The following is a 40,511-nucleotide window of genomic DNA, read 5'->3' on the forward strand; positions in this document are numbered from 1 at the left end:
GAGGCAGAGTTCGTTGACGACCGCTTGATAACAGCCGTCCTTGCCAAACAAGTCGGTCCCCGGAGAGCCGAAGCCATTAACATCTTTGGGTAGGCCCAACCCACACAACAGCCAGGCCGCTCCGGTCACCGCCTCTGAGAGCACCTGGTTGGCGCCGTTGCCGAAATACGTCCAGGCATTAATTCCCGGAAAAGGCGGCGTGAATTGGTCCATCATGCCGGCGATCCCGGTGGCGCCCCAATGATCCGTGGCTAATGTATTTCCCGAAGTGAAATCACGCATCCGGGTGGACTGCTTGGCGGCATAAAAGTTGGTGCCATTACAGGTCACGCCCAGGCTGATTTCATACATCAGGCCGTTCAGATCAGCCACCCCGCATTCCTGGCCGTTGTGGGTGGTCTTGTTGAAAGGCACCCCTGAGCCGGTCTTGCCGCAGTTGGAATAGCCGTCGGTGGTATAGAGCACCGTAGCGTCATCGCAATCTCTCAGGGAGTTATTATTACAGCCTTTGGGGTAGTTATAGCTGGCGTTATACCAGGCGCACCAGGTCGTGCCGCTGCTGGCCTGCCCGTGGGCCAGCGAGAGGAGCGCCAGGGCGGCCCGCTGAAACTGGGAGGCCACGTGAAAGATGCTGGCTGCATTGACGGACCCGTTCACGCCATCCCTCGCATGGGCGCAGTCGATAGTTTTGTAATAGACGTTGACGCCGGCCGACGCGGTCAGGTCGCTCATGGGGTTATGGTCTGCCGCGGTCGAAAGCGGCAGGGCGTTCCAGATGGATGAGCACACGAAGCCGGTGCCCTTGGCGTTCTTGGAGACCTTGTATTTGTCGATGAAAAATCCCGCCTTCTCAGTGCCGCCGTCGATGAAGGCGCGGTGCAGGGCATAGCCTGCCGAATTGGCTGCCGCGGTGCTGACGTAGGCGGAAGCCGGCTTTACGTCCACCGCATTGACGGCCAGGCCGTTGGTCCCGGTCCCGGCCTTGTAATAGAATTTCGGGATAAAGACCATGATGGAGCCATCAAGATAAATATAATTGCCGAAAGTGGGCGAGGTGGGGAACTGGTTATTGGCAAAGGGAATCATGCCGGGAGGTAGGTTAGCCGGATCGCAGATACCCATACTCGCCCCGGGTGCTCCCATAGGCTGCATATCATTGACTTCTGCGTATTGTGCAATCCGGGTATCCACATAGGTCTTGACGGCCTTCTGTGAGGGATATTTGGTGTCCGAGTTGGCTGCCAGGGTGCCGTCGGTGTCCTTATTGGCAACGGCTTCCTGGGCCACGTTGGTGACGTTACCCAGGCCGACCATCGTGGCGGAAATGCCCGATACGGTCCCTGTAAAAGTGGGCCCGGCAAGGTTAGCTTTCAGATTTAAGGCCGTCTGTTGGGCAGTGGAAACAGGCAAGTCACTAATTGCCACCTTTTTAGTTACGTCTTGAACTACATTAAATATTTCAGTTCCATCCAGAGGTAGGTCCGCAGATGGATAAGCATCTTGTTTAGGCATTTAAACGTCCTCCATGGGCAGACCGTCGCTATCAAGTATGGGACTATAAGATGTGTCGAGTATCTGAATTAATTTTGCGTATGGCGAAATAGCCGCATCAATATAGGCTTCTACATCTTCTTCATAAGCCAATTTTTTCCATACGACAGGCATCAGTCAGCCCCCATATATTTCTTCTGAGCCTGAGCGACCACTTCACTCTCAACCATCTTAAGGACCAGGAGAACTTGCGGGAGAGGTAAGCGTGACTCAGCGATGAAGGCCACGAAACGGTTGTGTAAGGTCCCCATGGTGTCATCCAGGTGGGTCTCGTAAGCCTGGCAAAGTTCGTTTAGGGCCTCAGCTTTATTTACCTTCATTCTCCGCCGCCTTTCGCATGAGTTCCCGCCGCTCCCGGATGGTCAAGGCGGGGGTTACAGGTGGGGTCACCTTCTCCCCCATGAGCTTCCCCAAGATTCTTATCAGAACCTCACGCTCTTCATCAGTCAGGTCCATTAAGCCGCCGCAGTACAGCCGTAGAAAGCCAGTTCGTCCACCTGAAAAACCATCTTGCCGATTACCGGAGTCAGGGCGGCTCGGGCGGTTGCATCGGCCACATTGTGGGTTACCAAGTTTGTGGCCTGTTGTCCGTCAAACTTTACCGCCGCGGTGGGCTCCCCGAAGTCACTGAGTAAAAGTTCATCGGTCCCGCCGTTTTTATGCGAAGCAGCGTGGGCCGCAGGTGCGCCAGCGTCGCCCCAGACAAGCCCGGTAGCCTCAGATGCAAGGGCTTTGAGGACTTGGCCGTCTGTTCCCTTGGTCAAAATGGCCGGAGTACCGGCTGCACTCCCGACGATCAGATCGCCCTTGGCAACAATATCCGACTCCATGATGGCGCCGGCAGATGCTACGTTGTCTGCATCGGTAACGTCGGCCCCGTCTTCCACATTAAGGATAGCACGAACCTCTGTGGCAGTCAGGGCGGCAACATTGCCCCCAGTCTTACGGCCCACGATGGTTTGCTCGGCCACAGTAACTGCGGCGGGAGTATCATCGGTAGTTGCGGCGAGAACAGACTGAGCACCGAACAGCGATTTCAGAACTACATCTTCTTCATAAGCAAGTTTTTTCCAGGTTACAGCCATGATCGTTCTCCTTATTCAACGGCAACATATACACTATCATCAAGCACGTTGTAAAATAAGAACCCTTCCTCTGCGGACTCAGGAGTCAACATCGGGTTCAAGATGATCCCGTTAAAATCAAACGGCTCAGAGCGGCTTTCCCATGCGCCCGTCTCAGCATTGAACTGGATCAGGTCGCCATCGTTACCATCTGGGAAATCGCTTTGTCCATCCAGCCCGTCCCTACCCGGGGGGCCTTGCTGTCCAACCTCAACAGTGAACGGGACCGACTGCGGCGTAGTAATAACCGTCTCAGATATTGCCTCAACGATAGTTGCAACCTCAATCTGCGGGGCTACTACGGCCCCCACATCTTGAGCCTGGATAAGAGCAACTTCCTGTTCTGAGACAATAATGTCGGCCACGTTACGCCTCGGGTTCCCGGGTGACCGTCCCCACCACCTTGACCGCCCCCTGGATATAACTCTGGCGCAAAGTCCCCTTGGTCAGCACCAGATCGAAATAGGCCGTGTTGCAGTCCAAGGCTAAGGTCTGAACGTCGGTAAGGCTGATGGTGACGCTGCCCGAAGGGATATTAATGGCAGTCGTGAAGGCAAGGATCAACGTGTCAGAATCTACACCGGGGCGCATCTCGGACCTAACGGTGTAGTCCGTCAAATCCATGATTGTACCCTGGCTTTTCAGATAGAAGGTCTGAGAGAAATCACGGTCCCGGTAGATGGTTAAGTCGTATTTAGCCGGTTTCATTACTCACCCTCACCTACGAATATATCCGGCTGGCGATAAGATAAACTATCGCCTCAACCGTGTACCCACTCGCCCCAGGGTCACCCGAGATGGTGCATTTCAAGGTATTAAGTTCAGACAGGATACGCCGGATGGTGACGCCAAACTCATGATCGTAATTGGCATTTTCAGCTTTTGCAGTCCCGTCCCACATCTGGAACCCGTCAACATCTTCCAGGGTGAGTTGGGCTGTGCGGTTGCCGGTATTGTCGCTGTTACGCTGATGAATATGCAAAATTTCGCCTTCCAGGACAAGAGACTCACTCTGGATAAGATCGGCTCCGGCCGCACCGTTGGCGAAATTGAAAGTGACTCTTTTCCTGATCCACCTGGTTCCCTCCATCGCCTTTTCCTCCTTTCCCTATGTCGTAATTACACAACTATTTTCGTCAAAAATACAAGGGGGTAAATTACAACCCCAGTCCTGAGAGCCCAAAATCTCTTTTCTTGCGAGTGCGTTTGGGCTGGCCGATCAAAGTGCCTATGCCTCCTAAATCCACCAACCCAAAATCTGACTCCAAGACTTTGGATAACTCCTGATTGACTACCGATTCATCGGTATCCGGAATCTCCAATCCATTGTCAAGTTGGGCCAACCTGTTCCGAAATGCTTCACTGTTAATCCCAGGAAGTTTTGCGCCTAAAGCCCTTAATACTTCTTGCTTGTCAGGGGTCGCCGCCTTGTAGCGTTTATAAAATGCCTCCGCTCTTACTTCCGGAGCCAGATGGGAAAGCGATAACCACCACCGGCGATCAGGAACTTCATGGTATGCCTCATAATTCTTGACTTCTCGGATAAGCCGCTTGGTATCGTTCGGGGGTTGTGCCGTGATGTATTGTGAGTAAACTGCCATCCTTTCTTCAAGAGGAAGGCTGAAATTGGCATCAATGAGTTTTTCCAGTTCACGCCGTTGCTTAAACCTTTGGGTGTTCTCCTGTAAAGTTGAACCTTCAATCTCCTGTTGATACGGCACATAAGGGTCGGTGGACCGCATGAGCTTATTCGCCATGGGAAAATTCCCCAAGATTTCCCCTAAAGTTTTCTCCCGATCTTTCTCGGGGAGGTCAGAGAGTATGGACTTAATGCCACCGCCTACCATGGAAACATACGAGTTGGTTGCCGGGATCATCGTACCCAGGGCGTATCCCAGCCGTTCCGGCGAAAGCCCCGTAACCTCACCGGCCTTAATCAAAAGCGGGTGGGTATAGCGGTTATATTCCTCTGACGATTCAACCTTGGGTCCACGCCAGATATCCCGGTTGCGCCAAAAATCTTTATTGGCGAGGTAGCCAATCATGGCCTGGAAAGTCGGAGGTAACTTTTCGTTGGGGACAAGAGGTAAGAAATCGCCCACAGCAGAGGCTATCTGCCTGCCGTCCACTTTCTCGCCTTTCAATAGCGCCATCATGCCTTCAAAGGCCGAAGCGAACACCCTCTGGCCCTGGTCTTTAGCGATACGGAAATAGTGGTAACGTTTATTCCCCAACTCATCCAGATAAGAAAATGGCGTGGTGATAATCCAGTTGGTGACCTTCTCGTTTTCGGGTATCTGGTCCCAAGCATCTTTATTGACCAAAGTGTTTGCCAGGTAGAGGCCGACCGCCAGGGCCCCGATCTGCCCCACCTTCATCATGAACAACTTGGGGTCAGCGTGTGCGGCCTTAGCAATCATCCTGGTCCCCTGGATGCTGGCATTGAGGTAGGGAATAGCAGAATCAGCCGCCTTTGCAAACGACCCACCTTGAGCGAAATCAAGGTAATTCCGAGCCGCCCATGTAGCTTCTTGAGGGGCCTTGCCATTCTTGAGTGCTCGGTTCCGTACAGCCAACCGGGTAAGGATTTCTGAGGTTTCACCGACCCATCCAAGGTAATGCTGTATGGTGCCGAACACACCCGGCAACCTCTGGACCTGCCCCTGGTTGGTCAGGAAACTCATGCCGCCACCCTGATTGATGAAATCCTTGTAAGCCCCCTTGCGCCCGATGGCGTCCTTGGCTACTTCCAAAATATCCTTACCCATCTGTCCAAGATATTTTGGTCCTACCTTGGAATACTCACTACTTACCAACCAGATATGGGCGATATCACGAGGCAAGTTGGTAAGAGCGAAGCCGGGGTTCATCCCAGTAGCCATGGCCTGAAGAATCTTGGCGCCGGAGGCGTAACCAATAATCTGCCCGGCAAGCGATGAGATCATGGGGTCAGACTGCACCCACTCCCGGGCGTACTTGTCGGGCATAATCAATCGTTTTTCCTGCCCGTTCTCCCTGAACTTTATGTAGGTCTCGCCCGCCCCCGGAGACTCATATTTGTAGATCACCTTCTGTGCGGCGGCGGTCATATCGTATTCAGGGGGAGCGTCCTCAAAGCTGAAATTCACCTCGTTCGGGTCAATCTTCACCCTCTTGGCGACTCTCACAATCCCATTGTCGGGAACTTCTTTGGTCAGGTTCCAGAGAGACTTGTTCGCCTCATTCTTCATTATTCTAGCTTGGGTCCGAGCCACGGTCTGACCCAAGAGCATCCGGGAATTATTTTCCAGAGCCTGATCGGAGCCCTCTTCCAAACGCTGAATACCAGAGTCGGGTACGGTAATCTTGCGTCCGCCAGCGGTGAACCCTGTCACGTCCGGGTCGATGTACTGAATGAACCGCCTGGGGGAGTAGTCGCCGTGACTCACCATCTCTTGATAATTCTGCTCATTAATCAATCCAGCATCCCGCATGGCGGTGAGATTGTCCTTCATGGCGGCAAAGTAAGCATCGGCTCGGGCGTTAAGCCTTTTGGCAAGGGCGGGCGGCATACTGTCCAGATAGGCTTGATGGTCAGCCGCACCCAACATCCCCGGGTGCATCATGTCGGGCTTATAGGCCTCAATGGCAATAGTGCGCCGAGACTGAATGACACGGTTCAGAAGTATCTCGTCCGCTTTACTCAAGCCGTCGTAAATTTTCGAGTTAGCCACTTCCAAAATCTGTTGGGCTTTAGCCGATGCGCCCCGACTCAAGTCGTGGTTCATAATGACTTCCCTACCTGCTGCCCCACCCTCAGCGAGAAGTTGCTTCTTGATGTTGGCGGCAGTATCCACGGTGAGGTGTTTCATTTTCTTCCACAGTTCGCTCAACTTGGTTGACCGCAACTCTTTGAACTGAGACTCGTCTCCTTCGTACATCTCTTCTACCCGGCGAGCTTGAGGTTCTTGAGCAAACCGAGTTTTTTTAATGAGATATTTGACTTCCGGGGGTTCGCCCTGAAGGCGAGATGGGGCAATGGACTCTGGCAACCCGCCTTTGGCGATCTGCCCTCGACTTGGCGCCAACGCCTCCGGTAACCCGCCTTTGGCTTCACGCCCCCACACCTCCCCGCTCCTGACCTTCTCGAACACACTCTCCGCGTTGGGGAAGATAGACCGATAGATGTTCCGGAAGAAGTCGAGGATCTTCTGGAAGGCGGTGTCGGGTCGTTCCTTGGGGTTCCACTCTTCATAGGCCCGAGCCCTGGCTTCCACGTCACCGTACTTCTTTTCCAGCGCAGCGATCTCACGGGGAGTCAGTACCATCTCTTCAGCGGCATGAAGGATTTCATGGTGGAGCGTGGCGCCCCCCTCGCCCTTCGCCAAGGTGATGATCCCGCCCTGGTCTATCGGCTGCCAGCGGCCGGCAATGTAGTCAGTCGGCCCAAGCTCAGTCTTACCGTAGGCGTTCAGAGCTTCCTTTTCCACCTCGATAGTACCGTTCTGCCAGATGAGGATGCGCCGGCCATCGGCCAGGGTGACCTCGTGGGTGTTGGGGATAAACGTGGACTCGGTAACCTTGGAGTCTTTCCCGAACGCTTTCTGCAAGGTGTCCGTGGTGATGAGGGGTTCAGTCACCCCGTTCGGTTCACCCGTCTTGAACCGCGGTGCCTCCATCCCCACCATGGCAAAATCGGGGAAACTCTTAGCCCACTCCTTCCCGCCCCACTCGCCGTACTTGGGTGCGTAGACCGTATCGTAGACATCACGGGGTACTATCCCGGTGGACAGGGCGTAGTTGAGTTCCGGCTTGGTCAAGCGGTCGATCTTGGTGGATAGGTCCTGGAGGCGGAAGAGGGTGTCACCGCCCTCGCCCGGCTCTCCAAACAACCCCCCGGTGCCAGGGAGTGACTGCATTTGGTGAGAGTCGCCACCTGAGTCAGACATTTTTTGCAGACGCTGACGGCGCAACTGGTCAAAGACCTTTGGGTCTTTAGCCATCCTGACGATCTGATCGGTAGGCCCGTCAGGGAAGGTCTTTAAGACAAGTTCGAGGTGGTTCGCATCTAAACCAGGATTATCGGCCTGGATGGTGTCAAGGCGAGCGGTTAATCTTGAGGCGGGTTTTTCACGGGGGCTAAGGCCAAGGGCAGAGGCGGCGTCCCAAGAGGTGTCGAGGTTTGCTGCTCCTGCGCTACCCTCGCTTCGGATAGCCTCTCTTTCAGCAGCAATTTCTCTCTCAACATCTGCCTCAACTCTGGCGAGTGCTTCGGGAGAGAGTCCTTCTCTGGCGGCTTGCTCTTCGATGTCGGCATAATGATCCTCGAACTGTTGTTCGATGCTCTTTTGATTTAAAAACTTTTGATAGCGTCCGTCAACAAAATAACGCAACATATCTTCGGCATCTGTGAAATGGCCGAACTGATCGGGGAAATGGGTCTTGGCTTCCTCAAAGGCGATATCGGGTGCCAGCCCGCCTTTTTTGAGTACCGTTCTCCCAAGCGCCATCTTCTCTTCCGGAAGATTAAAATTCCCAGTGATTGCGTAGGCTTTAGGGTCGATCCCGCCGATGTTATGAAGGAGGGCAGCAAGATCGTTTCGTTCGATGGCCCGCTGGGGGTTAGAACCTTTACCTTTGGTCTGTCTGGGAGTAGTCTTTATCCGGGCCTGGGCCTGTTCGGGAGTCTCCGCCGCAAACACCTCCGGCGCACCCTGCCGTGACCCGTGGGTCGCCCGGAACTCTGCATCGGTCCCCGGTGCCTCGGGCCGACCCCCCAGGGCAACGTCAAGTTTGTTCTTCCGGGGAGTGGGGGCATTCTTAATTCTGTAAGAGGCAAAATCCCCCATCCGATTAACAGTCACAGAGGCTTCGTCTCTCTTGGCCGCTGATATAATACTCTGTATGTCTGCTTCAGATAATCCTTTGAGATTAACCATCCCAAGCTCATTCTTATTTGCTCGCCAATGGTTTAAGGCTTTATCAGTAAGCGGAATATCTGTACCTATGTCTTTAGGGTGAACAGAACCCTCAATAACTTTCCATCCCTGTTTATTCCCACCAGTGGTATAGTTTTTTACCCCAGTGGTAGGAACAGCCCATGCAATAACTTTATTTGGGTCATTTAAAGGCAAATTATGACGATTCTTCTTCGGAGAGGTGGACTTAGGAGTAACTCCCCCCTTCCCCAGTCCGGCCTTCTCGGCAAGCGTCGGGGGGGCGGGGGTGGTGGATTCAGGAAACAAAAGTTTGGTAACTGCTCTGGCTTGAGAATCGAGTATTCTTTGGGCTTGTCCGAACCCTCCAGGTTCTTCCGCAAGTTGCTCCAATCTTTCATTGAAAAGTTCCGCTATTCCAGCAGCAGGATTCCCATACCGATTTCTTGCCTCAATAATATCCTTGATGGGAATTTCATAAGAGTCAGCTTTTTTCCGGCCAACATAACTGTCTATCCGAATGTTATCGCCTACGATTGTGGCCCTCTGCGGCGCATTTCGGACACCTTTATCGTAGATAGTTGCTACACCCCCCTCAACCCCACGCCCCGCCTGCGTTTCCAGACCGAGGCTCTGAGATGCCCCAGGTTGGCCGGTAAGCGATGAGGGAATGGTAGGGGTAGGGGGTGATTGCGGGGTGACTTCCGGCGCAACTTCACTTTTCCCAGCAATCGGCCACATCCACCCGGTAGCCAGACCATTCTCCGGCAAGGTGTAGTCAAACATGTACTGGCCCGGCATCCCTTCCGACTCCGGCCAGACACCTTTGTAAGTTAATTCCTCCGGGGTAACCCCCCGCTCTTTCGCCAGGGCGTCACGAGCGGCTGTGATCTCCGGGGTGAGTTCCACTGTGGTGGGTTGAAGGGTTGGCTCGGGTATGGTGGTCGGGGTGGCTTGCGCCTGCTGAACCCCCTCTGATAATGTACCAGGCGCATTAGCCGGAGCGATCTCTTCCGGGGCAGGAGTAGTGGCCGGGGTAGCAGTACCCCGTTCCACACCGGACCCCATGGGCTGGTCGGGAAGTTTCGGGGTGGGGGAGGTGGCCTCTGCTGGCTTCGGCTTCGGTTCCGCCACCGGTTGCGTAACGCCTGCTTGCGCTTCCACCGGCTGTGTCAAGTCGGAGGCGGGTTTACTTTCCACAACGGGGGTCCTGGAAGGGAGTCCCATGGGCTGTTCGCGTTCCGCGGGGGTGATCGCTGCGGCCGGAATCATGGGGGCATCGGATGTCTTATTCCTACTTTCCTGTAACCGCTTCAATTCTTGCAACTGACGATGCTGTTCAATATATTTTGGATTTGTGAGCATGCCTTCGATATACTGATTAGCCATCTCTTCGCTATCAAAAGTGGTTGTCCCAGACAAGCCTTTTACTTCGTATTTATCTCCCTTCTTAGATAAAAAAAATTCAGGTAAATCAGTTGATGTTGCCCCCACCTCATCCGTAACGCCAGAATCAGCTTTGTTTTCTACAACGATCTGTGAAGTCGCCTCTCTCTCAGCTTGGTTAAATTCTTCGGGCGAGTTCGTAGGCGATGGCGGAATCTTGTCTATGATCGCTTGAACTTCATTGAATTTTTCATCACTGATATTGTTCTCTTTTTTCCAATCCAAAACGTACTGATTATAGAGGCTATTAGCCGCTTTACGTTGCCCAAGAGCGTTCATCCCCGCATTGACCGCATGGATACCAAAACCTGTCAGGAAACTGACAGCCAGGGCGCCAGGGTCGGTTTCTCCGGTAAGAGCATGGCTGCCAGCAAAAGCCGTACCTGTCGCTGTCGATGCGAGCCCCTGCTGTATCCACGGATTCTTGGTGAGTTGGTTGAACGGGATGACCTCAGCTACGCTAAACAGGGCCGCATTGGGGATGGACTTAATGAAAGCGTCCCGAGCCTCTTTGACCCCGCCACCCTGCCCAATCGTGCTCAAAACATCAGTGGTTCCAAAGTTAAGGGCATTGTTCCCCAAAGTTCTGAGAAGTTTAGCGGTAGGACTAAGAGCCGCTTGGGTCGTTTTCCCCAAGATGCCAGGGATGGCCTCAGTCACCGCTCCCGCAACTGGTAAAGTTAAGCCCGCAGCCTTCAAAACTGCGCCGCCCAAGAGGTAAGGAAGAATACCGCCCACAACTTGACCGACAAACTCACCACCTTTCATGTACCAGGGGTCATCCGGGCTGGGCTTGAACTCATCCGGGGCCCCATATTTTTTTGCAGCCCCGGTGATAAGCCGGAAAATCTCAGGACTTTCTTCCGCTCCGGTGACAGCCTTGGTAATTGGGCTGATAGTTTTGTCCACTATCGTCGCGGCACCGTGTAACATATTCAGAGTAGGTTCAGCTACAACCTTAGCAGTTTTCCCAATGGTATATGCGATATCTGTCCCTACGTCCTGGCCAACCAGGGCAATAGAAGTTGGAAGCGCACTTTTCCCTTCTTGCTGTGCTTGAGCGGTAACGCCATCAAACATATTGTCCAAAGCGTCTTTTTGACGAGGTGTAGATCCAGTGCCCGGCAGTTCAAGCGAAGGCATAGATTGCCCTCCATTCTGAGCCGCAGAGGTTATGCCAGCGAACATCTCATCTAAAGCATCAGACATGATCTACCTCATTGCTACCATTTAGGCGGTTCTTCATTAGGGTTAGGGGTAGGCCACAAACCCGAGTTCTTCACAGCATTACCAATAGCCCCAAACCCAGTTGGTATCGTATCGCCTGGTGCAGGGGCGTTACTGGCAGACCATGCCCTTATCGGATTGATAATTTTATTTTTGATAGTTTGATATCCCGCAGGCGGTTCTTCGCCCAACGGTTTCGCAAATTGATACCAAGGAGTAGGACCGGGGAGTTGTGCCGCCGACGGCGAACCTTGAGTAATTTTCTCGACTGGGGAAGCGTTAGGATTACCGCCTAACTGTTTCCATTCTCCATTACTGTAATTCCATTTTGGGTCTTTAGCGTAACTTTCCGCTAAATATTTCTGCCCCTCCCACCCGCTTTTGCTTGGCCCAAGTTTTTCGATGACGGCATAATCCGGGGTCTTCAGGTGCCGATTTGCCTCAAATATCTGTTGAGGGCCGTAACTCTGTAATACCGCCATCTCTCCATCGGTCATACTGCGACCGTTCCGTTGAGAAAAAGTGTTGGCAAGTTGAGGGATAGTCTCGGTTTTCCAACGAGTTTGCATACTCTTTAGGGCAGTATCGTGAGCTACCTGTTCTGGATTTTTGGTGGCATCACGTTGCACCCCCGAAGGTATCCATCCCCGCCGATCCATTTCCTGTAGGTCGTAAGCCTTGGCCGATCTTTCATGCCAAACCTTATCAGCGTTGAGTTCTTTTTCCGCCCTTAGTCGCTGCTCCATCTGCTGCTGTTGCTGCAACCCCTTGAACCCTTCAGGCGAATACCAACGGCCTTTATTCCCTCGGGAATCATACCCCTCAGTGTACGGTGCCCCGCCCGCCTGGACCCTGCCACCCTCAGCCCTGGGGACCGCTGCCACCCCCCGAAAAGCATGGTTCGGGATGATCGTTCCGTTCTGGTCGGGCACCATCAGTTCCGGCCCCCGCTCGCCCACCCAGTAAGGTGCGTTACGCCTGACTGGGCCGCCACCGGCTCTGGTTAAATCATCATTCAGCGGAGGGAGCCACGGTGAGGGTTCGTCGGGGATAAAAGTTCCCTCATTCCGTTGGATAGAAGTGTATTGGCGGGGAGTTTGAGCTTCCTTGAGCCGGGAATCCGCCCCGTACATCTGCCCGTACAGCCCTTGATCTATACCGTACCTGGAAGTGTCCGCCTGCGTACTCGCATTGCTCATGGCGGTGCCTGCCTGGATGTTGGCAATATTTTCTCTGGAATTAGCATCTATATTCGCCGCCGCAATCCTCCCCAGGTTTCTTTCTGCCTCAACGCTTTGGTAACTCATCTTGCAGCCTCCTTAGATACCGTTGCCTTCTGCATCCTGGTAAAACGACACAGGAACCAAAGTCCATACATCTGTACCGAATAAGTTCTCATTACTTAATATATTCGTATCTTCATCTTCCCAAGACTGTACTACTTTTTCTGTTTCCACATCTTTTAGGACAGTAACACGATCACCCACTTGGTACTCTGTGAAATCTGACGGTTTAGCTATTATATCATAATGATTTCTCCATGATACTTTATATTGTGGATATGGTATCGTATCAGTTGGCGCAATAACTTCTATTACTATCGCACTACTGTAATATATAGTATCAATAAAATTTCCAGAGTACATGAACGGTAGCGATTTCTGCTCTCTACCACTTGCACCCCATGGGTAACCAGGGTACAACTTAACCGCCATGCTTACAAATTCTCCGGGGACCGGGAAGCGCATATCTTCTATTCCATCAATGGTGTATTCCACATAAAACCACCAATGTTTCTCCGGTGACCCCATGCCAAGTGATACGGTCTTGTTGAAGAACTGAGTTGTTACGCCACTCTCACCCTTCCGCCGTACCCCGGTCTTATTCAGCAACACCCGGTCCTGATCCTGTTCCGGCCAGTCGAAATGAGGCTTTGATACCGGTGCCGCCCTTTTCCCATCACCAGGGATAACAATGACATCATCCACCCGGCTGGAATACTCCCCGATCATGGTGAGCATCAGGATCACGTCCACTTGGTAGCCACCCAAAAAGTTGATCTTCAAAGTGGTGCCGTCCAACTTGTACTGCGCCACGAAGATGCGGTAATCCGGCCCGTCTTTAGGAACAAACGGGTAAATCTTCAACCTGTCAATCATGGGCTGGAATATGCTGCCCTCAGTGATCTCAAGGCTCGGTTCTTTATCCAGATACCCCCAGGTGAGAGCTTCGCCGTAGAGTTCCTGTACCCGTTGCTCAGCCTCTTCATCAATCCTCCGGATCGACTCGTTGGCCGTGTCCTGCAACTTCTTTATATCGGCGTAACTCATTCCAGCACCTAAGAGATCGTCTTGGTGGTGTAGTCGGCGGAATTAATGAATCTCTGAACATTCCTGCGGGTGCTGGCTACAACTTGGGCGGCGTAAACCAGTTGTTGACCCCAGGTATCCTTAGCGTCCTTGGCAATGGTGGACGCTGTGCGGGCGTTCAACAGGTTCAACCGGACATTGGTTAAGGCGTTCTGAAGGTACTGCTCATTCGAGATATTCACTCCCATCCGGGCCTTCTCATAATCAAAGGTCTCCAAGGAGTTATCCATCTCGGTTTCCCGCAAGGCCTCCTGCGCTTCGTTGGCTACCAAGTTCTGACCGATCTCAGCCTGCAAGTTCGCCTCTGCCAGAGTCAAGATCAACTGCGTGGCTTCCTTGGTATCGTACAGGTCCAGGGCATCTTCCAGGTGAGATTGGATGTAAGTGAAGCCGGCTGCAATCTCTTTCTGACCCACATCCAACTTAATCTTGCTCAACTGTTTGGTCAGGATTTCAGCGTAGATGCTGGCAACGTCGGCCTGCAAGGTGGCCTTGTCGGCCTCAGCCATGTACTGCTCAGTCTCAGCCTGGATGACTTTGATATCGGCCTCGCCCGCGGCAATGTCGGCCAGAAGCGCCCGGACGTTGGCCTTGGCAACTTCAACTTTAGCCTTGGCCAAGTCGGCCTCAACCTGCGCCTTGGCGATCATCTCGTAATAAATCTGGGCGTTGATCTGATCTAAGCGGAGCCCTTCCTTCGCAACCGCCAGTATTGCTTGCCCCTCAGCCACGGCCAGTTGCTCAACCTCTACCAGTCCGGCGTACTCCTTAACCCCCATGATAAGGGACTTAACCTTGGCATCTCGAAACATGGCGGCTAAAATATAATCATCTGCCGCTCGCTGGATGACGATCTTGGCCCGCCCCGTGGCGACCTTGGCATCGGCAATCTGGCCGTCCTGAGTCACCCCGGCCCGTTCCAGTTCAGCGGTCCTATCCCGCTGTCCTCCCTTGATGTCCCAGACCTCGTCGCTGACCGCCATGGTGTTCTCGACCCCGGCGCCCGCAAGCAAGTTCTCTGCGGTCTGCTGCTCGTCCAGAGGAGTAAGGAGCCCGCCCAAGTCCATGTTGACCCACAGAGAGTTGTTGCGCTCCCGGGTGCGCTCGACAAGATTCAGTTTATCAGTCGCTTCACTCATCTTGCGCCTCCCTATATAATCGTATCCCAAGTGAAATGAGTGCCTTGGGACGATATGTACTCAGTGGTGTTGGCCGATGCTTGAATCGCCAGAACATGAGCGTTGGTCTTGAGCACGATATTGGCCAAAATTGCGCTCAACTCTTCCGTCAAATTACTGATCTCTTCTCCCGTGGTGGCGATGTTGGCGTTCACGTCTATCGCATGGCGGGCGAGAGAAGTATCCAATTTCAGGTCTATCCCGTCCTGCTCCAACCCTTGTTTCTTAGTCAAGATGCTGTCCCGAACGCTGTTGCTGTACTCCTGCAAAACCCGTTGAGATTGAGCCCTGGCCAGAGAGGTGGCCCGCTCAGCCTGGGAATATTTCTGCCGGGCCGTTTCCAATTCGTTCTCAGCCGCCCGGGTGAGGTGGTTGGCAACTTCCTCGCTGTTCTTCAAGGTGATCCGGTCGTACCCCAGCATTTCAATGGCTTCCCGGATGGGAATCTCAGCGGTGATCGCTGCGGCCAAGTCGAGCCGAGCGTCGGCTTTCTGGATGTAGAACGGGATCATCTCCCGCTTGATGGTAGCGACAATCTGCTCGGCGGCCAGGACCTTGGAGAGGGAGTCGGCCCGGCGTTGCTCAGCGGCCAGAACAAGTTGCTCGGCAGCCAGAACGGCGTAAATGCTGTCGATGATTTCCAACTTCTTCTCCGCGGTGGAGAGTTGAGCCTGAACCAATGCGGCCTCAGCCGGCAATGTCCGGTTCTCAGCGTCCACCAAGTCCTGCTTATGGATGGTAATGCGCCGTTCCGCCTCAGCCCTGTTCTGCATAATGGCGACCGTGCGCTTCTCGGTCTCGCTATTCATCCTGGCAACGTCGGCCCGCCCGGTATCCCGGAGAGCGTCGGCCTGGGCGGCCTCGATTGCCAGAGCGTTCATGAGTTCTTCTTTGTAAAGGTCCATGGCGAGCTTCGCAATCTGGACCATGTACTTCAGTTCAAACTCTTGCTCCTGGAAGATCACTCCGCGGCGCTCTTCATAAATCTTGCCGTTGACTTCCACCAGTTTACCCTTGGCGTCCTGAGTGGCCGCCAGGATAGCCGCCAAGGTATCACCCCCGGGCATAGCAAACCCCCGGCCAGCGTTCTCGGCCAATGCCTTTTCTACGCCCCCGGTGAGCTTATCCATGATCTCATCGGCAGCTATGGCGAATTTTGCGGATTCGAGTCGGTCAAATCCCATACTGCTATCTCCTGGCAAGCGTCAGAGCCACGATCTCCAACTGATCTAATCGTGTAAAGTCAGCGATGTCTATGGTCATTTCTCGTCCCTGTAAATTACTGGACACCTGAACCCGCCCTTCATCCACCTCAAAATATCCTTCATCTTCTCCGGCCTGGACCCGCACCTGAACATCGTCCCCGCAGTTCCCCAAACGTAAGGCCCGGAGCCGTTTATATCTATCAGTCCCGAAGTTCACCGGCCCAATGCGCGCTCCCGTGTGAATAGGGGCACCGTCGTCATCCGCACCCTCAAGTAGGTAGATACCGTCCGGCCCCGCACCGTAGGCCTTGCCCTGATGGATAGCGAAGCTGTTGAAGTTGAACCCGGTGAAGTATGCGGGCTCAAAGTTCTGGCCGCTTAACGCCCAAGTATCCGTGGTGGTATCCAGGATTACGTCGGGGTTCACGATAAGGATGGACCCGGCTGCCACAAACGCTGCCACGGGGGGCATGATGAAGCCAACGGCGCTGTCGCTCCCCACCAGGATACATGGGGCGCCGGCGCCGGTGAACGCAACGAAGGCGGATACGGTGGGCTGGTCGGGAGTTCCTAACCCGCACTCCCCGGTAACCTCGACACACCCCGCCGCGATGAAAGCGGTGGTCAGGGCGGTCGGATAGATGACCTCCAGCATGGGGAAGAAGAAACCGCCCGTCTTGATGTACCCGGCTGCAACGAACTCGCTAACCTGGGGGAAGATGGAATCGACCTGGCAGGGGGCCGTGATCGCAACGGAACCGGAGGCTGCGTACTCGTCCGGGGTGATCGTGCCGGGGCCGGCTGAGGCCACCTGACAAGGGCCGGTGACGGCGATGTAGCCCGCAGCGGTGAAGGCGGTGACCAGAGGCGTGGGTATGAGGCAAGGGCCGGTGACCGCAACGTAACCATCAGCGGTGAAAGCATCGACTCCCGGGGTGAAAGTGTCGTAAGCCGCCTCATCGCCGCCGACGGAAATGCTACCAGAGGCGGCATAATCTGCATCAGATACAACTGCCCCGGTAACTAAAGTAGTCTCAAACGATGGTATAAAGGTAAGCGGGAAGTCTGATATAGCCGAATCGTAAGGAGGGTCGTCCGCTAAAAAACTCAGGTTAATCAGGCCATAACCAGTCAAATCATCGACACCCGGCTCAACCGTGGCCCCGAGGGCCAGCAGGACGACATCAACTTCCCCGTCATAACTCCGAGGCATTGCCCCTTGACCATTCGTAGCCATATTGACACGAAGGCCATCTGCGAAAACTATATCTTGACTAAACTCAATCCAAGGATTTAATTGGTTTAAATAACCATTTTCTGGATATGTCCTTGCAATTTCATCTTCTGGAAGGTCATTTGGTCCACAGTTATAAAAGTAAATACCACCATAAGCGTGATGTTGTGCCTCGTCTTCCTCAACAAAGCACATTAAACCTAATTCAATAACTAAAACATCACCACTCTGACATTTAATTGAGTTTAATTGTATAGACGGAGGACAATAGCGATTAACTAAAACACCATTGACAAAACAAGGTGAAAATTCTGACACAAGTTCTGATGGTAAATGTTCTAATAAAATACCTCGCTCTATAGACATATCACCGCTAAAAACTCTAATCACTACTGCACTACACATTAAACTTTCAAAAGACAATTCAAATGCCGGAATCTGCCCTTTTACTGAACCACTAATTATTTGTTCTGACAATGGATCTGAAACAAATTGTAGCAATCCTCTTGCAACTGGTATCGGATAGGTAATTGAAGAGTCTCCACTACCATACGCACTTCCTTCATATTTTAAATAATCTCTTTTTTGATCTCTATCTAATTTTAGCCCAGGTTGCACACCAGTATAATCATAGCTATCCTTTACCCATTTATTATATGGATCGGGATAATTATCTACATATCTACCAGCGGAATAATATAACCGAGTCGGCATATCTTCACCTACACTGTAATCGTGGGAACAATCTGAATACCTTTGCCATTCACTACATAGATAGGACTATACAAATAATCGAGGCTTAAAAGTATCCCAGTTGTCCCGGTCAGGCTGGTACAAATAAAACTCCCATAAATCAGTCCAAAGTCTGCACCACTAGCCTGGAAGGTTTGTACAGCATAATCCGCTTGACTACCATTTATGTCCCAAACCCCCCGAGTCAGGGCGATGCGAGCATAGCCGCCCGTGGTGGGTTCGGTAAGGTCGGCCAGGGCGACGGACACCAACGGTGGTACGGCATCCATGTGTAATCCCAAATAGAGCGTAGTGTCCACCGCCTGCGCTCCGAACAGGATATTTAGGATACGATTGCCACCTTCATCTTGCCATTGTCCAGGCATTAAGTTCCCCTTTAACTGGCATTCAATGCTGCAATAACTATAACTGGAACGGTATCAAGGACATTGTATGGTCCATCCGAGAACTGTTCGATAGCGATAAGAACTCCATCTCCACTTGCGGCATCACAGATAAACCAACCGTCGATAGTCCCCCAATCATCCCCGGATGGAGTAAAGGTTTTAGCCGCAGCCGTTATTTGCCCTGTGCCGGCCGTCAAGGTAAAATCAGCAGGTGGAATGGCGATGCGAGCATAGCCGCCCGTGGTGGGTTCGGTAAGGTCAGCCAACACCGTATCGGCTTCTGGAGGGTCCCCGTCGTTATAAAAAAGACCCAAATAAATATCTGGGGGCGTAGCCTCTTTAAAAAAGACATCCATCAACTGATTAACGCCAACTGCGGGCCAAATGCCTGGCATAACTTTCTCCTTATAAATCCTTCGCGTTGTTCTGTAGATATGTTCTAATTTGAGCCGCTGTAACTGCCGGATACCATGACTTAATTAAAGCCGCCGCAGCAGCGACGACCGGACAAGCTGCCGAAGTGCCACTATCGCAAAAATAAAGCCAATCGGAACCAGGAATCGCTATATCGGTATAGGTGAAACCAGCCAAGGGTCCAACTATAGCCACACCTGGCGCCGCCACATCAACCTCTGATCCCCGGCTGGACCAGTCTGCTACCCGGTTATGGAAATCTGTAGCTGCTACGGCGATAACTGAGTCATACTTACCTGGATATCCTACTGGGTAAGTATCAGGACCATCGTTGCCTGCCGAAGCTATGAGCAAAAGTCCTGCGGCTGCGGCTGCTATACAAGCGGCTTCTAAAATCGAATCCTCTTCTTGTTGCCCAAGACTCATGCTAACAATATGTAGGCCGTGCTCCCGAGCCCAATCAATACCTGCGGCAACATCAGCAGCATAACCGCTACCAGCGGAATCAAGCACCTTGCACACATAAAGATCAACCCCAGGCGCAATTCCTTTAAAACTTCCTGGAAGGTTATTATGTTGCTCTGCGATAATTCCACAACACCATGTTCCGTGATCCATGTCGTCTTCAGGATCACTGGTGTCATTCACAAAATCATAGCCACCCTTATAAGGAGTAAATCCCTCATTCCAAAATGCCGGGTGAGCTTTTTGGATTCCGGAGTCAATAACGCAAAGTTTCACTCCTTGCCCAAATATCCCTTTTCCCCAAGCGTACCCGGCGTTTATTTTCTTGGGACCCCAATCTATATTCACGCCTGCCGGATTATAGGGCTGAACCGGGGTGTTATGGTAAGTTTCATAATCCGCAATCCTAACCTTGGGTGACTCTTTAACCGCCGCCACAAGAGGGTCCGCCCGTAGTGCAGCAACTCCAGCATCATCGGTATTCACGGTAAAAATGCGGTTATCCCAGCCCATCGTCCATTTGCGCTTAGTGCCATAATCCTGTGCAAGTTTATTGGAAACTTCGATTATCGCCTTGGGCAAACCTGTGACCGCAGGGCCTTTTAGGTGGACAGTGACCGTCCGCTTTTTAGGCCTAAAATCCACTCGGCAAGATTTATTCTCAAACATGACAGTCCTTGCTATAATGAATTATGTGGCTTAACATAAAGATCCCATGATTCCGGTGAATCCAATTCTTCTTTAGCAAAAACAGTATCGGGATATACCTGCCCTGGTTCCTTACGATATAATTTATTATTATTGTATGCTTCTTCTGTAGTATCATAACTTACAATATTATCCCATAACTCTGGATAATAATTACCTACACTACAATACAAATAAATCTCTCTCTTGTAATAAATTGTTTCTTCAATAGCATACGGATAGTACCTAATAATAACTATAACTAATATTGGCCCAATTATCGCTTTATATCCTAAAAAAATAATTCCTTCATCCGTAGTTTCTTCAAATAATAATTGAATTTGTTCAGTTAATCCTAAATCTAACCCATCTGGACCATCTGTAGGGCCTGACAATGATATTGTTCCTGTAAACATGGAAAATGAATAACTTCCGCCACTTCCAGATATATTGAATATATTTTCACCTACTCTTGGGATGCCATCATAAAAACCCATTACATATTGCGGAATACCATCTTGGAGCAAAACTTTTACTTCATCGCCACAGCGAAAACTTAAAAGGGCATTATTATTAAAATCTGTAGCTAGGGCACCAGACACGTCCCAATAATGCGGCCTCGAATGATAAAAAAGCGGAATGTAATCACTGACACCCCAATCCCCTTCAACCTTTACAGAAGACCAAATAATTATTGATGTTGGTAGATTATTTTCCCAATAGAATGCCGTGGAGCCATCGCCACCGTCCCCGATGACTCCTTTGGCGTAAGTTGTCTTGCAAACATCCGCAAAGTCAGAATGATTAATACGGTAACTGTCCGTGTATTTTTCTTCGACAATCAAAGATGCCGCATTAACGGAACTCGCAGCTATCCCCGCTGGGATAGAACTCGCTATTGCATAGATACCAGTTGGTGCCAGGGTAATCAGGTCAGTCATGGGTTACCCCATTATGAACCACTTGCGAGTGCCATCTTGTGATCCCAGGTGATAGATTGGCCGACAGCCGTCACAGCGATCCCACTCGCGAAGGCCCAAACTCCAAGTAACCGTTTATAAGCGTCGCCCGTGGTCGAAGTATTTGAAACGGCCACTTTTGCCCCGGCGACCCACAATTCCTCACCATCTTGGAAGGTGCCAGTTTTGGTTTTAATGTCGATGTACCCGGCCCCGGCAGCCGCCCATGTGCCCGATTGCAAGCTCACCCCAGTAACAACGCCGGTCGCCGCGCTGGTATGCCCGGTCACGGTGTCGCCTACCTTAATCTCGGTCACAGCACCGTCGAAGGGGATGACGTAGGAGATTGCGAAAACTCCATAAACTGTCTTGGCATCAGCCACGTCAGTTGCGGTGAACGTCCAGGTCTGCACCGCATTGTCGTAATCCGCCTGAGCCTTACCTGTAGCGTTCGTATAGACGAACCACTTGTCGGCGGTCAGGGCGTTCTCCACAATATCGTTGGACAGCGCAATCGGCGCATACCCCCGGCCCCCGCCCGTAGCGAGTTCGGTCAGGCTATCAATAGTCATCGAACCATCTGTCCCCGCTTGATTACTGTAGAGCCCCAGGACCTGCGCTTTTTGCAAGAGGATCGCCTTGAGCATTTCTTTTTCGCCCGAGTTCGGGACATAAATCGCTGTACTTGTTGCCATATCTTTTCTCCTATCTTACGAAGTGAATAACTGCCCGTTCTCACGAATCAACCCGATCTCAGTATCCTCCGCTGCAACCGGAACCCCACTTATCGAAAAGATGATCTGCGGTCTACCCTCTCGCACCCGGTACAAGCTAGCCCCCTGGGTTCGGGACACGATCCTCAGCCGGTGTTCCGTAAGGTGAGTCAGGTTCCCCCCATGGGTCCCCACAACTACACCCGTTGGCGACATCCATACCGGCGTGGGTATCTTTGAGGATGTAGCGAAGATGGTTGATAGCACCGCCCCTCCCGCCATGTTGACTGGCATTTCTGCCATGACCATCATACCGGGGACCGCCCCGTCACCCACCCGCTTCATCACCATCTTGCCGGGCTCCGTTCCATCCAGATACCAGGTGGAGGTGAAAGAACTGGCGTACAGCCCCGTGGTAACCGGGGCCACCATGATCAGATCCTCAAGGAAGGGGACGTAATTCTTCACCCGGAACCACTCGTACTGGAAAGGGTCGGAGTAGGACAACTTCTTCCCAGCACACCCCCAGATACGACCGAAGGCTTGGCAGAAGTCAGTGAACCCCAGGGGTGGGGCCACGGTGAAGGAGGGGAGAGGTATTGCCTGGGGCACTTGCCCCGTGACCACCCCGCCCACCACGTTCGCCAGGAATAGTTCTTTCCCGTTGGGATGAGTAACCCAGGTCTGAGCACCGGAGGGCAGGTTATTCAGCTTAATTCCCTGGGGAGCGCCGTCGAAAGTTACCTGAGTCAGCCCCCCATTCCCACCGATACGGCCATATGCCGCCAGGGTGTACGCCAGGATGTAAGTCCCAGGGGGCATGTCGCCGGAGACGATACTGACCTCCGGGGCCGGGGGGAGGGCTACCCCCCAGGACCGCACCGTCATATCATCGAGGTACAAAATCCCCTGCCAGTACGGGGTGGACATGAAAACCTTATTGTCGATCTCAGCGTAAGTCATCCGGGCGTCGGGGCCGGTCACTGTGTCAATCGCCGTGGCCGTGACCCCTTCCACCCGGTAAAGCACCCCCGCCGCTACCACCAACATCACGCTCCCGGACCACAGACTATGTGCCCCAGGTAAGGTGATCTTCTTGGCATGCCCTTGACGCTGAATAAGCACCCCTCCGTCCGTCACCTCAGCGTTCAAGATGAAGGAAGGAGTGATCCGACGCTCATCGTCCAGGAGCTTACCCGGCATCTCAGGGAGATTATTCATCCCGTTAAAGCCAAGGGCAGTAATGGGTTTGGAGGCCTTCATGGGCTACATTCCTGAGCCATAGTGGTAAGGTTTTCCCCCGATGGGGTCTCTGCCACCGGTACGCCGGGGCGGATGGAAATTGATCTGAAAATACCCGAGTAACCCCGTCCCCTGACCACGGGCGCCGAAAAGCCCCTTAGCCAACTCCCCTTGCCAATATTGCAAGGGGCCAGCGGTGAATGCGAAGTCGGTAACCTGGTCCACAATAAACTGGTAGTTCTTGATGATGATCTTGGGGTAGATCACCTGGGGGATGAAATTGAACGGGATGCAGTCGCACACATCGCTGGCATCGACCAGGGCCGCGGGCTTTTGGTAGAACCACAGGTTCAGAATGTCCTCTGCCAGTGGGTGAACCCCCAGCATAAAGTCAAGGCCCTGGGGGATAACCGCGAGCTCCCGGACATTATCTCCGGTGATCGTATGGTCTTTGCTCAGTAGGTAACGATAGTTCTTATAGATATTGTGAATGCGATAGGCTGACCCATCCGAGTTTACCCGTTTCGCCATGAACAAGTTCTTATGGAAGGAGTCCGGGAGCGACCAAAGCCAGTCGGTGGTATCCACCTCGATTTCATAAGGAGTCACCATGGCCAGAGGCGGCAAGTCGTAATCGGTGGCCACTGACAGGATGGCATCGTTAATCCAGCCAACCAGCCATGAGGCCAGAGTGCCATTATCCTTGATGAGGTATCCCAACTCAGCCTGCATCTGGCCCAGGTTCATTCGTAATCCTCCTCATAGCCGTCAGGCGGTTGGCCTTTCCAAGCTGGCCGGGCCTTCCACGGGGTCCCGCATTGAGGACAGCGTTTGTCGGACCCGGGGAAAAGGAGCCCCGTGATATAGTCAGATTGCGGCATCCCCAGGCGACACGCTGGATTTTGGCAGACCCGGATAGTGGTTCCGCTGTCGGACATGGATTACTCCATTGAGGCTGCTTCATCCCCAACAAGTTTTGCCACTCCTGCCACTCCTGCTTCGGCCATCTCGGCCATTTCCCGGTGCATGGCATCTTTGGCGTCGCGCTCTGCCTTTTTGGCTTGCCTGGCTTCCAACGCCTTTTTCCATCCGGGAACCGGTGGCTCCGGATCGGGGGAGGGAGAAGGAGAAGGGGCTACAACCGCCGCTACCGGAGGCTGCGGGTCAACCTTCTGGCCGACCTTGGCCTCCCGGCGAGCGTTCAGGGCTGCCACGGCGCCCCAGAGGATATGTTTGGTCGGGCCGTCTGCCGGCCAATAGTTCTGCAGGGCGTCCTCATCCTCAACATATTCGCCAGTATCCATATAGACCGGATAACCGGTGCCGTCCTCAAAGGTGATTTTCCGAGTGGCAGTCTTCTGCCAGTTATCCTTGTTGGCCCACCAATGCAGGGCTTTATCCAGTTCCACCCCTTCCGGGATGACATCTCGCAATGCCTGTTCACTCTTGATGGAGCCTCCACGAGCATACCGATAGCCGCCCTCGGGGGTCAAAATGATGATCTTCGGCACCCCGGTTCCGCCCATCCAAAACTTGCCCGCAACCCGGACATCACCATGTTTCTTGGTTCGCAGGATCTGTGTCGGGTCGTCCGGGTCCCGCTGCTTTCTGGTTTGCTGTCTTGCTCTGTTCAATGCCATGATGTAATTACTCCTTTATTTGCCAGTTATCCGGACACGCAGGGTCGTAACCCCGACCGCCACGGCGCCCAGTTCAACCATCGGAGCGGCAGCACGAGCGGTTCCAGTGAAGGCCGGGGCAGTGTTGGTGCCAGCGGGAGTATAGGACTCCCCGATGGTGGCAACCTCAACCTCGATATCCAGATCATCGTTGTCGCTCAAGGCCCCAACATCCAGGGTCTTGTTGGTGTCGTTGTAGGCCACCGGTGCCAGTTCGGCACTGTTCTTGGTGATCTTGATGAAGTTATTAATAGACCCGGCATCTGGTTCAACCGGTACGCCTAACAAGCGCCCCAATCCCACGGAAATCTTCAAGCCATCCTGAGTGGCAGTCAGGCCCGTCGCCACTACGCTGCTTATCTGGTCGAAAGGTTTGACCCCGTACTTCCAGCGGTAATCGGGAGCATGAGCAATGGTCTTGTCCCCAGCCCCGAAGGTAAAGGTGATGGTATCCGTCTGGGCGGCCCCCCGGAACAGGCCTGTCACCAGGAAAGACAGGGTGCCCTCTTCCATGACAATATCGCCACCCGTGTCGTTCAGTAAGACAATGTTGACGTTTCGGGAATTGGGAATCTCGGCGTTCTCACCATACGTCCAGGCCCCGGCTGCCACAGCGGCTGCCGCATCAATGACCGCCGAATTGGTGGGTAAGGCCGCCTGATCCACGGTTGCGCTATCCGCTACATCCGCATCAGCCCCCTTGAGGTTTTGGAGGGAGTACGCGTAAACCTTCTCTCCAAACACTGCGGGAGTACCAGAAAACACCGGAGCCGCTACTGTACCAGCGGGGGTAAACCCGGCACTTTGGAAAATCCGGATGGTGCCGTAAGGGGCTACCGGGTCGGCCGCCCGAGCGGTCGAATCATAACGGTAATCGTAGCCATCACCCGGTTGCCGAATATCCATCCAGCGGTAAGGCACCGGCATGTTCATACCGAAATTGCCGGGGGCAGGAGCGGGGACTCCATTGGTGGGATAAGTCAGACTGCCGTCACCAGCCCCAAAGGTTAGGGAGGCATAAGCTTCTCTGCCAAATCCATTTTCAAAAATATTAATGTCGCTCGGGGTGCAAGCCACCACGACATCAGATGCAATCAAAGCACGAGGCATAACATCTCTCCTTCCTTACAAAATGGGCCCCAGGTCAACCCCAAGGCCCACCAGAGATTTACATGGCAGAAGAAATCCCGTCGCTGGCTACGGTGATATCACTCCAATACGGCATGTTCACCAGGCTCTCACCCCGATACTGCATGAAGAGCACCGGCTGATAAACTCCGGTCACGGCCCCTCCAGTAGCGGTCGCCGTTGGAGCGGAAGTCCATACCAACTGATCGCCAGGATGAAGGGCCATCAACGGAGGCAAGGCGTGCCCCTGATAGGTCCCGACCGACGGGATATTGGCCAGTTTCGCCATATAGCGATAGCCAGCGGCCAAGTCGTCATCCAAATCGAAACTGATCAACGGGATACCTACCGCACGGGAACAAGACCCGCCACCGGAGAAGGTAATCGTCTCAGTGGTAGTAGTCGCGGTGGTAAGGCTCTTGAAATAAATCACCCCACTGATGCCCCAGGTGCCACCGATGGCCTTCACGATACCGATGGCCCCAGAATTCCCGCCAGTGGCAATCTCTCCCGCACGGGGCTGGGCGCCGGTGCCACCGGTGAAGGCGATTTGAAGAATGCCAGCCGGCTGCAGCGAGAGAATCAACTTGCCCAAGGCGTTTACCGCGGTGGGGTAATTAAAAGCGGTGGTAACCTGGAACCCCGCATACAGGGGAGCGCACGGGAAATTGGCGGTATAAGTATGTAGCGTCGCGGCAGCATCGACGAGGCTAATGGCGGTAACCACCCCATCGTCGTAACCATTGGGCCGCACTTCAAACAGGCTGCTAATCACTTCGTTGGTAGGCATATTTTGGTTCTCCTTACAGAGTCATATTAATGACCGAAGGTTCAGTTTAAAAAAGGTTAAAGGCTTGAAAACCTTATCATTTTAGCCAAACCGTCGTCCGAAAAATTCCAGAACGGAGCGTAATTGTATATACCGTACCAGAACATGGCGTGAAGCAGGCCGCCCCGGGCACCCCAGTTGGGTTGCATCCGCAGGGAAGGAGTCTCCACTTCGGCATAGGCTACCGCTTCGGCGCCGAAGAACACGGCATCGCTGATGAGGCCGTTGTCGTCGATCTCGTCCGCAAAGGCGTTCTGCCGGTTGATCCGCACGAACCGAATGTTGTGGAGATTACACTGCTCGTTCCGGTAGAGCATGTCGCCCTTGCCCATGGCCTTCTGCCAGGACGCCACATCGGGGTCCAGCAACAGGTTTTCGATGTTGCCGCCCGCCGACAGACAGACGTAATGGTCGTTGCCGCCTTCGCCCTGGTTCCCGATATTGCCTTTCTTGCTGGGCCGGGTGTAGAAAGGGACGTGAATCGTGTCCCACATATAGGCGCTGATCTTCTTGACGTGATCCTTGGTCATGGGGGCTGCCGCGGTGGCGACCGGAGCGCCGCCCGTGCCAAAGGTCAGGCCGGTCAGGGAGGTGGGGGTGGCCACGATCTTCACATCGGAAGACAGGAAACCGTCCCGGGTCGCCTCATTATCCATGGTTTCGGCCTGATGCTGTGCCAGGCGCTCTTTGAAAATCTGGTCGATCTTGAACTTGAACAGAGTCTCCAACTTGTGGGAGAACTGCAAGGCGACGCCATGCTCGGTCACGTCCATGGAACGCTTTCCGAAGGCGAGCATCCGTACCGGGATTTCTCCGGTCTCTTCCAGGCTACCGTCCAGGCTGTCCGGGATGGGCAGGTTGTGATACCAGGTGATATTGTCGCCGGCGTTCTTCTTCATGCCGCCCGGCACGGGCCGCGCAAAAGCTGAAACCCGACATTCGCCATACATAGCAGTCAACATGTCATCAGCGATTTGATGATTTCCTAGCAAACCGCCACCTAAATCTGTCCAAAGGTGTTCATCAGCCATATTGGCCTCCTAAAATTACGGAGATATTTGGTCCATAATCTCCGAAAGGGTTTTACGTTTAAGTGGCTCCTTGGAAGAGGAAAAGTCTGCTCCTTTGCCAAGAGGCCGGTTTCTGTTTTGGTTAGCAAGGGCAGCTTGGCGCTGCGCTTCGGTTTGTTCCACGACTCTGCCGAGCTTCTGTTTGACTCCGGCCACGACCCAATCCACCTTCTCATGGATGGCCTCGACGCCCTTATTCTTCAACTCATTGGGCATCTTGGAAGCCAGAGCATCGAACATGATGCGGTCGGCTGAGTCTTCTTCCATGTCCAGACCAGATGCTTTCGCCAGATCGAGGGCCTTGTTGTACGCCCGGGTGGATTCGTCTTGGATATCTCGTTCGGCCTTGGCCGCTTTCTCAGCTTCACGCTCGGCCTTCACCTGTTCCTTAACGAGGTTTGACACCTCTTCCCTGGACAGGCCAGCGGTTGAACCCATGCCTGATTCCAGCAGGGCTTCGGCGTTGGCCTCGGCCCATGCACCCGCAACATGGTCATCATAGTCCGGGTCTTGCGTGTCCAATTCCCGGATTTTAGCGACGGCCTTCTTGTTGGCGGTACGAGCAACCTCGAAGAGTTTCTTTTTGCGTTCTTCCGGGGTCGCTGGCGGGACCGGAGGTTCTTCCTCCTTCTCAGGCGGCTTGGCCGCTCTCAGTTCTGCCAGTTCTGCTTCCAGGGTTTCACGAGCAACCTTTTCCTCGGCGGCTTTCGTGGTAGCCTCGTGCATCCGGCGCTCCGCTTCTTCACGAGCCCCCTCAGTCTCTTCCCAAGTTTTATGTTTGGGCGTAAACTCGGGCGGCTTGGCTGCGGCCTCGGCTGCTTCCCGCTCGGCCTTCTGCTCTGGGGTTTCTGCTTCCAGGGCAGCTTGTCGGTCTGCTTCTGCGGCCGCCGCTTCCTCTTCCGGGGTGGGCGGTGCCGCAAGGCTCGGGTCTGCGTCCGGGTGATCCATCAGGTGGGCTAGCGTGAGTCTGCCACCTTCAGAACCTTCTTCGCCTTCCGGCAGTTCGTGATCTTCTGGGTCTGGCATGGTGCATCTCCTTTTCTGGCGGGTATCCTTGCGGGCCGCCAGGGGGCCTAAAGCACCCCTCTGGTTATGTCTTCCGGACCGGTATCCCTTTACGGGGCGGCGTCGGCTAAGGCGCTAAGTGGTGCTCCCATCCGCTTCCTGACTAAATTTTTGATCACCGTGGATGGGTCGATTCGCATTTGTAGTTGCTTAAAAAGCCGTGTCTGGGCTTGGCCGTCAGGGTGCTCCATGTAGATCCTGAGCATCGTGGCCTCCATCTCCTGGATGAGCAATTTCACCACCGGACCAAGGTTTGGATCGGATTGAAATTGAATCGCCTCTTGAACGACTTCCTGCTCTTCAATCTCCGCAGCCCTGGCCTGATCGAACCTACCAGGCCCTACACCCCGGCCCATGGGTTGATGCCCGTTCATTAAATTGCTCCTTCAGGTGGTTGCATCCCTTCCGGCATCGCTGGCGGCTGGGCTGCCGTCATGGCCGCCTGAGCATCTGTTTGACCCGCCTGGGCAGCAAATAGATCGGCCTGGGAAAGATTAGCCTCAGCCTCCGCCGCAGCTTTATCGGCCCCAGCCGCATGCTTCGCCGCTTCCGCCGCCGCCACTTGAGTCTGAATCTCAAGCTGCTGCTGCTCTTGCTGGATAGTCGCCTCTTGCTGCTGTTGCTGTTGCTGGTCGATCTGATCGGCCTGTTCTTGTGAAATCAGCACTCCGATGTCAACCAAATTGGTATACTTCACCCGAGCTTTCAGATACGGGTATGGCTTGAGGAAAGGCAAGAATACGCTATTGGGCTGGAACATCTCTTCCATATCCTTCAAGTTCCTCAAATTCTCCTGGTGCTTCATAAAAGCCGAAATGCCAGCGATCTTGAAATTCCCGCTGGTCAGTTTCGGCAAGTTCAGTCCGGTAGGAAACTGCTCCGACACCGGCACCTGATATTTCTGGGCGAACTCCGGGAACCACTGCCGTAGCTCATCAAAAGTCATATTGACCCGTATCGTTTCGGCCATGGCGGTGATAACATTCAGTGCCCCGTCTTCAATGTCTGCCGCAATGGAGCCCATGAGGGTGTTGCTCTGGTCCAGGTTCTGGGCCGCTTCACCTTTGGTTATTTGAGAGCGATATCCAGGGTTTCCTTGAATCGTGGCGCTTATCCCGCTGCCATCGTCCATGATCATGTCGGCCTTGGCCAGCATGGCGAGGATGTCGTTGTTCCGGGTGTTACGCTCAATGGTCCGGGTTACCGGCTGGCCGTTAGCGGTCTGGTAGGTCAACTGAGTCTTGCCAGGGAACACATCGTTGTCCATGGGGTTCACCAGGGCATCGGTATTCATCTCCGTCATAGGGTTGACCACCCAATTCAGATTGTCCGCATGGAGAGAGAGCAAATTGTTGGCGAAGTACCACAGGCTCCTGATCCCTTGGAGTAAGCCGCGGCCATCAAAACGGCGCAGGTTGGGGAGGGCGCTAAACCCTACCCCAGGCCAGCGGATGGTGGGATAAGGGCTTGACTCGGGAGCCCTGATCACTTGGCCGCCGGCCACAGTGTATCTCGCGCTATTGAGCAGTTCTTCCCCTCTCGGGGAGAGCACCTTGCCCCAGAACTCCGAAACCATTACCGTATTGTTGTACTTGCCCTGGACATGGATCATGTTCTTGCGCCGGGCAATCTCTTCCTCGGTAAGATTCGAGTCAGTGAGCCAGCCGCCGCCAATGCCGAAATCTTCAATGTTCTTATAGATGCCAGCTTTCTCGCCCTTTTTGAGTTCTGAATACGCCTGCCATTCCTGGTGGACCCAATAACGCCCCGACCAGGGCTCACGGCTGGCGGCGATAGGATCACGGTGGATATTCTCCGGGTTTAGTAGATCCAGCTTCAGGCCTTTGCCTGATTCCCAATAGGGCATAACTTCCAGGGAAGTGCCGATGGCCAGGGCCATGGCGGTTGCATCCGCAAATTTAGTCGGAAAATTGGCGTAGTTCCGGGTCACCATCAAGCCCATGAACTGAGACCAAAAATCGACCGCCTCCGGGTCCCTCTCATTCTCAATGGCGAGGAAATCTACATCGAAGGCAGTTCGGGCCAGGGCCTGTCCCGTCCTGACGTACTTGTTGGGCTTGGGGTAGGTGATCTTGGACTGCCACATCTCCTTCATGGCCCAGTTGTCCGGTTCCTCTTCATTGAAGATGCGCCAGCACTCTTCCTGCATTCGGCGAATATCCAGCATGGCCTTGACGGAGGTATCAACGCAGTCCATGCAGTAGTCCACGAAGTGGCCAGGGGACTCGCCGGCATAGGCGCTGGCAGCCTCTTCCCGTTCGGCCTGTTCCTTCGGGTCCATCTGCTTCGGCTCGCTGATGCTGCTGGCCGGGAGGTCTTCTTGAAGGGCCATTGGTCGCCTATTTCAGGTGCTTAATTTTTTCAGAAGGGAGCACGGTCATACCGGAAGGCTTGCCGCCGCCGCCTGATTTCCGCTGCTCATTCAGGGCCACAGCCACGGCCTGCTTATCGGCGGCCTCTTTCCCAAACTTTGCCTTGGTATGCTCAAATGTTTTGCCGCCGTGGAACTCGGAAATGTTCTCCGACACAACTTTTTTCGATTTACCCGGTTTTAATGGCATCCTGATTCTCCTTTTGTCCCCAGATCCTCTCCCACCCTTCCCTGTAGGCATCCCCGGAATGCTGGACGCAGGCTATGTCGCCGTGGTCAAGGTTGCCAAGATCGGCGTTCCAACCTGCAGGGGGCGTAATCTCTTGATCGGTCAGAGTGTTCTTGAACCCTTCTCGGGTCCGCATGGTTCCATCCCCGTTCCATCCTTCAAAAAAAGTATGAGGACGCCACCGTTGGAACCCGGCCTCTTCCATCTTGAGGCGGTTCCCCACGTTGGTTGGCGTCCATCCTTTAGCGGGTCGCCGCATGTTGTCTACCTCCCTGCACCGCATAACTATTGGCAACTTTGCGCCATTTGGCGTTCTGCCGGGCCATGGCGCCCCGGTCAAGACCCTGCCGGCCAACCTTCCCAAGACACACGCAGACCGAATTGGCCCATGCGTCCATCGTGTGGCTGATTTCTGTCTTCTGGGGCTCCGTCCCTACGATGTTTCCAGAATTGTCGATCTTGAAGTGCCAAGCCCCATTGAGCCCCTTATCCAGAAGATGGTTGGTGGCCGACAGATAGACCATCGGAGCATTGGAAGGGCTCCGGTGAATAAGCCAATAATTGAAAGTGCGCTCAATTTCCGACCAGGTGACCGGGCCGCCCTCAAACCGGGGCTTGTAAATCCCGTGGCCGAACTGCGTGAAGAACTTCTCAATATCTTGAGCAGGAGAATGGCTGTAATTTCCTTGGTCTCGGTTACCGATACTGCGGTCACCGCAAATCCGCCAAGACCTCCACTTGTTATTCCACTTGGGGCTTCTCAGAAGAGGGCCAACCTGAGTTTCCAAGAGAGTCGCAATGTCAGTCCCTTCCGCCCGCACCGTGTCGATGTAAATCAGACGGTTTTCTGTAGTGATTTGGCCTAGAACGCACGACGGATTATGCCATCCGTCAAAACCCGCAAAGCAAGTCAGGCCGGGGGAAGGCCAGATTTCCGAGGGGCAAAGGTGAATGTCCCGCTTATACCCGGGGGCCACCTCTTTACCTGGCTTGAACTCGGCAAATTTACCTTCGACATAGCGCGCCCTAGCCGTTTCATCATGCGAAAAGACCCGTTTCGCCATCTGCATGGCTTCTTCATTGAGGGCCTGCATTTCGTCATAAGTAACTCTGAATACCCGCTTGACGATCAGAGGCGCTTCCGGGTCGATATCGGGTTCCAAGATGAGGCGCCGATAAGTCCAGTGGGTTTCCTCGGCATAGTTCATGTCAACTTGGAGCCGGCTGGGTGTACCTGAGCGGCGAGTGGAACGGTAAGCGGCGTGATCATAAACCACTTCCGGCACACCAGCATTACCCTTCTCAGTCATGGGGGCCGGGTCATTAATCCAGATCAAAGACCAGGATGAAGCACCTTGTAGACGCTGCAGATCGGAAGGGTCGTTACAACCGAAGAGATCAATGTCGATATGGAAGCCGCCAGCCAGGTCAATGCGGCATTCCTTGTTCTCATTCTTGAAATGCACATAACTGGTATCGGCTTGGAAAAATTCATAGAAAGATGGAACCACTGAAATTCTGATGTTCTCCAAGGTATCACGAATGATAGCAACCCTGATGCTTTGCTTACATCGTTGCTGATGGGCTAAGATAGCTTGAATGGACGCAAAAGTTTTATGGGCACCTGGAGGGCCGAATAATGCGTTAATTTGGGCCGTAGAATGAATGTATGATAATGAAGTCGGCCCGAATAACCATTTTACTTCTGCCATATTGTAAGTTGGCAACAAATAAATGGAAATTACAAGGGGTAAAATTATCAGAATGTCATTTTGTTGTGAATTGTGTTAGCAATATAGTTGACAATATGTTGAGGCGTGGGAAACGGTATTATTACGTTGATATGAAGGTATTTGGGTACTACATGGGGGAGGGAAGAGAGGTGTGATATCGGTAAATCGTATTTATAGATAATGTATCTGTTATTTATGTTGTGAGCGGGGACCGGGTCTCGAACCCGGAACCACCGACCGGGAAGGTCGGCCTCTACCCATTGAGCTTATCCCCGCTTATTTTGCCTTCTAATCTTCAACTCCCCGGTCATGGCGGCTGACAGAAGCCATTAATAACTGCTCGGGGGTCGGCTCCGGAGCCGGGTGGAGAGGTCCGAGCGGTTGACCGGTCATGGCGTCTATTCGACTCGCATAGATCGGACAATTTTCCTGAGTGGTATCCTCACCCTGTAAACATTCCCCCTCTTCCGCCCAAAAACAGCCGGTGCAACTCATGACTTCACCCCCTCGTAAATATTCCGGATATTCTGCATGAAATACTTGCCTACCGACTTGGCCGCCCGGAAGGCCTCATAAGTTTCCAGGGACACATCACGGTATATATAGTAGGAACCGCTGGTGAACTGGATATGAAGCTCCTGTGCCTGGGGGTCGTACCCGATGGAGTGGATGTTCGATGAGGTTACAGCGTATAGGATCACTTTGTCAGCAGGCATCAACATTTTCCTTTGATCATGTCCCATGGTTCTATCAGGTAGAAAATGAAATCTTCTTTCATAATCTCGTCAATCAACTGCTTGTTTTCGGCCAATGGCTTATCGCCCTCGATGAGAAAGTACGGGGGCCAGCCGATGATGTCGGGATGAGTAAGGGAGGCCATTAATCGGGCTCGCCATCATTGTCATTATCTGCCCTTTGAGCCACCCGTTGACCCTGACTCGGACACTTTCGGCCCAACCGACACAACGGCTCTCCGGCTTTGGGGTTGCCCGTGTCAGGGTGAGGAAAGAACCAGTACCGGCACACCCAATGGTTGATCGTGCCACCCTTGAACTCCGTACACGTTGGTTCACACATTACCATCACCCGACCCTCTGCATCTCTTTGAGCCCGTCCTGGAACCCGGAAGCGTGGCCCAACGCTTCGCTCTCCACGAACCCCGCCCGGTACGCATCCTCAGCCGCTCCAGCCGCAAGACATATCGCCCCCATAAAGCCCAGGGTGAAGACTGCTACCGCTACGATCACCAACCAGAACCAGTGGACCATGGTGCGCCTCCTTATCAAGGTGGGGTCCGAGTGAGGTTAGACCCGGCCCGGACCCCGGTATCTAAATTCCGAATCAGCTATCCAGCCTACCTAACAGCCGCCTTTCTTTTTGCCGCGCATCAGAACCACCTCCTTTATTCGTTCCTGGCGATACTGGCGTTGGCCCACATGATCGCTTCTTCAAGTTTCGTTAAAGCCAAGGATTTCTCCCTGCTCTCAGAACAAAGATTATTGATGTTTTGGGCCAGGGCGCGAGCATGAGAGCGCAGAAGATCATACTTGGCTGGCTGGCCCTCCTTGGGGGCGTGGTAAGTAAAGCGATGATTGATGTCAGCCATAGAGCCAGGGTACGGATAAGAAGGAGGGGGAGCAGGAGCATCTTCGCCCAACATCTTGACATTCCCTGCCTCGAATGCCTTGGCCGGCGACCAGGATTCATAGCCGTCCTCGTATAGAACATAATAACCACCTACAGGGTTCACACCCTCCGGGACCCGGTGAGCCAAGTGAAGGCTTACAGGGACCGACTCTCCACATTCCAGGTCCCAATGACCGGTCATGGACGGCGATTCTGATACCGAAGCGACGATCTTATCCGCCCGAACTCGCTTATGGCTCTGCCATTCAGGAAGAGCGGTTTCTTGCTGATTCTCTACCATAATCTTCTCCTGGAACCGTCTTCGACTCTCGCCTGGCGCCGGTGGCCTCCTGGGGGTTAAGGGATAAGACTGACCGACATAATGATGTAGTCGGGCGGTTCATAAATATGAGAGCCGCCCATGATGGCGTGGATCTGGTCGGCTGGCATGATGTAGTTCACCCTGACAATGACCTCCCGGCCAGTGTAGGAAAACTGAACAGATTCTTCATCATCAGAAAAACCTATTTCACAACGACCCCTGTAAACCTCCGGGTCCCACTCCTTCAGCAACAGTTCGTCCCCCACCCGGTAGTCCCGGTCATTCCGGCGAAGCTCAAACTTCTTCTTACCGTTCAAGGTGAGCTGAAAGAACTCCGGCCAGGTCTTCAGACTGTGGACCACTTTGCGAATGCGTTCAGACATCGGTTACTCCTTATGGTTTGAGGAAATAGGGCAATCCCTGCATGGCCTCGGCCGCCCCTGAGCCGCGAGCTCCACCATGTCCACCACATCCGCCCCGATAGCCTCAGCCCAGGTGGCAACTACCAATTCGTTCCCGGGCGGGTTCCTGAAGCCTAACTCGATTGCCGAGACATAGGCGGCTGAGTAGTCAAGCACCTTCGCCAGTGTCCGGAGCGAGATGCCGGCGGATTCCCGGATGGAGCGGGCGGTGGTGCCGAAGGTTTTTATCCCTGCCATACCGGCCCCCCACCAGGCGCCGTCCCGTGCCGCTCGATGAATCTAAGGCGCCGGATGCATTCCTGGGTACGATTAAAGTTCGTATAGGCCCGTCGCTTGGGGGAATAAGTCTTGGGACCAAACTGTGCTCTCGCCATGGCCAGAAAATATCGCAAGACTCTTGGATCAGTGAATTTCCGCATTACCTTTTCTCCTTCCCGACCTTCTCAGATGTCCAGACTACCCACCTTCTCCCGGACTCAGCCTTACTGCCAACCCCTCACCTTGCGCCCCGGCCAATGCGCCTGGTGCATTTTGGGATGTGGTCTACTCCCCCAGCCATGCACGGGCAGCGTCCCACTCTATCTCATTGCAATGCACGTCTTTTGAAATCGCCACAGTCGGCCCAGGCACCACCTCTTTCCCCGCCGCCTCAGAGATCAGAACGCAATGGACTTCCTTCAACATCTGGAAGCCGGACATTTCAAGGCTGAATGCTCCAAACCAGTTCCAGCAGCGGAATACAATGTAGTAATGCAGCCGGTCAACCCCGCTCTCATTGATAATCCGGGTGTCGATCATGCGGAGGCACGGGATGGACTGATCGCCAGCACACTTCCACATATCATCGAACACATTCCCCACCGCCATCGTCGCCTTTTGCGTATAAAACCCGCCCTGGGCGTACCTATCCGTCGTGTACCTTATCCCCGGCATCAGCCATTGGGCGTAGGTGTACGCCTCGTTCGGTGCCGGAGGTGCGTCGGTATACAACTTCTCCAACAAGTACCGCTCCGCATCTTCCTCGTTGCACAGCGACACGCACCCCGGCTTGCTCAAGGGCACCAACGGGCGGTCCTCCGGGTGGGTGATCTCGACGCTCACAAAATCCAAGGCCTTCCTCAACATCCCGGCCCGGGTACTGTCATCCTTCCGGTACTCCCGGCCCCGATGCATGATCTCCCGCATGACCGTGATCCACGCCTCTTCCAAATTGCGGACGGTTAGGTGTGCCGTGATCACTTCCCCATCTCCTTCATAGCTATCTTCAGCAAGCGGATTATCTGGTTGCTCAAAGGGCGATCCTGTTCTTCAGCCTCCGCATAGATCGCCTCGAATAGCTCCCGGTTCTTCCCGACAGTCGGTAGTTTGATCTCTTTCGGGAGGCCATTCACGGGTGTAACCGGCGATTCGGTCTTAGGAGGCTTCTCAGGCTTGACCTCATTATTGCAAGGAGTGGCCAGGGGTTCAGTCTTGGAAACTATGGGCATCGGTACGGCTTCCTCCTGTTTCGGTTTTGATTGGCCGGCAAGCTGGTAGCGGTATGGTCGGGGGCCTTCCAACTGAATAATCTTCCCGACCTCCATCAGAAGTTTGACCTGCTGATTGGCCGTGGATACCGCCCTGTCCAGGTGCGCCGCTATCTCATGCTGCGTCGGGGCCCCGAGGTGCGTAATGGCATGTAGGACCTCTTCTGTAATCCGCGGAATATCATCCTCAAATGGCATACCCTTCTTCTCCAACCGCTCACCCCGGCACTCCACACATTTTTCCAACCCCCAGGGGATGGTCCGGGCACAAGGGTTCGTTGATACCTTAATCCGCTCAATCCGCTCCAGGTTTTTCCCGCAAGGTGGGGTAAGATGATCAGCGTTGTAAACTGGGCAGTGGTAGAGTAGGTCGGCGTTACTCATGGGTGTGCAGTCCCTCGGCAGGATGGGGTAGCGATACCCGATCATCCATGCCCGGCTTCGTTACTGCCAGATGAAGAATTGCCATGGCGTTCCAAGCAACATGCGCCATGTGGGGCAGGCCGCTCTCAGTATCCAAATTTTCCCCCGCCGCCCAAGCCCAAGCGTGACGTTGCAGTGAGGCGAAAACCTCCATAAACGGCAACCCCTTCTCCCAATTTCTGGCGTCATATTTTTGACAGCCATGGGTATATACTTCCGCAATGTTCCGCAGAGCCAGGGGAGAGATGAGGTCGTACCGTAACTTGCCAGCGTTGTGCCGGTCACCCCGGTTCTCTTCACCCATCATTCACCGCCATATTAACAGGCATACCCGCCCTATCCTTCTCCCAATACCCGAGCGGGCACCGGTAAATCTTGAGGATTGCCGATTGTGCCTTACTGCAGTACAGGGCCACGCCATCCTTGTAACTCGCATGGGCGCACAGGTGGAAGAAACATTCGCCGTCTTTCACGTTGTTACCTTATCCCCCACCAACATCCCCGCATCACGGAGAGATTGATACAGTACCCTGGCGAAGTTTGACACAAACACCTCGTCGTTCTGCAATTCGTGTCGTATGGAATGAAGAACACCGTGAACAAATTCATGGAAAAAAGAGTATTCTATTGCTTCCCTGTGCCTTGGGTCACCAGTTACGTCGGGTTGTAAAGCTATCTTCTGAGTACGATAGTGAATTTCTCCAGAACAATCCCTTTCAGCACTTAATATCGGGTCGAACACTACATCGTAAGTGTGACCCATAATATTGATCTTATCTGGAATCTTTATCATTCGTATGCACCCATAGATTCTAAAACACCAGATTCGTCAAACCGAAAAATTGTATAGAACCCTGAATATCCTTCGTTCTTAGGGCCATCGTCGGAATCAACTTCTATAAAATTATCTTGACTTTCAAACACCACCCCCGCCTTATTTAAAAACTCTTCAAGCCGTTCACGATCTGTCATTACTTCTCCCTCCTTATTTCTATCCACCACCACATGATCACCGCCACTATTACTTCCTCGATGAGCCAGGTGAGCATGGATTATTTCCTCTTTTTGAATACCCAGAAGTACGAATGATATTTCCTCGCATGTACCTGCCGCTTATGGTTTGGGTCTCTCATCCGGTGCGTCGCCAGGAGGATAAAAATATCCTTGGGAATATACCCCATCGCTATCGCCTGATTCGCAACTTTGACATGGGTAAAGTTATTAACTCCACTCAGCACTCCATCCTGACACTTAAAAACCAGGTATCCTCCCGGCTTCAGTACCCGCCGAATTTCGTACATCGCCGCATGATAAAAATTCCACAAGTCCTGTATGGTGCCCACAATCTCACCAAACCGGGCCTTAAGCGACGCCCCGGGGCCAGTGCACGCCATAAATGGCGGGTCGAACATCACAGAGTTCAGACAACCATCCTTGAGGGGCAGCCGGCAGGCGTCCGCGGCAATCACCCCAGGCTTCCGTGGTGCCAAATCGAAGCAAAGTTCTGGCCGGGGGAGAGACTTCTTATAAAAGCAGCCGGACCCAAAGGTTACGTCCGCTTGAATCGGGCCGGTATGCAGCGCCACAATGTTCTGCAATATCTCGTCCTGGTCAAACGAGATGGACTTGATGATGCTCACCCGCTCAGTCCCCATGCCCTGCCGGCGCCTTACCAGGTGAAGGAGGGAGGTTGGCGTTAGCCGGATCCGCATGATTCCCAACCTCACCGCAGGTGAAGTGGTCCGTAAAGCCAACACAACTCCATAAATTCCACGGCTGCAGGCACCGCCGACAGACCCATGACCCACAGAAGTTCTCCGGCTTAACCTGCACCGCCCGGGAAGATAATGAACAAAAATGCAGATTCTTTATTTCATCGGGCCATAAATCATCGCCATCTGGCGGCTTTGGCCTACTACAGAACAAGCACCCCTCACACTTCAGCCAGCCCGGTCGCATAACTCGTTACCTCTCCTTCTTAATCCAAGATGATGGTGATGATATTGCCGCCGTAAATTAACTCATCTTGGGTCATATCAATCTTCGCCTTTCGGCCAGCTTGGCGGCATCACAAACTGCCGGTAAACCAATCTATGAGCATGCTCTGGTAGCGATATTTTCAGGTTCGGGTAGATGACATCAATCTCGAACTTTACTCTGGTATACCGAACAGGCCAATAAAGCCCCCACAGCCAAAGGCGCACCTTCCAAACTATCCAAGGGAAAAGAGAAAGGTCTTGCGTTCTCCAAAAAGAAGGTGGCCCGTGGCGCAGGATCAACCACCATGGAGCCCAACGCAATTTCACCGCTTCCCACCAGTTTGCCGGATATTTATAAATATCTTCCCATGCCCGTTCACCCATGGCGGATGTGGTAATTTTCAAAAGAGCCCGCTCACCCAAATTCTCAATCAACTCTTTTACAATCTCAGCGCGGGCATTATGAAGTAGGTCGGTAACATCCTCACAATGAGCAAAATGAACCCTGTTTAATTTGATTTCCTGGACACGGGTTAATAGATTTTCCATGTTATCGCTCAATCTCCATGTACGCCTTGATGAACTGCGCTGCTACCGGGGGGTAAGCGCCGCAGGCCCTCAACCCCTCCCAGGTGGAAAAACCAAAAACTGCCGGCTGGCCCTCAGCACGAGTACTCAACCCGGCACCGCAGGTGGGCAAGTAACCATGTCGCTATACTATGCCATACCGACATAATGTCAAGAGAAATGTCAACATTCATGCTGAATTAATGATGATTGTGGGATTGTTAAAGCGCGGAGGGAGGATTGGTTACTCGGGAGAGATAGAGCAAGGTGGGGGAGAGGCGAAATGTAGCATAGTAATATCCAGGAAATGACACGAGTTTTGTCACCTTGAAACGTAGAGCACATAAGGGTTTTATGGGAAATGGAAAGATTTTCTGACTGAAAATTTTTAGGAAATCAGAGAAGTGACGGGGGGGGTAAACCTTAACATGTGTTAATATGGGTCAATGGAATGTATGCAATCTTTGCCGGGTAGGACATTAATAGACACGGGGGTATAGGAGTCACCCTATGGGTTTTGATCTATGGGTCGGAATACCCTTGAGCCTGCCACCAGACCAGCGCGGGCAGGGTTAGCCGGTCGAAGCACCCAAAACCCACGCCCAGCACAGCCCGGAATCAGACAAGAGGATAGTCAATCCGTTGGTCTGGTG

The 40,511-nt window shown here is 53.4% G+C and carries 43 protein-coding genes; all 43 read right to left on the reverse strand.

Going from position 1 to position 40,511, the window contains the following annotated elements; all coding sequences use genetic code 11:
- A partial coding sequence (locus tag WC356_02220; protein ID MFA5381953.1) for a hypothetical protein occupies positions 1-1,512 on the reverse strand: 1,512 nt, incomplete at its 3' end.
- Positions 1,513-1,857: 345 nt separating this feature from the next.
- Complete coding sequence (locus WC356_02225; protein MFA5381954.1) at positions 1,858-2,007, reverse strand: hypothetical protein; 150 nt, start codon at positions 2,005-2,007, stop codon at positions 1,858-1,860.
- On the reverse strand, positions 2,007-2,636 hold the full coding sequence (locus WC356_02230; GenBank protein ID MFA5381955.1) for a hypothetical protein: 630 nt from the start codon (positions 2,634-2,636) through the stop codon (positions 2,007-2,009). Before WC356_02230 ends, WC356_02225 begins: the two co-directional genes overlap by 1 nt.
- A gap of 11 nt (positions 2,637-2,647) precedes the next feature.
- Positions 2,648-3,040, reverse strand: coding sequence for a hypothetical protein (locus WC356_02235; GenBank protein ID MFA5381956.1), 393 nt, complete (start codon positions 3,038-3,040; stop codon positions 2,648-2,650).
- Between the two features lies 1 nt (position 3,041).
- The gene (locus WC356_02240) at positions 3,042-3,383 is read right to left on the reverse strand and encodes a hypothetical protein (protein MFA5381957.1); all 342 of its coding nucleotides are present in this window, start codon (positions 3,381-3,383) and stop codon (positions 3,042-3,044) included.
- Positions 3,384-3,396: 13 nt separating this feature from the next.
- On the reverse strand, positions 3,397-3,765 hold the full coding sequence (locus WC356_02245; protein MFA5381958.1) for a hypothetical protein: 369 nt from the start codon (positions 3,763-3,765) through the stop codon (positions 3,397-3,399).
- 67 nt (positions 3,766-3,832) lie between these two features.
- Positions 3,833-11,245 (reverse strand): LPD38 domain-containing protein, encoded by a 7,413-nt coding sequence (locus WC356_02250; GenBank protein ID MFA5381959.1) that lies wholly within the window; start codon positions 11,243-11,245, stop codon positions 3,833-3,835.
- A gap of 14 nt (positions 11,246-11,259) precedes the next feature.
- Positions 11,260-12,570, reverse strand: a complete 1,311-nt coding sequence (locus tag WC356_02255) for a hypothetical protein (protein ID MFA5381960.1) — start codon at positions 12,568-12,570, stop codon at positions 11,260-11,262.
- 12 nt (positions 12,571-12,582) lie between these two features.
- Positions 12,583-13,593, reverse strand: coding sequence for a hypothetical protein (locus WC356_02260; GenBank protein ID MFA5381961.1), 1,011 nt, complete (start codon positions 13,591-13,593; stop codon positions 12,583-12,585).
- An 8-nt stretch (positions 13,594-13,601) separates the two neighbouring features.
- Positions 13,602-14,771 (reverse strand): hypothetical protein, encoded by a 1,170-nt coding sequence (locus WC356_02265; GenBank protein ID MFA5381962.1) that lies wholly within the window; start codon positions 14,769-14,771, stop codon positions 13,602-13,604.
- A gap of 11 nt (positions 14,772-14,782) precedes the next feature.
- On the reverse strand, positions 14,783-15,994 hold the full coding sequence (locus WC356_02270) for a hypothetical protein (GenBank protein ID MFA5381963.1): 1,212 nt from the start codon (positions 15,992-15,994) through the stop codon (positions 14,783-14,785).
- Positions 15,995-15,998: 4 nt separating this feature from the next.
- The gene (locus WC356_02275; protein MFA5381964.1) at positions 15,999-17,963 is read right to left on the reverse strand and encodes a hypothetical protein; all 1,965 of its coding nucleotides are present in this window, start codon (positions 17,961-17,963) and stop codon (positions 15,999-16,001) included.
- Positions 17,964-17,971: 8 nt separating this feature from the next.
- Positions 17,972-18,367: a hypothetical protein gene (locus WC356_02280; protein ID MFA5381965.1), complete on the reverse strand. Its 396-nt coding sequence runs from the start codon at positions 18,365-18,367 to the stop codon at positions 17,972-17,974.
- A gap of 11 nt (positions 18,368-18,378) precedes the next feature.
- Positions 18,379-18,783 (reverse strand): hypothetical protein, encoded by a 405-nt coding sequence (locus WC356_02285; protein MFA5381966.1) that lies wholly within the window; start codon positions 18,781-18,783, stop codon positions 18,379-18,381.
- A 10-nt stretch (positions 18,784-18,793) separates the two neighbouring features.
- Positions 18,794-19,936, reverse strand: a complete 1,143-nt coding sequence (locus WC356_02290; protein ID MFA5381967.1) for a S8 family serine peptidase — start codon at positions 19,934-19,936, stop codon at positions 18,794-18,796.
- An 11-nt stretch (positions 19,937-19,947) separates the two neighbouring features.
- Positions 19,948-20,895: a hypothetical protein gene (locus tag WC356_02295; protein ID MFA5381968.1), complete on the reverse strand. Its 948-nt coding sequence runs from the start codon at positions 20,893-20,895 to the stop codon at positions 19,948-19,950.
- Positions 20,896-20,906: 11 nt separating this feature from the next.
- Complete coding sequence (locus WC356_02300; protein MFA5381969.1) at positions 20,907-21,608, reverse strand: hypothetical protein; 702 nt, start codon at positions 21,606-21,608, stop codon at positions 20,907-20,909.
- A gap of 15 nt (positions 21,609-21,623) precedes the next feature.
- Positions 21,624-22,889, reverse strand: a complete 1,266-nt coding sequence (locus WC356_02305; GenBank protein ID MFA5381970.1) for a hypothetical protein — start codon at positions 22,887-22,889, stop codon at positions 21,624-21,626.
- A gap of 3 nt (positions 22,890-22,892) precedes the next feature.
- A complete protein-coding gene (locus WC356_02310) occupies positions 22,893-23,615 on the reverse strand; it encodes a hypothetical protein (protein MFA5381971.1) in 723 nt (240 codons plus the stop codon).
- Positions 23,616-23,809: 194 nt separating this feature from the next.
- Positions 23,810-24,508, reverse strand: coding sequence for a hypothetical protein (locus WC356_02315; GenBank protein ID MFA5381972.1), 699 nt, complete (start codon positions 24,506-24,508; stop codon positions 23,810-23,812).
- Between the two features lie 15 nt (positions 24,509-24,523).
- Positions 24,524-25,657 carry a hypothetical protein gene (locus WC356_02320; protein MFA5381973.1) on the reverse strand — a complete coding sequence of 378 codons (1,134 nt, stop codon included), beginning with the start codon at positions 25,655-25,657 and terminating at the stop codon, positions 24,524-24,526.
- Positions 25,658-25,715: 58 nt separating this feature from the next.
- Positions 25,716-26,465: a hypothetical protein gene (locus WC356_02325; GenBank protein ID MFA5381974.1), complete on the reverse strand. Its 750-nt coding sequence runs from the start codon at positions 26,463-26,465 to the stop codon at positions 25,716-25,718.
- Between the two features lie 56 nt (positions 26,466-26,521).
- On the reverse strand, positions 26,522-27,535 hold the full coding sequence (locus WC356_02330; GenBank protein MFA5381975.1) for a hypothetical protein: 1,014 nt from the start codon (positions 27,533-27,535) through the stop codon (positions 26,522-26,524).
- Between the two features lie 15 nt (positions 27,536-27,550).
- Positions 27,551-28,600, reverse strand: a complete 1,050-nt coding sequence (locus WC356_02335) for a hypothetical protein (protein MFA5381976.1) — start codon at positions 28,598-28,600, stop codon at positions 27,551-27,553.
- Positions 28,601-28,689: 89 nt separating this feature from the next.
- A complete protein-coding gene (locus tag WC356_02340; protein ID MFA5381977.1) occupies positions 28,690-29,013 on the reverse strand; it encodes a hypothetical protein in 324 nt (107 codons plus the stop codon).
- Positions 29,013-30,992, reverse strand: coding sequence for a hypothetical protein (locus WC356_02345; GenBank protein ID MFA5381978.1), 1,980 nt, complete (start codon positions 30,990-30,992; stop codon positions 29,013-29,015). Before WC356_02345 ends, WC356_02340 begins: the two co-directional genes overlap by 1 nt.
- 7 nt (positions 30,993-30,999) lie before the next feature.
- Entirely contained in the window at positions 31,000-31,221 is a 222-nt protein-coding gene (locus WC356_02350) for a hypothetical protein (protein ID MFA5381979.1), read from the reverse strand.
- Positions 31,202-31,396 carry a hypothetical protein gene (locus tag WC356_02355; protein MFA5381980.1) on the reverse strand — a complete coding sequence of 65 codons (195 nt, stop codon included), beginning with the start codon at positions 31,394-31,396 and terminating at the stop codon, positions 31,202-31,204. Before WC356_02355 ends, WC356_02350 begins: the two co-directional genes overlap by 20 nt.
- 106 nt (positions 31,397-31,502) lie before the next feature.
- Positions 31,503-32,972 carry a hypothetical protein gene (locus WC356_02360; protein MFA5381981.1) on the reverse strand — a complete coding sequence of 490 codons (1,470 nt, stop codon included), beginning with the start codon at positions 32,970-32,972 and terminating at the stop codon, positions 31,503-31,505.
- Between the two features lie 512 nt (positions 32,973-33,484).
- Complete coding sequence (locus tag WC356_02365) at positions 33,485-33,709, reverse strand: KTSC domain-containing protein (protein ID MFA5381982.1); 225 nt, start codon at positions 33,707-33,709, stop codon at positions 33,485-33,487.
- Between the two features lie 366 nt (positions 33,710-34,075).
- On the reverse strand, positions 34,076-34,261 hold the full coding sequence (locus WC356_02370; GenBank protein ID MFA5381983.1) for a hypothetical protein: 186 nt from the start codon (positions 34,259-34,261) through the stop codon (positions 34,076-34,078).
- Between the two features lie 134 nt (positions 34,262-34,395).
- Complete coding sequence (locus WC356_02375; protein MFA5381984.1) at positions 34,396-34,920, reverse strand: hypothetical protein; 525 nt, start codon at positions 34,918-34,920, stop codon at positions 34,396-34,398.
- A gap of 56 nt (positions 34,921-34,976) precedes the next feature.
- Entirely contained in the window at positions 34,977-35,324 is a 348-nt protein-coding gene (locus WC356_02380; protein MFA5381985.1) for a DUF3850 domain-containing protein, read from the reverse strand.
- Between the two features lie 3 nt (positions 35,325-35,327).
- A complete protein-coding gene (locus tag WC356_02385) occupies positions 35,328-35,600 on the reverse strand; it encodes a helix-turn-helix domain-containing protein (protein MFA5381986.1) in 273 nt (90 codons plus the stop codon).
- On the reverse strand, positions 35,588-35,782 hold the full coding sequence (locus WC356_02390) for a hypothetical protein (protein MFA5381987.1): 195 nt from the start codon (positions 35,780-35,782) through the stop codon (positions 35,588-35,590). The genes WC356_02385 and WC356_02390 overlap by 13 nt, the downstream gene beginning before the upstream one ends.
- Positions 35,783-35,906: 124 nt before the next feature.
- Positions 35,907-36,602, reverse strand: coding sequence for a hypothetical protein (locus WC356_02395; GenBank protein MFA5381988.1), 696 nt, complete (start codon positions 36,600-36,602; stop codon positions 35,907-35,909).
- Positions 36,599-37,102: a helix-turn-helix domain-containing protein gene (locus WC356_02400; protein MFA5381989.1), complete on the reverse strand. Its 504-nt coding sequence runs from the start codon at positions 37,100-37,102 to the stop codon at positions 36,599-36,601. The genes WC356_02395 and WC356_02400 overlap by 4 nt, the downstream gene beginning before the upstream one ends.
- Positions 37,103-37,265: 163 nt before the next feature.
- Positions 37,266-37,619: a dATP/dGTP diphosphohydrolase domain-containing protein gene (locus tag WC356_02405; GenBank protein MFA5381990.1), complete on the reverse strand. Its 354-nt coding sequence runs from the start codon at positions 37,617-37,619 to the stop codon at positions 37,266-37,268.
- A 162-nt stretch (positions 37,620-37,781) separates the two neighbouring features.
- A complete protein-coding gene (locus tag WC356_02410; protein ID MFA5381991.1) occupies positions 37,782-38,105 on the reverse strand; it encodes a hypothetical protein in 324 nt (107 codons plus the stop codon).
- Positions 38,102-38,284 carry a hypothetical protein gene (locus WC356_02415; GenBank protein ID MFA5381992.1) on the reverse strand — a complete coding sequence of 61 codons (183 nt, stop codon included), beginning with the start codon at positions 38,282-38,284 and terminating at the stop codon, positions 38,102-38,104. Before WC356_02415 ends, WC356_02410 begins: the two co-directional genes overlap by 4 nt.
- A gap of 80 nt (positions 38,285-38,364) precedes the next feature.
- A complete protein-coding gene (locus tag WC356_02420; protein MFA5381993.1) occupies positions 38,365-38,967 on the reverse strand; it encodes a hypothetical protein in 603 nt (200 codons plus the stop codon).
- Positions 38,968-39,348: 381 nt separating this feature from the next.
- Positions 39,349-39,840 (reverse strand): hypothetical protein, encoded by a 492-nt coding sequence (locus WC356_02425; protein MFA5381994.1) that lies wholly within the window; start codon positions 39,838-39,840, stop codon positions 39,349-39,351.
- 1 nt (position 39,841) lies between these two features.
- On the reverse strand, positions 39,842-39,970 hold the full coding sequence (locus WC356_02430; protein ID MFA5381995.1) for a hypothetical protein: 129 nt from the start codon (positions 39,968-39,970) through the stop codon (positions 39,842-39,844).
- Positions 39,971-40,511 lie beyond the last annotated feature (541 nt).

The sequence above is a fragment of the Candidatus Micrarchaeia archaeon genome (assembly GCA_041653315.1).
Lineage (GTDB): Archaea > Micrarchaeota > Micrarchaeia > Anstonellales > JAHKLY01 > JAHKLY01.

Coding starts and splice junctions, on each gene's coding strand:
- WC356_02225 (MFA5381954.1), bottom strand. CDS start 2,007: ATGGACCTGACTGATGAAGAGCGTGAGGTTCTGATAAGAATCTTGGGG.
- WC356_02230 (MFA5381955.1), bottom strand. CDS start 2,636: ATGGCTGTAACCTGGAAAAAACTTGCTTATGAAGAAGATGTAGTTCTG.
- WC356_02240 (MFA5381957.1), bottom strand. CDS start 3,383: ATGAAACCGGCTAAATACGACTTAACCATCTACCGGGACCGTGATTTC.
- WC356_02245 (MFA5381958.1), bottom strand. CDS start 3,765: ATGGAGGGAACCAGGTGGATCAGGAAAAGAGTCACTTTCAATTTCGCC.
- WC356_02250 (MFA5381959.1), bottom strand. CDS start 11,245: ATGTCTGATGCTTTAGATGAGATGTTCGCTGGCATAACCTCTGCGGCT.
- WC356_02255 (MFA5381960.1), bottom strand. CDS start 12,570: ATGAGTTACCAAAGCGTTGAGGCAGAAAGAAACCTGGGGAGGATTGCG.
- WC356_02260 (MFA5381961.1), bottom strand. CDS start 13,593: ATGAGTTACGCCGATATAAAGAAGTTGCAGGACACGGCCAACGAGTCG.
- WC356_02265 (MFA5381962.1), bottom strand. CDS start 14,771: ATGAGTGAAGCGACTGATAAACTGAATCTTGTCGAGCGCACCCGGGAG.
- WC356_02270 (MFA5381963.1), bottom strand. CDS start 15,994: ATGGGATTTGACCGACTCGAATCCGCAAAATTCGCCATAGCTGCCGAT.
- WC356_02275 (MFA5381964.1), bottom strand. CDS start 17,963: ATGCCGACTCGGTTATATTATTCCGCTGGTAGATATGTAGATAATTAT.
- WC356_02280 (MFA5381965.1), bottom strand. CDS start 18,367: ATGCCTGGACAATGGCAAGATGAAGGTGGCAATCGTATCCTAAATATC.
- WC356_02285 (MFA5381966.1), bottom strand. CDS start 18,783: ATGCCAGGCATTTGGCCCGCAGTTGGCGTTAATCAGTTGATGGATGTC.
- WC356_02290 (MFA5381967.1), bottom strand. CDS start 19,936: ATGTTTGAGAATAAATCTTGCCGAGTGGATTTTAGGCCTAAAAAGCGG.
- WC356_02295 (MFA5381968.1), bottom strand. CDS start 20,895: ATGACTGACCTGATTACCCTGGCACCAACTGGTATCTATGCAATAGCG.
- WC356_02300 (MFA5381969.1), bottom strand. CDS start 21,608: ATGGCAACAAGTACAGCGATTTATGTCCCGAACTCGGGCGAAAAAGAA.
- WC356_02305 (MFA5381970.1), bottom strand. CDS start 22,889: ATGAAGGCCTCCAAACCCATTACTGCCCTTGGCTTTAACGGGATGAAT.
- WC356_02310 (MFA5381971.1), bottom strand. CDS start 23,615: ATGAACCTGGGCCAGATGCAGGCTGAGTTGGGATACCTCATCAAGGAT.
- WC356_02315 (MFA5381972.1), bottom strand. CDS start 24,508: ATGGCATTGAACAGAGCAAGACAGCAAACCAGAAAGCAGCGGGACCCG.
- WC356_02320 (MFA5381973.1), bottom strand. CDS start 25,657: ATGCCTCGTGCTTTGATTGCATCTGATGTCGTGGTGGCTTGCACCCCG.
- WC356_02325 (MFA5381974.1), bottom strand. CDS start 26,465: ATGCCTACCAACGAAGTGATTAGCAGCCTGTTTGAAGTGCGGCCCAAT.
- WC356_02330 (MFA5381975.1), bottom strand. CDS start 27,535: ATGGCTGATGAACACCTTTGGACAGATTTAGGTGGCGGTTTGCTAGGA.
- WC356_02335 (MFA5381976.1), bottom strand. CDS start 28,600: ATGCCAGACCCAGAAGATCACGAACTGCCGGAAGGCGAAGAAGGTTCT.
- WC356_02340 (MFA5381977.1), bottom strand. CDS start 29,013: ATGAACGGGCATCAACCCATGGGCCGGGGTGTAGGGCCTGGTAGGTTC.
- WC356_02345 (MFA5381978.1), bottom strand. CDS start 30,992: ATGGCCCTTCAAGAAGACCTCCCGGCCAGCAGCATCAGCGAGCCGAAG.
- WC356_02350 (MFA5381979.1), bottom strand. CDS start 31,221: ATGCCATTAAAACCGGGTAAATCGAAAAAAGTTGTGTCGGAGAACATT.
- WC356_02355 (MFA5381980.1), bottom strand. CDS start 31,396: ATGCGGACCCGAGAAGGGTTCAAGAACACTCTGACCGATCAAGAGATT.
- WC356_02360 (MFA5381981.1), bottom strand. CDS start 32,972: ATGGCAGAAGTAAAATGGTTATTCGGGCCGACTTCATTATCATACATT.
- WC356_02365 (MFA5381982.1), bottom strand. CDS start 33,709: ATGCCTGCTGACAAAGTGATCCTATACGCTGTAACCTCATCGAACATC.
- WC356_02370 (MFA5381983.1), bottom strand. CDS start 34,261: ATGGTCCACTGGTTCTGGTTGGTGATCGTAGCGGTAGCAGTCTTCACC.
- WC356_02375 (MFA5381984.1), bottom strand. CDS start 34,920: ATGGTAGAGAATCAGCAAGAAACCGCTCTTCCTGAATGGCAGAGCCAT.
- WC356_02380 (MFA5381985.1), bottom strand. CDS start 35,324: ATGTCTGAACGCATTCGCAAAGTGGTCCACAGTCTGAAGACCTGGCCG.
- WC356_02385 (MFA5381986.1), bottom strand. CDS start 35,600: ATGGCAGGGATAAAAACCTTCGGCACCACCGCCCGCTCCATCCGGGAA.
- WC356_02390 (MFA5381987.1), bottom strand. CDS start 35,782: ATGCGGAAATTCACTGATCCAAGAGTCTTGCGATATTTTCTGGCCATG.
- WC356_02405 (MFA5381990.1), bottom strand. CDS start 37,619: ATGATGGGTGAAGAGAACCGGGGTGACCGGCACAACGCTGGCAAGTTA.
- WC356_02410 (MFA5381991.1), bottom strand. CDS start 38,105: ATGATAAAGATTCCAGATAAGATCAATATTATGGGTCACACTTACGAT.
- WC356_02415 (MFA5381992.1), bottom strand. CDS start 38,284: ATGACAGATCGTGAACGGCTTGAAGAGTTTTTAAATAAGGCGGGGGTG.
- WC356_02420 (MFA5381993.1), bottom strand. CDS start 38,967: ATGGGGACTGAGCGGGTGAGCATCATCAAGTCCATCTCGTTTGACCAG.
- WC356_02425 (MFA5381994.1), bottom strand. CDS start 39,840: ATGGAAAATCTATTAACCCGTGTCCAGGAAATCAAATTAAACAGGGTT.